Source organism: Paenibacillus spongiae (genome assembly GCF_024734895.1).
GTDB classification, from domain to species: domain Bacteria; phylum Bacillota; class Bacilli; order Paenibacillales; family Paenibacillaceae; genus Paenibacillus_Z; species Paenibacillus_Z spongiae.
Genome location: NZ_CP091430.1, coordinates 2,175,095 through 2,232,765, shown reverse-complemented (window position 1 = coordinate 2,232,765; position 57,671 = coordinate 2,175,095). Strand labels below are relative to the sequence as shown.

General features: G+C 53.2%; 58 protein-coding genes and 1 pseudogene (2 of these 59 running past the window's edge). 8 read left to right on the top strand and 51 right to left on the bottom strand.

Annotation, left to right across the window (positions count from 1 at the left end; translation table 11 throughout):
• The 17 genes from L1F29_RS10190 to L1F29_RS10110 all read right to left on the bottom strand — a co-directional run.
• Positions 1–134, bottom strand: partial view of a Gfo/Idh/MocA family protein gene (locus tag L1F29_RS10190; RefSeq protein ID WP_258388206.1) — the beginning only. The gene continues 949 nt to the left of window position 1, outside the view; the window shows 134 of its 1,083 coding nt (coding positions 1–134); its start codon is at positions 132–134; its stop codon lies off the left edge, out of view.
• Between the two features lie 308 nt (positions 135–442).
• A complete protein-coding gene (gene recO / locus L1F29_RS10185) occupies positions 443–1,216 on the bottom strand; it encodes a DNA repair protein RecO (RefSeq protein WP_258388205.1) in 774 nt (257 codons plus the stop codon).
• Between the two features lie 64 nt (positions 1,217–1,280).
• Complete coding sequence (locus L1F29_RS10180; RefSeq protein WP_258388204.1) at positions 1,281–1,439, bottom strand: YqzL family protein; 159 nt, start codon at positions 1,437–1,439, stop codon at positions 1,281–1,283.
• 106 nt (positions 1,440–1,545) lie between these two features.
• Entirely contained in the window at positions 1,546–2,457 is a 912-nt protein-coding gene (era, locus tag L1F29_RS10175; protein WP_258388203.1) for a GTPase Era, read from the bottom strand.
• Positions 2,441–2,899, bottom strand: coding sequence for a cytidine deaminase (gene cdd, locus L1F29_RS10170; protein ID WP_258388202.1), 459 nt, complete (start codon positions 2,897–2,899; stop codon positions 2,441–2,443). The genes era and cdd overlap by 17 nt, the downstream gene beginning before the upstream one ends.
• Positions 2,900–2,947: 48 nt before the next feature.
• A complete protein-coding gene (locus tag L1F29_RS10165) occupies positions 2,948–3,313 on the bottom strand; it encodes a diacylglycerol kinase (protein ID WP_258388201.1) in 366 nt (121 codons plus the stop codon).
• Entirely contained in the window at positions 3,313–3,810 is a 498-nt protein-coding gene (gene ybeY / locus L1F29_RS10160) for an rRNA maturation RNase YbeY (RefSeq protein ID WP_258388200.1), read from the bottom strand. Before ybeY ends, L1F29_RS10165 begins: the two co-directional genes overlap by 1 nt.
• Positions 3,807–6,011 (bottom strand): HD family phosphohydrolase, encoded by a 2,205-nt coding sequence (locus L1F29_RS10155; protein ID WP_258388199.1) that lies wholly within the window; start codon positions 6,009–6,011, stop codon positions 3,807–3,809. The genes ybeY and L1F29_RS10155 overlap by 4 nt, the downstream gene beginning before the upstream one ends.
• A 223-nt stretch (positions 6,012–6,234) precedes the next feature.
• Positions 6,235–7,209 (bottom strand): PhoH family protein, encoded by a 975-nt coding sequence (locus L1F29_RS10150; RefSeq protein ID WP_258388198.1) that lies wholly within the window; start codon positions 7,207–7,209, stop codon positions 6,235–6,237.
• Between the two features lie 4 nt (positions 7,210–7,213).
• Entirely contained in the window at positions 7,214–8,407 is a 1,194-nt protein-coding gene (gene yqfD, locus L1F29_RS10145; protein WP_258388197.1) for a sporulation protein YqfD, read from the bottom strand.
• A 33-nt stretch (positions 8,408–8,440) separates the two neighbouring features.
• A complete protein-coding gene (yqfC, locus tag L1F29_RS10140; protein WP_258388196.1) occupies positions 8,441–8,719 on the bottom strand; it encodes a sporulation protein YqfC in 279 nt (92 codons plus the stop codon).
• A 172-nt stretch (positions 8,720–8,891) separates the two neighbouring features.
• Complete coding sequence (locus L1F29_RS10135; protein ID WP_258388195.1) at positions 8,892–9,362, bottom strand: YqfB family membrane protein; 471 nt, start codon at positions 9,360–9,362, stop codon at positions 8,892–8,894.
• A 51-nt stretch (positions 9,363–9,413) separates the two neighbouring features.
• Positions 9,414–10,409 carry a flotillin-like protein FloA gene (gene floA, locus L1F29_RS10130; protein ID WP_309252390.1) on the bottom strand — a complete coding sequence of 332 codons (996 nt, stop codon included), beginning with the start codon at positions 10,407–10,409 and terminating at the stop codon, positions 9,414–9,416.
• Positions 10,410–10,444: 35 nt separating this feature from the next.
• Complete coding sequence (locus tag L1F29_RS10125; RefSeq protein WP_258388194.1) at positions 10,445–11,806, bottom strand: NfeD family protein; 1,362 nt, start codon at positions 11,804–11,806, stop codon at positions 10,445–10,447.
• Between the two features lie 248 nt (positions 11,807–12,054).
• Entirely contained in the window at positions 12,055–12,498 is a 444-nt protein-coding gene (locus L1F29_RS10120) for a GatB/YqeY domain-containing protein (protein ID WP_258388193.1), read from the bottom strand.
• 15 nt (positions 12,499–12,513) lie between these two features.
• Positions 12,514–12,687: a 30S ribosomal protein S21 gene (rpsU, locus tag L1F29_RS10115; RefSeq protein ID WP_046230300.1), complete on the bottom strand. Its 174-nt coding sequence runs from the start codon at positions 12,685–12,687 to the stop codon at positions 12,514–12,516.
• A gap of 123 nt (positions 12,688–12,810) precedes the next feature.
• The gene (locus L1F29_RS10110) at positions 12,811–13,152 is read right to left on the bottom strand and encodes a histidine triad nucleotide-binding protein (protein WP_258388192.1); all 342 of its coding nucleotides are present in this window, start codon (positions 13,150–13,152) and stop codon (positions 12,811–12,813) included.
• Between the two features lie 475 nt (positions 13,153–13,627).
• Here L1F29_RS10110 and L1F29_RS34380 point away from each other — a divergent pair, with 475 nt between their 5' ends.
• From L1F29_RS34380 to L1F29_RS10100, 3 genes are all read left to right on the top strand, one after another.
• On the top strand, positions 13,628–13,900 hold the full coding sequence (locus L1F29_RS34380) for a hypothetical protein (RefSeq protein ID WP_373876495.1): 273 nt from the start codon (positions 13,628–13,630) through the stop codon (positions 13,898–13,900).
• Positions 13,901–13,906: 6 nt separating this feature from the next.
• On the top strand, positions 13,907–14,131 hold the full coding sequence (locus L1F29_RS34375; RefSeq protein WP_373876494.1) for a hypothetical protein: 225 nt from the start codon (positions 13,907–13,909) through the stop codon (positions 14,129–14,131).
• 493 nt (positions 14,132–14,624) lie between these two features.
• Positions 14,625–15,107, top strand: a complete 483-nt coding sequence (locus L1F29_RS10100; protein WP_258388190.1) for a C40 family peptidase — start codon at positions 14,625–14,627, stop codon at positions 15,105–15,107.
• Between the two features lie 118 nt (positions 15,108–15,225).
• Here L1F29_RS10100 and L1F29_RS10095 read toward each other — a convergent pair whose 3' ends face one another.
• From L1F29_RS10095 to addB, 5 genes are all read right to left on the bottom strand, one after another.
• Positions 15,226–15,849, bottom strand: coding sequence for a hypothetical protein (locus L1F29_RS10095; RefSeq protein ID WP_258388189.1), 624 nt, complete (start codon positions 15,847–15,849; stop codon positions 15,226–15,228).
• 150 nt (positions 15,850–15,999) lie between these two features.
• Positions 16,000–19,485 (bottom strand): AAA family ATPase, encoded by a 3,486-nt coding sequence (locus L1F29_RS10090; protein WP_258388188.1) that lies wholly within the window; start codon positions 19,483–19,485, stop codon positions 16,000–16,002.
• On the bottom strand, positions 19,482–20,693 hold the full coding sequence (locus L1F29_RS10085; RefSeq protein ID WP_258389656.1) for an exonuclease SbcCD subunit D: 1,212 nt from the start codon (positions 20,691–20,693) through the stop codon (positions 19,482–19,484). Before L1F29_RS10085 ends, L1F29_RS10090 begins: the two co-directional genes overlap by 4 nt.
• A 66-nt stretch (positions 20,694–20,759) precedes the next feature.
• Positions 20,760–25,034 carry a UvrD-helicase domain-containing protein gene (locus L1F29_RS10080; RefSeq protein WP_258388187.1) on the bottom strand — a complete coding sequence of 1,425 codons (4,275 nt, stop codon included), beginning with the start codon at positions 25,032–25,034 and terminating at the stop codon, positions 20,760–20,762.
• Positions 25,031–28,603: a helicase-exonuclease AddAB subunit AddB gene (gene addB, locus L1F29_RS10075; RefSeq protein ID WP_258388186.1), complete on the bottom strand. Its 3,573-nt coding sequence runs from the start codon at positions 28,601–28,603 to the stop codon at positions 25,031–25,033. Before addB ends, L1F29_RS10080 begins: the two co-directional genes overlap by 4 nt.
• A 773-nt stretch (positions 28,604–29,376) precedes the next feature.
• Between addB and L1F29_RS10070 the strand changes: the two genes are divergently transcribed.
• The 4 genes from L1F29_RS10070 to msrC all read left to right on the top strand — a co-directional run bounded on the left by L1F29_RS10070 (position 29,377) and on the right by msrC (position 33,114).
• On the top strand, positions 29,377–29,700 hold the full coding sequence (locus L1F29_RS10070; protein ID WP_258388185.1) for a CD3324 family protein: 324 nt from the start codon (positions 29,377–29,379) through the stop codon (positions 29,698–29,700).
• Complete coding sequence (locus L1F29_RS10065; RefSeq protein ID WP_258388184.1) at positions 29,687–31,879, top strand: ABC transporter ATP-binding protein; 2,193 nt, start codon at positions 29,687–29,689, stop codon at positions 31,877–31,879. Before L1F29_RS10070 ends, L1F29_RS10065 begins: the two co-directional genes overlap by 14 nt.
• Positions 31,876–32,373 (top strand): DUF1854 domain-containing protein, encoded by a 498-nt coding sequence (locus L1F29_RS10060; protein WP_258388183.1) that lies wholly within the window; start codon positions 31,876–31,878, stop codon positions 32,371–32,373. The genes L1F29_RS10065 and L1F29_RS10060 overlap by 4 nt, the downstream gene beginning before the upstream one ends.
• Before the next feature lie 258 nt (positions 32,374–32,631).
• On the top strand, positions 32,632–33,114 hold the full coding sequence (msrC, locus tag L1F29_RS10055) for a free L-methionine (R)-S-oxide reductase MsrC (protein WP_258388182.1): 483 nt from the start codon (positions 32,632–32,634) through the stop codon (positions 33,112–33,114).
• A gap of 431 nt (positions 33,115–33,545) precedes the next feature.
• Here msrC and L1F29_RS10050 read toward each other — a convergent pair whose 3' ends face one another.
• Complete coding sequence (locus tag L1F29_RS10050; RefSeq protein ID WP_258388181.1) at positions 33,546–34,850, bottom strand: aspartate aminotransferase type Ic; 1,305 nt, start codon at positions 34,848–34,850, stop codon at positions 33,546–33,548.
• A 232-nt stretch (positions 34,851–35,082) separates the two neighbouring features.
• Positions 35,083–36,573 (bottom strand): class I SAM-dependent rRNA methyltransferase, encoded by a 1,491-nt coding sequence (locus L1F29_RS10045; protein ID WP_258389655.1) that lies wholly within the window; start codon positions 36,571–36,573, stop codon positions 35,083–35,085.
• A 136-nt stretch (positions 36,574–36,709) separates the two neighbouring features.
• Here L1F29_RS10045 and L1F29_RS10040 point away from each other — a divergent pair, with 136 nt between their 5' ends.
• The gene (locus L1F29_RS10040) at positions 36,710–37,714 is read left to right on the top strand and encodes a Na/Pi cotransporter family protein (protein WP_258388180.1); all 1,005 of its coding nucleotides are present in this window, start codon (positions 36,710–36,712) and stop codon (positions 37,712–37,714) included.
• On the opposite strand, the gene deoC is transcribed toward L1F29_RS10040, so the two are convergent.
• The 27 genes and pseudogenes from deoC to L1F29_RS09905 all read right to left on the bottom strand — a co-directional run.
• Positions 37,641–38,372: a deoxyribose-phosphate aldolase gene (deoC, locus tag L1F29_RS10035; RefSeq protein WP_258388179.1), complete on the bottom strand. Its 732-nt coding sequence runs from the start codon at positions 38,370–38,372 to the stop codon at positions 37,641–37,643. The two genes, L1F29_RS10040 and deoC, sit on opposite strands and share 74 nt — an antisense overlap.
• A 5-nt stretch (positions 38,373–38,377) precedes the next feature.
• Entirely contained in the window at positions 38,378–38,803 is a 426-nt protein-coding gene (locus L1F29_RS10030) for an NUDIX hydrolase (protein WP_258388178.1), read from the bottom strand.
• Positions 38,804–39,042: 239 nt separating this feature from the next.
• Positions 39,043–40,428 (bottom strand): tRNA (N(6)-L-threonylcarbamoyladenosine(37)-C(2))-methylthiotransferase MtaB, encoded by a 1,386-nt coding sequence (mtaB, locus tag L1F29_RS10025; RefSeq protein WP_258388177.1) that lies wholly within the window; start codon positions 40,426–40,428, stop codon positions 39,043–39,045.
• Positions 40,429–40,433: 5 nt separating this feature from the next.
• The gene (locus L1F29_RS10020) at positions 40,434–41,210 is read right to left on the bottom strand and encodes an RsmE family RNA methyltransferase (RefSeq protein ID WP_258388176.1); all 777 of its coding nucleotides are present in this window, start codon (positions 41,208–41,210) and stop codon (positions 40,434–40,436) included.
• Between the two features lie 116 nt (positions 41,211–41,326).
• Complete coding sequence (locus L1F29_RS10015) at positions 41,327–41,977, bottom strand: site-2 protease family protein (protein ID WP_258389654.1); 651 nt, start codon at positions 41,975–41,977, stop codon at positions 41,327–41,329.
• Positions 41,978–42,102: 125 nt separating this feature from the next.
• On the bottom strand, positions 42,103–43,080 hold the full coding sequence (gene prmA, locus L1F29_RS10010; RefSeq protein WP_258388175.1) for a 50S ribosomal protein L11 methyltransferase: 978 nt from the start codon (positions 43,078–43,080) through the stop codon (positions 42,103–42,105).
• 182 nt (positions 43,081–43,262) lie between these two features.
• On the bottom strand, positions 43,263–43,457 hold the full coding sequence (locus L1F29_RS10005; protein ID WP_258388174.1) for a hypothetical protein: 195 nt from the start codon (positions 43,455–43,457) through the stop codon (positions 43,263–43,265).
• 14 nt (positions 43,458–43,471) lie between these two features.
• Complete coding sequence (locus L1F29_RS10000; RefSeq protein WP_258388173.1) at positions 43,472–43,624, bottom strand: YfhD family protein; 153 nt, start codon at positions 43,622–43,624, stop codon at positions 43,472–43,474.
• A gap of 82 nt (positions 43,625–43,706) precedes the next feature.
• A complete protein-coding gene (dnaJ, locus tag L1F29_RS09995; protein ID WP_309252412.1) occupies positions 43,707–44,822 on the bottom strand; it encodes a molecular chaperone DnaJ in 1,116 nt (371 codons plus the stop codon).
• A 151-nt stretch (positions 44,823–44,973) separates the two neighbouring features.
• Positions 44,974–46,809 (bottom strand): molecular chaperone DnaK, encoded by a 1,836-nt coding sequence (dnaK, locus tag L1F29_RS09990; RefSeq protein WP_258388172.1) that lies wholly within the window; start codon positions 46,807–46,809, stop codon positions 44,974–44,976.
• Positions 46,810–46,851: 42 nt separating this feature from the next.
• The gene (grpE, locus tag L1F29_RS09985; RefSeq protein ID WP_373876493.1) at positions 46,852–47,415 is read right to left on the bottom strand and encodes a nucleotide exchange factor GrpE; all 564 of its coding nucleotides are present in this window, start codon (positions 47,413–47,415) and stop codon (positions 46,852–46,854) included.
• Between the two features lie 27 nt (positions 47,416–47,442).
• Entirely contained in the window at positions 47,443–48,468 is a 1,026-nt protein-coding gene (gene hrcA / locus L1F29_RS09980) for a heat-inducible transcriptional repressor HrcA (protein WP_258388171.1), read from the bottom strand.
• 126 nt (positions 48,469–48,594) lie between these two features.
• Positions 48,595–48,678 (bottom strand): annotated as a pseudogene (locus tag L1F29_RS09975) (GNAT family N-acetyltransferase); the annotation flags it as partial.
• 354 nt (positions 48,679–49,032) lie between these two features.
• Positions 49,033–49,521 carry a hypothetical protein gene (locus tag L1F29_RS09970; protein ID WP_258388170.1) on the bottom strand — a complete coding sequence of 163 codons (489 nt, stop codon included), beginning with the start codon at positions 49,519–49,521 and terminating at the stop codon, positions 49,033–49,035.
• A 42-nt stretch (positions 49,522–49,563) separates the two neighbouring features.
• Positions 49,564–50,061 carry a hypothetical protein gene (locus L1F29_RS09965; RefSeq protein WP_258388169.1) on the bottom strand — a complete coding sequence of 166 codons (498 nt, stop codon included), beginning with the start codon at positions 50,059–50,061 and terminating at the stop codon, positions 49,564–49,566.
• Between the two features lie 39 nt (positions 50,062–50,100).
• Positions 50,101–50,463, bottom strand: a complete 363-nt coding sequence (locus L1F29_RS09960) for a DUF2513 domain-containing protein (protein WP_258388168.1) — start codon at positions 50,461–50,463, stop codon at positions 50,101–50,103.
• A gap of 35 nt (positions 50,464–50,498) precedes the next feature.
• Positions 50,499–50,738 (bottom strand): hypothetical protein, encoded by a 240-nt coding sequence (locus L1F29_RS09955; protein WP_258388167.1) that lies wholly within the window; start codon positions 50,736–50,738, stop codon positions 50,499–50,501.
• A gap of 746 nt (positions 50,739–51,484) precedes the next feature.
• Positions 51,485–51,979, bottom strand: a complete 495-nt coding sequence (locus L1F29_RS09950; protein ID WP_258388166.1) for a DUF1643 domain-containing protein — start codon at positions 51,977–51,979, stop codon at positions 51,485–51,487.
• 154 nt (positions 51,980–52,133) lie between these two features.
• Positions 52,134–52,871 (bottom strand): SGNH/GDSL hydrolase family protein, encoded by a 738-nt coding sequence (locus L1F29_RS09945; protein ID WP_258388165.1) that lies wholly within the window; start codon positions 52,869–52,871, stop codon positions 52,134–52,136.
• Positions 52,872–52,886: 15 nt separating this feature from the next.
• Positions 52,887–54,647 carry a chitobiase/beta-hexosaminidase C-terminal domain-containing protein gene (locus L1F29_RS09940; RefSeq protein WP_258388164.1) on the bottom strand — a complete coding sequence of 587 codons (1,761 nt, stop codon included), beginning with the start codon at positions 54,645–54,647 and terminating at the stop codon, positions 52,887–52,889.
• 13 nt (positions 54,648–54,660) lie between these two features.
• Positions 54,661–54,981, bottom strand: coding sequence for a BppU family phage baseplate upper protein (locus tag L1F29_RS09935; RefSeq protein WP_258388163.1), 321 nt, complete (start codon positions 54,979–54,981; stop codon positions 54,661–54,663).
• 133 nt (positions 54,982–55,114) lie between these two features.
• Positions 55,115–55,858, bottom strand: a complete 744-nt coding sequence (locus L1F29_RS09930; protein ID WP_258388162.1) for an N-acetylmuramoyl-L-alanine amidase — start codon at positions 55,856–55,858, stop codon at positions 55,115–55,117.
• The gene (locus tag L1F29_RS09925; protein WP_258388161.1) at positions 55,845–56,087 is read right to left on the bottom strand and encodes a hypothetical protein; all 243 of its coding nucleotides are present in this window, start codon (positions 56,085–56,087) and stop codon (positions 55,845–55,847) included. The genes L1F29_RS09930 and L1F29_RS09925 overlap by 14 nt, the downstream gene beginning before the upstream one ends.
• Positions 56,088–56,093: 6 nt before the next feature.
• On the bottom strand, positions 56,094–56,294 hold the full coding sequence (locus L1F29_RS09920) for a BhlA/UviB family holin-like peptide (protein WP_258388160.1): 201 nt from the start codon (positions 56,292–56,294) through the stop codon (positions 56,094–56,096).
• A 36-nt stretch (positions 56,295–56,330) separates the two neighbouring features.
• Positions 56,331–56,474, bottom strand: a complete 144-nt coding sequence (locus tag L1F29_RS09915; RefSeq protein WP_258388159.1) for a hypothetical protein — start codon at positions 56,472–56,474, stop codon at positions 56,331–56,333.
• Entirely contained in the window at positions 56,474–56,788 is a 315-nt protein-coding gene (locus L1F29_RS09910; protein ID WP_258388158.1) for a hypothetical protein, read from the bottom strand. The genes L1F29_RS09915 and L1F29_RS09910 overlap by 1 nt, the downstream gene beginning before the upstream one ends.
• Before the next feature lie 15 nt (positions 56,789–56,803).
• Positions 56,804–57,671: the 3' portion of a hypothetical protein gene (locus L1F29_RS09905; RefSeq protein WP_258388157.1), read on the bottom strand. The gene runs 323 nt beyond the window's last position; the window shows 868 of its 1,191 coding nt (coding positions 324–1,191); its start codon lies beyond the right edge, outside the window; its stop codon occupies positions 56,804–56,806.

The following is a 57,671-nucleotide window of genomic DNA, read 5'->3' as shown; positions in this document are numbered from 1 at the left end:
AAGGCGATCGCAGATTCCATGAAAATATCCGCGCAAGCTACTACCTCGCACCGCCCTGTGTCTGCATACCCTTGCGCATGCGCTCTGGCGATGCCTCCGCAGCCGACGACGGCTGCCGTATACGTGATGCTCATCGATATCACTCCCACCCTTTTTTTGTTAAATCCGGCAAATGGATAGTAAAAAAAGTATGTCGATTCAGATCAGGCTTTCCATGATTAACGCTCTTCGAACAGAACCGGCTCCACCAACGAGAATGCTGTCCAGGCATCGTCCTCCCCCTATGTATAGTCGCAACACCTTCACTATATCTGTTCGTTTATGAATTTGGAGTGAATTTCCTTCCCAACCCTTACTCTCATGAGAGAACGTATTCGTATGTATAGAAACAACAAAAAAACCAAGCCCGTTATAGGGCTTGGCTGGTACGCCATCTATGCGATTATTCCGGTTTACCCCGTTCGGGGGGCGCTGCCGCATACTTATCGAGCTGGTCCAGAAAAGCGCGCGATTTCAACGGAAGCCCGATATGCGCATCCATCAGCTGCCGCATAACAGCCTTCAGCTGTTTCTTCGTTTCATCCTTGACTTGAATACTGCCAAGACGGCGCAAATCCATCTTTCGGAATACGCGCAGCAGCTTCAACGCGCTATCGCTAAGCGGTATGGACGACGGATCGCGGTGCGTACAGCGGCTGCACAGGACGCCGCCCGACCTGGCGCTGAGCCGCATCGAGCCGGCAGCGTTATCGCAAACCGTGCATGCGTCAAATTCGGGACCGTATCCCGCGATCTGAAGCATCTTCATTTCGTAGAGCTGAATAATAATGTCCGGATCCTTGCCTTCCGACAAAGCCGTCAGACACGCCTTCAGCTGTTCAAAAATAAATCCGCTCGCTTCCTCCTCATGGAGCAGGCGGTCCGTCAGCTCGGCTGCGTATGAAGCATAGGCGACAAGCTCCAGCTGTTCACGCAAAACATGGTGAGATTCAATGATCTCACCATGCGTCAATGTGCCTAATCCGCTATTTCGAAAAAAAAGATACTCGCCATGCGTGAACAGATGGGCTAGCGACCCGTGTCGGCTTTTCAATTTTTTGGCGCCGCGTATAATGATGCCTACCTTACCGTGCGTGCTCGTAAGCAGCGTCACGATCTTGTTGCCTTCCCCGTAATCCATACTCCGGATAACAATGCCTTCGACCCGGTATTGCATCTCAATCTCCCCTTACCCGCGGGAATGCTGTACATCCAGCACTTCCCGCCAGCTGCGCGGCCGGTTACAACGGAACATCCTCCCCGTCGGGGTCAGCCGCTCCATAGCCTTCTTCACCGTCCTGCATCGTATCGGAAACAGCGATTTGATCCATTTCCTTATACAGCAAGAAGGCGTCCACATCCCCGGTCAGCGTAAAATACTTCCACGAAAAATCTCGCACCCGTATTCATCCCCTTCCACCACTGACGAAATGATATCAGAGATAGGATGCGGAATTCCGTTCACTCCTATGCCAAGCATAAACGGGCATTCTGCCTAGAATATGGTTAATCGTTCCGGAAGCCGAGATCCTTCAAGGTCCGTTCATGGTTCCGCCAGTCCTTCTTCACTTTGACCCAAAGCTCCAGGAAGCAGCGCGAGCCGAGCAGCAGCTCGATATCGCGGCGCGCCTGCTTGCCTACTTCCTTGAGCAGAGCCCCCTGCTTGCCGATCACAATCCCCTTCTGAGAATCGCGTTCGACATAGATGACGGCCCCGATATAGACAACGCCGTTCTCCTTCACGCGCATATCCTCAATTGCAACCGCGATCGAATGCGGCACCTCTTCACGGGTTAGATGCAATATTTTCTCGCGGACCAGCTCGGCGCAGACGAATTGCTCCGGATGATCGGTCACTTGATCGGCCGGGTAGTATTGCGGCCCCTCCGGCAAATAGCCGGTAAGCACGTCGAGCAATGTCTGAATGTTGTTCCCTTTCAAGGCCGAAATCGGGATAACCTCACTGAAATCATGCAGCTCTTTATACTGCACGATCAGCGGCAGAAGCTCCTCGGGATGAACCTTATCGATTTTGTTCATGATGAGGAACACCGGCGTATTCACTTTCTTCAGCTGCTCAATGATGTAGCGGTCTCCGCCCCCTAGCCCTTCCGATACGTCGATGAGAAACAATGCCGCATCGACTTCTCCCAGCGTGCCAACAGCCGACTGGTTCATGAAATCGCCGAGCTTGTGCTGTGGCTTATGAATGCCGGGCGTGTCCAAGAAAACGATCTGCGCATCGTCTGTCGTGTATACGCCGTGGATTTTGTTGCGGGTCGTCTGCGGTTTGTCCGACATGATCGCAATCTTCTGTCCAATCATCTCGTTGATCAAGGTCGACTTGCCTACGTTAGGGCGGCCGACAATCGCTACGAATCCGGAGCGATAGGGTTGTTTCTTATTCGTTTGACTCATGGTGCTCAGCAGTTCCCCTTCCTTCACGCAATGAAAAGGCGCCCGGCAGCAGCTCCGATACGGTCGAAATGCGCCAGTCGCCGTGTAAATTCCCCATAATAACCGGCATGTCCGGTTTACATAGCTCGATCATGACCTGTCTGCATACGCCGCATGGCGTGATCGGCTCGTTCGTATCGCCAATAACCGCGATCGCCGAGAATGAACCCGGCTGCCGGCCGTCCGCAATGGCACGGAAGAATGCCGTCCGCTCCGCACAGTTGGTCGGGCCGTAAGCGCCATTCTCTACATTGCAGCCGTAATGCACCTGGCCGCTGTCATCCAGAAGCGCAGCCCCCACCTGAAAGCCGGAATAGGGCGCATAGGCGCGCTTGCGTGCCATTGCCGCCTCTGCGAGCAGCGCTTGCCATTCTTCCGGCAGCCGTTGTTGTGTTTCATTCATCGCGCTCGACTCCTCCTTGATGCAATTATTATGGCATAGTGACCGATATCACCATCTTTGTATGACGGACCAGATGCGGGGGCCGAACAGCAGCAGTCCGACAACTGCCGCTGCAACCGCCGTTACCAGCACAGCTGCCGCTGCCGTATCTTTGGCAGCTTTGGCTAACGGATGCCGCTCGGGACTCGCCAGATCGACAACGGCTTCGACTGCGGTATTAAGCAGCTCCGCCGCAATAACCATCGCGATAACGAGAATGAGCATGATCCATTCCACCCGCGATAATTGACATGCGGCACCCGTCGTCACAGCTACGGCAGCAGCCACGAGATGAAACTTCATATGGCGCTGCGTCTTCACAGCATGTACAATGCCGGCTACAGCGTAGCCGGCATTCCGGATAAACCGCTGCATTAGCGGGACAAGCCGGCCTTGCTCAGGACGGCTTCCTGTTTCCCCGTCATAACGGCCTCGCTTGCCTCATCCCCATGGTCGTAACCGATGAGATGCAGAAACCCGTGAACGAACAGGAAGCCGATCTCACGCTCCAGCGAATGGCCGTATTCCTCGCTCTGCGCCTTGGCGCGCTCGGCGGAAATAATGATATCGCCCAGCACCCCTTCGAAAGGCAGCGCCTCATCTTCGCTTTCCACCTCATACAGGATATCCAGCTCTTCGTCGGTTTCCTCCTGCATCGCGAAGGAGAGGACGTCCGTCGGACGGTCGATTCCCCGATAGTCCAGGTTAAGCTGATGGATGCCCGCGTCGTCGACGAACGTGAGCGCCACCTCGCCTTTCGTAATCCCCTCGGCCTCGCCCGCTATTTCGAGAAGCTGCTTGAGACGCTCTATATACGATTCCGGAATCGCGATCCGGTCTTGATCATTGCTCCATTCCAACTGCAGACTCATGCCAGCCGCTCCTTCTGTTTCACATCTTCCGGATACTCAATCCGCGAATGGAAGATGCCGATAACCGTTTCCTTTAAAGTTTGCGCAATTTTATTCAGCTCTTTCAAGGTCAGATCGCAATCGCTGAGCTGCCCGTCATCGAGCCGGTCCTTGATGATCTTGTTAATCATCGATTCGATTTGTTCCACGTTCGGGTTGCGCAAGCTCCGGACAGCCGCTTCCACGCAGTCCGAGATCCCTACGATCGCCGCTTCCTTGGATTGCGCCTTCGGGCCCGGATAACGGAAGTCGTCTTCCGTGAAGTCCGGCTGTTCGCCGGCCGCCTCCGCTTCCTTCAACGCTTTGTAGTAGAAGAACTTTAGGAACGTCGTCCCGTGATGCTGCTCCGCTATATCGCGTATTCGCTTCGGAATGTTATGGCTCTTAAGCATGTCCACACCGTCGCGCGCGTGTGCGACAATAATCGATTTGCTCAGCATCGGATCGATGGAATCATGCGGATTCTCCATATTGGACTGGTTCTCGATGAAATAGCTCGGGCGCTTCGTCTTGCCGATATCATGGTAGAACGATCCGACGCGGCATAGCAGCCCGTTGGCCCCAATCGACTCCGCAGCCGCTTCCGACAGATTCCCGACCATCACGCTGTGATGATACGTGCCCGGTGTCTCCGTAAGCAATTTGCGTAGCAGCGGATGGTTCGGATTCGACAGCTCCACCAGCTTAAGCGCCGACAAGATGCCGAAGGATACTTCAAAGAACGGCATTAGGCCGATAACCAATATCGCCGTCAGCAAGCCTCCGGCGAATGCGAACGCCACCGTCGCGATCATCTCCGTCTTGCCCGGCAGCTCGCCGATTAACATCATGGCAAGCACCGATGCGGAGCCGAAGAAGCTGACCATAATGCCCGCTTTAAGAATGGTGGATCGCTGGCTCGCCCGGTGAATGGCGAAGATCGCCGCGAACGAGATGACAGCGGTCATAAAGCCGTAATTGAAATCGAATAAACGACCCGAGCTCATATTGAAGATGACGCTGCTCAATATGGCGAACAGGAACGAGCAGACGACGGCTAACTGAACATCGAGCAGCATGACGATCAGCATCGTCCCCATTGCCGTCGGCGCCAGATAACCCACATACGGCATGCTCTCGGTTTGTGTCATCGCGACAATCTGCATGGCGACGACATTAAGCAGGAAGATCACCCACAGCATGGCGAGCTGGGCGTTATTATACCGCGTGTTCGCTCCGTCGCTCATAATGGATGCTTTCTCCATATAGCTATAGATGACTAGCAAGAAGAGGACCGACAACAGCAGCAGCCCCAGCTGCGGCAAATAGGTTCTCTTGTCCTGCAGCAAGCCAAGACCGGCCAGCCTGTCATACACTTCCTTGGTTACCATCTCGCCCTTCTGGACGATTACATCGCCCTGCTTGATCAGAACCGGCGGCGTATTCTCTCTGGCCTTGACGCGCGCTTCATTCGTCGCTTCTTTATCCAGAAATTTGTTCGGCATAATGGCGAAGCGGGCAAGCTCCTGCACGATCTCGCGCGTTTTGCGTTCGGATAGCGAGCTTGCGTTAACGAGCTCCGCCACCTTGGTGCGCGCCGTCTCCGCTTCGCGAAGAGGATCCATCATAAGCTTGCGCACAATTTCGATTCCAACGGGACGCATGTCCGCCAATTGCGTCTGGGTTAACGAAGGAAGCTTATAGAAGGTCTCTTCCGGAATGCGGTAAGCCTGCGCCTTGACGGTGGTGGACATTTCTTCCAGAAGTGTATCGTTATAAGCCCCGTCGCCGCGGTTCGCTTGCACGAAATTGTTGATATAGTTCATATAGGATTCCGGAATCTCATTCCGGTAAATATTAACCTTGCTCTGCTCTGTAACTTGATCGTCTTGATTCAATTGCTCCAGTCTCGTAAACAACTGCTCCAGCAGCGATTCGGGGCGCAGGGCCACGATCGAATAGATCGGTTCAACCCGTTCGGCCGCCGCTTCCTGCGCTTCCAGGGTCGCTTTCTTATCCTCGCTGGGCCCCTGGGCGATAATATCGCGGTCACTCGGCTTGCCTTGAACGATGTCATACGTCTTCGGCAGCAGATGCGGCGCAAGACTGAAGTAAAATAATAAGACAAACAGAAGCAGCAGCACCCAGCGGACGGCTGGGCTGTGCTTCCATCCGGTTGCCATGTTATCATCCCCTCCTCCTGAGTCATCCCCCTCGATTTGTGTTAGGCAGGTTCCGATAGGGTTAGCCTATCGAAAACGATGATGGGTGACGCCAAAGGTTACTGACCGCCCAGTGGACATTTCGTTGATTACAATCCTGCGGGGCCGGTCCGTTACTGGATGTTGCATTCGGGATATCGCCGACTAACCAGAGCAGCAAGCGCTGCCCTGTGCAGTCCTCAGCTTACGCATTCGTTTCTTCTTCGTACGTGTTATACGCCATGATGATCTTTTGAACAAGCGAGTGACGGACGACATCTTGCTCAGAGAATAATATGAATCCGATTTCCTCGATGTCCTTCAGAATCCGGCTTGCTTCAATCAACCCTGACTTGCGGCCTCTGGGCAGGTCGATCTGCGTGACATCGCCGGTTATAACCATCTTCGAGCCGAACCCGAGACGGGTCAAGAACATTTTGATTTGCTCGGGTGTCGTGTTCTGCGCCTCGTCCAAAATAATGAATGAATCGTCCAGCGTCCTTCCCCGCATATAAGCGAGCGGCGCCACCTCGATCAGCCCGCGCTCGAAAGCTTTGGCTGTCTGATCCGGCCCCAATACGTCATGGAGCGCATCGTACAGCGGGCGCAAGTACGGATCGACCTTCTCCTGCAGATCGCCGGGCAGAAAGCCGAGGTTCTCGCCTGCTTCGACCGCAGGCCGGGTCAGCATGATCCGTTTTACGGACCCTTCCTTCAAGGCCGCTATGGCCAGGACGACCGCCAAATACGTTTTGCCTGTACCGGCCGGGCCGATTCCGAATACGATGTCTTTCTTCTTAATCGTCTTCACATAGTGCCGCTGGCCGATTGTTTTGACGCGAATCGGTTTCCCCTTGTAAGTCGAAGTAATCTCCGCCTTGAACAAGTCCAGCAGCTGGTCTGCTTGCAGCGTCTTCGCCATTTCCAGCGCATACATGACGTCGCGCTCGGTCGGAACGTAGCCGCCCCTGAATAATTGCTGCAATACGGTGTACAGCTGTTCGAGGGAATCCACATCGGCGGTTGGCCCGGAAATCGTAATTTCCGCCTCGCGGGACATAATGTCCGCTTTCATCTGTTCTTGTACGAGCCTTAAATACTTGTCCTGCGGACCGAACAACGCCAGTCCTTCCGCACCGCTCTCCAGCGGGATTTTCACTACTTTCGTCTCATTGTGCAAATGTTCATTCTCCCTGCATATGAACTAACGGCCTTTCAGTCGCGATGGACTGCTCTACTTCAAAAAGCACTTTCATATAAACTTTACCATTGTCCGTCTTTTCATGCAAAATGTTTTCCGCGCGAACGACCGTTTTGGGTCCGTTCTTAGCGATAATATCCGCGCGAGCTTGCAGCAAACCTGCCGCTTTCGCTTCTTCGGGGCTGACCGGAACCGTTTCTTCCCGAACCTCCCATACCGTTTCTTTCAACCTTCCGATCGGCAGTTTTCGCGTGCGCCAGGTCGTCTGTTCCATATGACGGACCGTCTCGTATTTCTCGAAGGGGAGCTTGCCGAAGCCGCTGACCTTTAACGCCCTGCCTCCGATGACCGCATACCAGATCGTACGTTTTTCTCCCGTATATGCCTTAACCTTCCGTTCCAGCGGGGATACGATATTATACTCATGCCATACAAGCCCTTTAACCTCGCCCTTGGCTACAACAGTCCGGGTATTGTTCGCGTCGCCCAGAATTCCCGAGATCAGGACGTCGCCCATCTTTACCCTCGCATTGCGCTTGACGACCGGCCTTCCCGTCTCCGCCTGTATATCCGTGACGACCGCATCCGTGGAGGCAACCAAATGTCGGGGGCTTAGGAGCGGCAGAGGGGCCGGCTTGGTCGTTTCTACGACCTGTATCGTTATTTTCGTTCCCCGCTTCTCCACGCCGATCCATGCCGCGCCAGGCAGCTTCTGCGCCATACGCTTGGACAGCTCGTCGGTCGGGGTTAACCGGAACGACCATTGGAACGGGTACAGACCCTCCTGCTTGGCCACCTGTAAAATCCGCTCTTCAGACAGCAGGTTGTTGCCCTTCACTTCAATCGTCCAAATGAGCGAGGAGAGCATGTACATTCCGATGAAAAAAAGAATAAGGCCGATCCCGAAGAAAAGGCGTTTCTCCAGCTTCTTGAACCAGAACGGCATGCCGCGGCGCGCGACGATATGCAGGCGGGAGCCTGTCTCCTTCAGAAGCGGCCGAAGCCGGAAGAAGTCGCCGATCACGACATGGCAAACAAGCCCGCCATCGCTTGTCCGGCTAATAGACCACAGCTGCAGCCCGCTTGCCAGCGCCCGGTTTACGAACTCCTCCAGCCTTTCTCCCTGCACCCGAATGATGACGATTCCGCGTACCCATTGCAACCATGAGGCATTCATGCCTTCTCCCCCTTATACGGTAACGAAAGTCCTTTATTCATGGACTTCGATATGCTTGATTTGACCTTCCACGAACACTTCTTCCGTCCATATCGTACGAATGATGAGCCCTTCGCCGGTGATTTCAAGCTCTCCCTTGGTTAGTGCGAGCCGGAGCTTGTCACTGGAGAAATGCAGCACGCCGCGATGGTTCTCGATGTATAGCTGACGGTCTCCGATCATCGTCAGCCTTGGCAAATCGAATACGACGTCCTGCGGCAAGTCGAACAGATCGGCTGCCATTTTGCGCAGTCTGCGGTTTATGCGGCCCATATGAGCAGAAGCCCCCTTCCCGTACTGTACCAAACTATGCGGGAAACTCCGGAAATATGAGAGACTGCCGGCACAGGGAGGATAAACCGCTGTAATATCCGCTAGAGACAGCACAAAAAAGCCGATGAAGCAGTAGTTCTGCTTCATCGGCTTAAAAGTAGTTGGATATTGTTTATCGTCTGCCAAACGGTTTCTTGGCTCTTGGGGGACCGAGTATCTCGGCCATCAGAACAGCCCGGGCAAGTTCGTCCCGGTCCGACAGACGCAGCGAACGCCCGCCCTGCTCGCGCGCTCCCGCGACGCTGCTTGCCGCTGCGGGCGGCATGGAGCTTACCGTCGCAGGCTTTGCAGGGAGACGGTCAGCGCGAGGCGTCTCATATTCATACTCCCAATGGTCAGCCCGGTCGTCCTCGAAGGTTGAGGTGTAGACGGGGCGTTCGTGACGCGGTTGTTCTTCTCTCTGCGGCGTTTCAGCCGCCGCGGGACGCGGGCGGTTCGGCGCTGCATTGCCTCCGCCGCCGAAATCCGGCATCCTGCGGTTCGGATCGCCTTTCTTCATCTTGGAGAATAACGAGAAGATGAACCCGACCACGACGACGACAACGAAGAAATTGTTCGTTATAAACTCAATGATCTCACGCATGCCTTTCACCTCCTGGCGGCGTTACTTCCGGTGACGGGCTAGTCGGATTCATCAATGATCCGACTTGTTATCGCCAGTGCTCTCCGGTTTGCCGATGGATCCGCGCATCTGCGTGTCCGCTTCGATATTCTTCATATTCATATAGTCCATAACGCCGAGCTTGCCATTCTTCAATGCGTCGGCCATGGCGAGAGGGACCTGCGATTCGGATTCTACGACGCGGGCGCGCATTTCGACGACGCGCGCTTTCATCTCCTGCTCTTGAGCGACGGCCATCGCGCGGCGTTCTTCCGCTTTCGCCTGGGCGATTCGTTTGTCCGCTTCCGCCTGCTCCGTCTGGAGATGGGCACCGATATTCTTGCCTACATCGACGTCCGCGATATCGATCGATAGAATTTCGAACGCCGTGCCGGCGTCCAATCCTTTGCCGAGTACCGTACGGGAGATCATATCCGGATTCTCCAAGACGTCTTTATGCGAATTCGAGGAACCGACGGTTGTTACGATCCCCTCGCCGACGCGCGCAATGATTGTTTCTTCGCCGGCACCGCCGACAAGACGGTCAATATTGGCGCGGACCGTAACCCGCGCTTTAACCTTCACTTCAATACCGTCCTTGGCAACCGCCGCAACGATCGGCGTTTCGATTACGCGAGGATTTACGCTCATTTGGACGGCTTGCAGCACATCGCGTCCGGCAAGGTCGATAGCTGCCGCGCGCTCGAATACCAGCTCGATATTCGCACGTTGGGCGGCGATCAGCGCATTAACGACGCGGTCGACGTTACCGCCGGCCAAGAAATGGCTCTCCAGCTGGTTAATCGTCAGTCCAAGACCGGCCTTGGTCGCTTTAATGAGCGGATTCACGATCCGGCTCGGAACGACCCGGCGCAGGCGCATCGCAACCAGCGTAATAATCCCGACCCGCACGCCCGAAGCCAGCGCGGAAATCCAGAGCATAATCGGGAAAAAGCTTAAGAATACAGACAAGATGATTATGGCAAGAACTGCGATAATCAAGATGGATACCATCGGATCCAAAGTCATCTAAACCCCTCCAGCAATTGTTTGTCTTCCTGATTCTAACATTGTCTCACAACAACACGTGTTCCTTCAACCTTTACGACTTCTACCTGCGTGCCTGCCGCGATAAATTCACCGTTCGTGACGACATCGATCCGTTCATCGCCGATGCGCGCCGTTCCGGCAGGTCTAAGCGGCGTCAGCGTTTCGCCGACTTTGCCCAGCAGCGTCGTTTTGTTGCTGCTCGACACATAGCCTTCCTCCGTTGTCATCCGGTCCTTCAAAATAAATTTGTTCCATACGCCGCGGTGTTTGAACCTCCGCGCGATGAAGAACACGATGACAGCCGCCGCTACGAGCGCTACGAAGAGCGACAGCAGCGCGCTCTCGGCATTCGGAGAGGCCATGACAATGCCGGCTATTAGCGATACTGTCCCTAATATGCCGAGTATCCCGAAGCTCGGGACGAACAGCTCGCTCACAAGCAAGGCAATACCGAGCACGAACAGCACAACATCCTCCATGCCGGCAAAGCCCGCGATGTAATGGCCGAAGAAATAAAGGCCGAATCCGACCACGCCAATGATGCCGGGCAATCCGAAGCCTGGGATAATGAGCTCAATTGTCACGCCGGCGATCCCGATGATCAGCAGGAGCGTCTTCATGACAGGCGAGGTCAAGAACTCCGCAATCTGTTCCATAGCCGTCTGCCCCACTTCGATAACCGTCCGCTCCGACAGACCGGCCTGCTTCAATAGATCTTCTACCGAATCAGCCGTATATTCGGCATAACCGACTTTGACCGCCTCGGGTGCGGACAACGTCAAGATGTCTCCCTTTTCCTTCGTGCGTCCGATCTCCTTCATCTCAACCGTAACATCGGTGTTGACCATCGCAGCGGCGATATTCTGGTTTCTGCCGTTTAGTTCGGCCGCAGCCATCATTGTTTTGGTCCAATAGGAGATCGTCTTCGGGTTGTCGATCAGCTTGCCAGACCCGTCGACAACGGCTGCCGCACCTATGGTGCTGCCCGGCTGCATCGCCAGCTCCTTCGCATTCAAGGCAATATAGGTGCCTGCGGAGACCGCTTTCCCTTGTACGTAGGCGATTGTCGGCACTTTGCTGCCCCGCACCAATTCACCTATAGCCTCTGCACTGTCGACGCGCCCGCCGAACGTGTTTAGCACAAGCACGATTCGCTCGGCCTGGGCTTCCTCCGCTTCGGCATACGCCCGTTCCAAATACGACTGGAGCCCGGATTCGACTGTCTGCTCGGCCCGGATGACATACACTGCGGGACCGACCGGGTTTGGCTGTTCAGCCGCCGCAGACACCATCGGAGCCGCAGCAAACATCACATTGACGAACAAGACGAAGGCTGCCAGCCAGCCCTTCACCATCCATGTTCCTGCTCGCTTCACATCTGCCCCTCCCTTATCTGTTTTTGTGGAGCAATTCACTTACGAAGTGTCATACAAGTTTGGCCGTTCATGCTGTCGGGCACAGCCCGTTCACATATCAGCCACAATCCTCTATACGTAAGTATAACATGTAACGTTTCAATTACGGACTTATAATGAAAACTTATAATGAAAAAAGGATTAGAAAATATCCGCGAACAACCGAAAAAACACTCCCTGGGAAGGGAGTGTTTGGCTGTCAGCCTATGTTATTGCAGAAATTGCTGCACGAGCGTGTTTACTAGTTTACCATCAGCTCGCCCTTTGACTTTCGGCATGAGGGCGGTCATGACTTTTCCCATCTCGGCTTTCGAAGAAGCACCGGTTTCCTGGATGGTCTGCTGAACAATCTCTTTGATCTCTTCTTCGGTCAGCTGTACGGGCAGGTATACACTAATAATTTCAATTTCTGCGGCGATATCTTTCGCAAGATCGTCGCGGCCGGCTTTTTCAAATTCTTGGAGGGAATCTTTACGTTGTTTGATTTCACGACTTAGAATATCAAGGACTTCATTATCGTCGAGCGCACGCTTCAAATCAATTTCCTGATTCTTTATAGATGCACGAATCATCCGAATCGTTGTTAATTTGAACTTCTCCCGATCCTTCATCGCTTGCTTCATATCGTCGTTCAATCGTTCGCTAAGGTTCATTGTGGAAGGATCCTCCTAAAACTTTCTCTTACGCGCAGCCTCGGACTTTTTCTTGCGCTTGACACTAGGCTTTTCATAATGCTTGCGTTTCTTCACCTCGGCCAATACGCCATCCTTCGCGATGGAACGCTTGAAGCGGCGGAGTGCAGAATCGATTGTCTCGTTTTTCTTAACTTTTGTTTCAGACACCAGTTTTCCCTCCCTCCGAAACAGACCGTCCAAGAAGTACATACACGGTTTATCAAACTACATTATATGTCATAACGAAAGTCAGTGTCAACTTGGACACGTACTCGTCACGATAGTTTTTTATCACCCGGCGAGTCCGGACAGCTTCTTGCCTCCGAGCAGGTGTACATGCAGGTGATAGACGACTTGCCCGCCCTCGGCATTGCAATTGTTGACAAGCCGGTAACCGGATTCGTCAACGCCTTGCTCCTTGGCGATTTGACGCGCAACCGAGAAGATTTCGGCGATCAATGCGTCATCTTCAGCCGCAACGTCGTTCATCGTCGGAATATGCTTCTTCGGTATGATCAGGATGTGAATGGGAGCAGCCGGTTGAATATCATGAAACGCAATGATTCGTTCGTTCTCGAACACCTTCTTAGAAGGGATGCTCCCCTCGACGATTTTACAAAAAATACAATCCATACTCTTATCCTCCAATCGATGCTTCCGCAATGACGTCAGCTCGTTATTATTATTACGTTCATCATATCGGAAAATAATGGGCTCGTCCAACTGCAAAAGAAGCCGCCTTCCATGGACGGCCGGCAGGCGTAGTTTTTTTTGCCGCGTTGCTTTTTAATAGAAAGTAAGCAGGGTCAGGCCGTTAAGCGCAGCAAGCGGAAAAGTCTGACGCACGAAGCGGCGGCGCGGGTAATAGGGGTACGGATAGATGGGCGGATAAGGATTAAAGGGCGTAAAATCGCGCGGATCCCAGCCAGGGCAGCAATGAGGAACGGCAATGCAAACCATTTCGTCGTCGATATGCTCGACAAATCCGTCACAGCACCAGCCATCCTTCGTGTGCGCAAGCACATAACGATGCATATGATCCTTGCACCATTGTTTCATCTCATGCTTTTCCATCGGCTGCGTATCCATTGGACTGTTGTTCATCGGGTTGTTCGGCATATTTGGCATCGGTAGGTTTGGCATATGGCTGTTTGGCATCGGCTTATACGGCATGTTGGGCATCGGCTTATTCGGCATGTTGGGCATCGGGCTGTTCAGCATATGGCTGTTCGGCATGTTGGGCATCGGTAGGTTTGGCATATGGCTGTTGGGCATCGGCTTATTCGGCATGTTGGGCATCGGTAGGTTTGGCATATGGCTGTTGGGCATCGGCATGTTGGGCATCGGTAGGTTTGGCATGTGGCTGTTTGGCATCGGCTGATTCGGCATGTTGGGCATTGGGCTGTTCAGCATTGGCTTATTCGGCATGTTGGGGATCGGTAGGTTTGGCATATGGCTGTTCAGCATATTGCTGTTGGGTATATTGCTGTTGGGTATATTGCTGTTGGGCATTGGTTTATTGGGCTTCGGACTGTTGGGCTTCTGGTTGTTTTCGTTCGGCTGGATGGCGGTATTTGGTTTTGCTGTCATTTTGGCAGTCGGGGACGTTTGAACCTTTTTCTCCAAGGGATGTACCTCCTATATTTAGTAGACTATGAACGGCTGCTGTTCCATCGGCGGCACAAAGAGCGCAGCCTCCTCGCTTCTCTTTCTTCTCTTATCATGATATTCGCCTGTAGGCGAATGGCGCCTGGCCCATGAAAAATAGGCTCGCGCCCCTTATATAGAAGCAGCCTTGCACGAAAGAGCTAATTCCGAATCAGAGAATCATCCTGCCTGCGCTGCGGGCGGGTTATGAACATGAATAAAATAATGATGTACATCCGTTAAAAATCCCAAATTCTTCTAAAAATAATGGTCTATTAACCCCTTCTCATAAAGAACGAATCAAAAATGAGAGCATTCTAATGTAAATCTCATAAAACAGTGCAACCTTTTGCTCTCACTCACTTTTCGCTCTTTGTGGAAAATTTAAGGAAATTTTTGCGTGCTATACTAATCTCAATCGATCCAGTAACAAGCAAACGGAGGGACAATATATACTTATGCGCGTAAAAAACTTTTTTCGGAAAATTGTCATCACGAGCCTGTGTACAACAATCGGCTTCTCGGCCTTGGCCTTTGGAGCATCCAGCACGACGAATGCGGCGACCACGGAAACGCTGGGGCTTCTCTCAACCGGAAAAGAATACATAGGAACACCTTATAAATTAGGCTCCGCTAGCGGATCAACGTCTTCTTTCGACTGCTCGTCCTTTACCCAGTACATCTTCAAGCTCAATGGCGTAAAGCTGCCGCGCACGACCACCAGCCAAGCGCTGGTCGGCAAGAAAGTAGCCAAGGGCTATTTAAGCGTTGGCGATCTCGTTTTCTTTAACACGAATGGAAAAAGCATCAGTCATGTCGCCGTCTATGCCGGCAACAACAAAATTCTTCATAGCTCCAGCAGCAAAGGGGTTACCATCGCCGATATGAACTCTAAGTACTGGAAGTCGAAATATGTTACAGCTCGTCGAGTTTCCCTATAATAATCGCAAGCATATCCAGAATGCCTTCTCATATCGAGGAGGCATTCTTTTTTTCGTTACCTGCTTAAAAAAAAAAGCTGGAATCCGGCATAACCGGTTCCCAGCTTCCTTATTGCTCCTACTTCTTCTCCGCTGAGAATTCAACGTTCTCAGGTTCATTCATAATATTCAGCAGCTGCCTGCTGATCTCAATCCACTTGCCTCCGGCTTGTACCGTTATCGCGATTTCTTTGGTCGTATCGCTGAAACTGAACGGATCGGATGCTTCCTTCAGCTTCGCATACACCGAATCCAGCTCTTGCAAATAAAGGCGTTCCGCTTCCGTTAAGGGTCCCTCATGATTGCCCAGCTCCTGGAGAGAGCGCTCAACCTGCGAGGTGAATGTCCCTGCATCCCGTTTGGCAGGAGTGAACGGTTCGCCGCTGACGGCTTCCGCCTCTTGTATGAATGCAGCCACATCCGGTGCATGGTGAAAAGCTGCAGCCACATCACTCTTCGCGGCCAAACGGCTGGCTATATCGATGTCGGCAAGCAGTGCCTGAATGCCGTCATGCACGGATTGAAAATGCTGCTTCGCGTTATCCCCCGAACTAATAATAGCCATGCCTCTCTGCGCGCGGTCTTCCTGCTCCCGCGAGATCGATTTGCTGTACAATAACACATTGAAGGTCACGCTGATCACGATTAATAGTAGAAGGGCAGGAACGAAAAACGACCGTTTCGGCTGCTGATGATGCTCCACGAACAATTACCTCCATACGGCAGGATACTATCGTTCTCCTGACGCAATGTTTATAGTGACAATCAAAACTACAATTTACAATACCTTTTTTCATATGAAGATTCAATGTCGATATTGGCACAATTGCCAAGTTTTAGATCGTTCTTCCGCTTACATCGTCTCCAAAGCGACGGTGCTGCCAAGTCCGGTTGGCTCGGCAGCCGTTACGATCAGCCGCCGCGGCAGTCTTGCCCGCAGCTCGGGCACATGGGAGATGACACCGACGGAGAGACGGTCGGTGTGCAGCTTCTCCAAGGCGGTAATGACCGTGTCAAGAAGCTCCGGATCAAGCGTCCCGAACCCTTCGTCCAGGAAAAAGAATTGCAGCGGATATTTGCCGCGCAGTTGAATTTGACCGGATAACGCAAGCGCCAGCGCCAGCGAAGCCAGGAAGGTTTCTCCGCCCGACAGCGTAGACACCGGACGGCGGATGCCGCCGTTCGCATCGTCGCGGATAACGAACCCGCCGCCGGAATCCACCTCCAGCGCATACCGCCGCTTCGTCAGATAGCCCAGCCGCTCGGAAGCGGCGCGGCATACCTGGACGAGCTGTTCCTCCGCGACATATTCAACGAAGGCGTTGCCCCGGAATACGGACTGAAGCGACTTGAGTCGGCCGCACAGCGCATCCATCGACGCTCGCTTGGCTTCCAGCTGCGTCCATCGTTCATGCTTTGCCTTCAGTTCTTCCAGATCGCGCTCGGCTTTGGCTGCCATCTGGAGCGCCGCTTCATTGAGCTCGCGAGCTTGCCTATACCCGCTAATGCATTGCTCCCACTGTTCATCGGTAACCGACCGTCCGTCAAGCTGGTCGCGCAGCAGCTCGATCTGGGCCGACAATTGTTGTTCTTCTTCGCGGAAACGGGCAATTTCGGATGCGATCGCTTCCTGCTGCGCCAATAAGGGCCGCAAGGCCGCAACTTCCATGCCCGACTCGAACGGAGATGCTTCCAATGAGGCAATCCATCCTGCAGCCGTCTCGTTCTGCCTGTCCGCCGCCGTGCGCTCGCCCTCCATCGCAGCGCTGCGCAGCTCGGCAGCTTCTTGAAGGGCAGCTTGCGCGGCTTCGCTCTCGGTCTTCAGACGCTGCAAACGGCCCCGCAGCTCCTCGAGCTCTCTGCTCGCTGCAGTGAGCAGCTCGCCTGCCGGCTCCCCGCCGGTCAGGGCATGCAGCTGGACCCGTTTCTCCTCCAATTGCTCCTTCTGGCTCGCAAGCTTAGCCGCCAGCTCGACCGCCTCCAATTGAGCCGTCTGCTGCTCTTGGCGATGGCCTGCAGCGAGTCTGTTCGTATCTTCAATAAACGAGACGCTGCGGTCCAGCCTCTCGCGGAGCTCATGTGCGGCGTTCTCCCGCTGCTCGTAATCGTCCAATAACGCCTGGGCAAGCTCGGGAAGCAATTCGGCGCCGAACTGCTCCTTCCATAACGCCAGCTCGCCGGCCTGCGCAGCCTGAAGCTGGGCAGCCTTCTCGCGGGCTCTGCGGTCCACGGCCGATTGCGAACGCAGCTCGCCGGCTGCCGACTCGCAACCTCGCTGTGCCTCCAGGAAGGCAGTACGCAGACGGCCGATACCGGATTCCAATTTTGCAAAGGATTGTTCAAGTTCGGAGTATGTATGAGACGCAGCGGCAAGGAAGGAATCGAATGCAGCTAACGCGACAGCATCCGATGCTGGACCCTGCCCAACCAGCTCCGTCAGCCTTAGCGCAGGCTCTTCGATGGCAGCCGCAGCCTCCAGCTGCCAATCTGCTCCTGTTAACAGATCCTGGTTCTCCTTCGGCTCCGCTTCCCCAGATAACGATTCAATCAGCCGTTCATGGACGGCGTCCGCCTTGCTGCGGAGCGGCGATAGTTTCCGTATTAACGCTTGCGTCCGCTCTTGAAGCTTCTCCCAATCCATAATCGTCGTGCCCGTGCCTGCGGTATCCTCTTCGGCGGCTTTACGATGTTCCCGGATATGATGGCAGGAGCCGCATACCGGGCAAGGCTCTCCGTTCTTCAGACCTTCGGACAGCTGGGCGGCAAGCTGTCTGCGCTGCTGCTCGCGGTACTCGATCCGGGCCCGTTCCATCACCTCCGGAAGGCGATCTCCTGTCTTCTGGAGCGCAAGATCCAGAGCGTACAGCTCCTGACGGATTGGCGCCAGCGCATTCATCGCGCCAGTCAAGCCGGCGGCTGCTTCCGCTCCGGCCTGTTCGGCCTTGGCGTGAGCTTCGCTAAGTCGGGTCAGCGACTTGTGCTGGGCAGCCGCTTCGAGATCGGCCGCCTTCCGCTGCTCGCGGAGCGAATCGAGCTGAACGAGACGCTTGGCCAGCGCGGTGCGCCGCTCTCTCTCCTCGCCGCTGAGCTCCGTCCGCTTCAGCTCGGCCTTCAGCTCGCTTTGCTTGGCCGCGGCCCGGCCAAGCGTCTCCTCCGCTTTGGCAGCCTGCTCGCCAAAGCTTCGCTGCCGGCCGGCGGCGTCCGCGTGGCGGCGCTCGCCATCGGTCGCGCTTGCGGCAAGCGCGGCGGCTTCGCCTTCAAGCCGCTGCGCGCCCGCAAGCTGCTCGAGCCGCTGCGCCAGGCGCGGCTCGGCCTCGGCCGCTTCGGCGCCCGCCGCGGCCCACGCGGAGGCGGCCAGGGCGGCCGCCTCCTGCCGGGCGGCATGCGCCCGCCCGGCCGCTTCGCGGCGGGAAGCGGCTGCGCGCAGCGCCGCTTCGGCCGCTTCGGCGGCGTCCATCGCGGGCACCAGCCGCTCGGCCGCCGTCAGGCGCTGCAGCTCGCGCTCGCGCTCCGCGATGCGCGGCGCGTCCGCGAGCAGCTTCGCCTGCAGCGCTTCCTTCGTGCGCAGCGCCTCCTGGCGCTCGCGCACGTGCAACCGCTCCGCGTGCAGCCGCTCCGCTTCCGCGAGCGATGCGCGCGCGGCCGCTGCCGCGGCTGCCGCTTCGCGGTGGCGCTCCGCCGCCGCATCGACGGCGGCGGCCGAAGCGTCCCCGAGGCCGTGCTGCTCGGCAGCGGCCTCGTTCAAGGCGGCCTCCGCCGCCTTCATGCGCTGGTTCAGCTTCAGCGCGAGCCCGTCGCCGAACCGCTCCAGCCGGAACAGGCGCTGCAGCATCTGCCGTCTGTCCTTGCCCGTCAGCGACAGAAACTCCGCGAATTTCCCCTGCGGCAGAACGACGGCGCGCGTAAAGTCCTGCATTTTCAGGCCGATCCGCTCCTCCACGCAGCGGGTAACATCGGAAAGCTTATCCGCCAGCACGACTTCCCCGCTTGCCGTAAGCTCGACGAAGCGGCTCAGCGTATTGCTGACCGACACGTCGCCGCCGCGCTTGAACTGGCGCTCGACCCGGTAGCGCCGGTGTTCGCCGGAGCCGGACAGCTCGAAAGTAAAGGAAACCGACAGCTGCTTCTCTGCGTGATTCATGATGCCCTGCGTTCCGTTCGCGGCGCGCTCCACCTTGCCGTACAAGGCCAGCGTCATGGCATCCAGAATGCTCGACTTGCCGCTGCCTGTCGATCCGAATATGCCGAACACGCCCGCCTCGCATAAGCGGGCAAAGTCGATCTCCTGCATCGCGCGGTAGCTCTGCAAACCGCTTAACCGCAATGTGATAGGCTTCATTCGCCTGCCCCTCCTTCCTCCGGCTCATATGCAGCAGCCGCTTCATCCGCCTCTTCGGCAATCAGCTCCAGAAATAGCCGAACCGTCTCCGCATCGGGCTCCGCCCCCCCGGTCTGCTTCGCGAAGAACCGGCGGAACAGCTCTTCCGCAGGCAGCTCGTCGCGAGGTCTGCCGGCCTCTTCATCGCTAGCGACCATCTCCGGATATACGGGGCGGATATGAATGAGGCCATCGTGCATACGCCGCAGCTGTTGAATATGCGACAGCGTCATCGTCTCTGTCATCCAGATGTCCAGATCGATCCAGCCTCTGGCATCGCGGCCTTCGTCGAGCCATCGGTAGACCTCCTCCAGGCCGCCCTTCGCCTGCCATCGGACAAGCGGTCTGCCGCTGCGAAGCAGCAGCTCCTGCGGCGCGACCGGCTGCCCCGGCTTGGCGTCGAACACCGTAACCGATTTGGCCTGTCCGGCTTCCGAGAAGCTGTAGGCAAGCGGCGAGCCGCTGTAGCGCATCAGCTCGTCGCCGGCGACACGCTGCGGACGGTGCAGGTGGCCAAGCGCCACATATTGAGCGCCGACGCGCAGCGCCGATGGATCAACCGTATAGGCCCCGCCCACCTGGATCGGCCGCTCCGAATCGGTCTCCAGACCGCCGAGCACATAGATGTGGCTCATCGCCAAATTGACCGTGTCCGGGCGGAATGATGCGCCCAGCCGGTTCATTAGAGCGCCGACACGCTCCGAATAGGCGCTCCGCAGCGCCGCTTCGTCCGTCTCCTCGCTAAGCAGCTCGCGCAGCCGCGATTCCGACGGATAAGGAAGCGCCGCAATTACGGCGCGTTCTCCCGTGCGGGCCGCATCTACGATTAGCGGCTCATCGGTAGGCAAGCCTACAAGCCGAATTCCGCTGCGCGATGCCAGCGGGGCGGAAGCCGCCACCCGCTCGGGATGGTCATGATTGCCCGCTATAACCGCAACCGTCCGCTTCCCGCCGTCGGCCAGCCGCGACAACGCTTCATAGAACAGCTGCTCCGCAGCCGCGGGCGGGTTGACCGAATCGTATACGTCGCCTGCCAGAAGCACCAGATCGATCGCTTCGTCTTTGACGATTTCTGCTAGCTCGTCCACGAAGGCCGCCTGCTCTTCCAAACGGCTGCGCCCCTCCAGACTCCGCCCGAAATGCCAGTCTGCCGTATGTAAAATACGCACTTCATTTCCCTCCATGCCGCGCGGGCGGATCGCTGCCAAAGCGATCCGCCCCCGGGATTTGATCGGCTAGAACAGTTGAACTGCCCGGCCGCCGTCAAAAAAATAAACATAACATGCATCCACCGGCTCGCCCAGAATACGCATGACCGCCTCGGCGTAAAGCGTCAGCTGGAACCGATGGCGCTCGGCCGCTTTGTCCCACTGCTTCATCGTTATCCGGTCCGTCTTGTAGTCCAGCAGGACAAGGCCGTGCTCGTCCCGGAAGAGACAATCGATAACCCCCTGGATCAAGATCGGCTCGCCGCCGTACGACTCCGTCGCCTGCGGGTAGACCCGCTCAGCCGGAAAGGTACAGCTGAACGGCGTCTCCCGCCTCACCCACGACGCGTGCAGCAGCCGCTGCCCGACTTCTTCGCGGAAGAACGCTGCCACCGCTTCGGAATTGACGGCCCCGGCCTGCAGCTCCGTCAGCATTCGGCGTTCCAGCAAGCGCTGGACCGTATCGTGCACGGTCTGCTCATCCACTTGACTCTCCAGAGGGATATGCTGCATGACAAGATGGCTGACCGTTCCCCGCTCGGCAGCCGTCAGCGCCGCTTCCTCCATGAACTTCGGACGTCTCAGTCGGAAAGTATATTCGCCGCCCCCCGACGCCTTGACGAACGGTTCGGTCTCGAACACCGTCTCCGCCTCCGGTACGGCCGCTGTCTCGAACGCTTCGCCGAACACCAGCTCCACCTGCTCGACCTGATCATTGGCGCCGTCCCAGCCGGTCGAACCGGCATCTTCTCCATTCCAGCCGTGCCCGGCTCTGTCCGTATCGCTTGCCTGCGTTCCGCCAGCTGATGAAGGGATCAGCAGAACCTCCGACTGATCGTCCAGATCCGTCTGCGCATGCAGCCGCTTCATCTCGGTAACGGACGTCTTCGCGGGTATTTGGGTTGCCGTCCGGTACGGGTACTCCCAGGCCAGCCGGCGCTCGATTTCCAGCGCTTCTTCCGGCGATTCGAATACCGGTATCAGCTCATGGACCGCCTGCAGCCTGTCTGCGAATTCGGCTTCCGCCGCCTCATCGGTCTGTACCGCCGCCGCGGCTTCCATGCCGAGCAAAGATGCCGGGACGACTCCTTTCTTCCATTGAAGGAACGGATTTGCCGAAGGGAAGGGCACGACCTTATTCGCTTCCAGACCCGTTTCCTCGAATATGGCATCATTCGACCTCTCGCCTTCGAGCGTCAAGCGTTCGACAAGCCGGTCTTCATGACGCGCAGCAAACCTTTCGGTTTCCACGCCTTCTCGCTCATCTTCCATCTCATAGACTGCGAGCGGAATACCGTCTCGCATCGCTAACGGCCCGACCCAATCCAGAAACCGCTTTGCCTGCGCAAGCCGGAAATCCGGCAGCTGTCCGTCCGCATCGAGGGAGGCTTGCCAGCGCTGCAGCAGCTTGGCGGCATCCGCCGCCGTACCGACGAGAAACATCTTCTCCTTCGGTCTCGTAAGCGCTACGTACAGAATCCTCATTTCTTCTGCAAGCGACTCCATGCGCAGCCGTTCCCGGATGGCCAAGTACGGGAGCGTCGGATAGCTGACCCGAAGCTCCGTATCCACGAAGCGCGGTCCGAAGCCCAGCTCCTTATGCATCAGGAACGGGCTGTTCAAGTCCTGCCTGTTGAACAGCTTGCCAAGACCGGCAACGAAGACGACCGGGAACTCCAATCCCTTGCTCTTATGGATGGACATGATGCGAACGACGTCCTCTTGCTCGCCCAACGCTCTGGCCGTCCCCAAGTCCCCGCCGCTCTCGCGCATCCTGTCGATAAAGCGGAGAAAACGGAATAACCCGCGCAGGGATGTCGCCTCGTATTGGCGCGCCCGATCATGCAGAGCGCGAAGATTCGCCTGCCGCTGCAGTCCTCCCGGCATGCCGCCTACCAGATCGTAATAGCCGGTTTCCCGGAAGATTCGCCACAGCAGCTCGGAGAGCGCCCCCTGCCTGGCCTCTTCGCGCCAGCTCTCCAGGCGGCTAAGGAAGTCCGACAGCTTGCTTCGCGTGCCTTGCGGCAGCGACGGATCGCCCTCCGCCTTGCGTACGGCATCGTAATATGACAAGCGGCCAGCCGCGATCCGGATGAGCGCCAGCTCCTCTCCCGTCAATCCGACAACCGGGGAGCGCAGCGCACCTGCAAGCGGTATATCCTGATAGGGATTATCGATGACGCGGAGCAGCGACAGCATCGTCTCGACCTCGGTCGCTTCAAAGTAGCCGCTGCTCAGCTCCGCGTAAGCCGGTATCCCTTTCGCCTGCAGCTCTTCAATGATAACAGGAGCCCATTGCTTGTCCGCACGCAGCAGAATGACGATATCGCGCCAGGCAAGCGCGCGCTTGCTTCCCCGCTTCCCGTCATACGGCTCGAACGGCGCATCAATATGCGCATGGAGCGGCGTCTCCAGCCCTTTCAGCTGCAGGATCCGATTCGCGATCCAGCGCGCTTCCAGCTGCACGGTCTGCAGATCCTCCATCGTCGCCGGCTGCTCCTCGTCGGACGAGTCAGCGGCCGCTTCTTGTTCCGAAGACGGCTCATCGCCGCCGGTCCCTCTGTCGAGCAGCGCAAACTCAATCGCATAGCGATCGGGAGAACCCCCATCGCCTGCTGGCGGGTATGACGCTCCGCATACAAGCTCAGCCCGCTCATCGTAATCCATCTCCGCTACCGTCTCGCGCATGATCGCCCGGAATACCCCGTTCGTTCCGTCAACGACCTCCTGCCGGCTGCGGAAATTCCGCGCCAGATCGATTCTCAAGCCGAACTCTTCGCTTGAGGCCGGCTCTGCCGATTCTAACGGGGTCATCAGAGCCGTCTTTGTTGAAATTTCGGTTGAAGCGTCTTCTGCTTCTTCCCTATGAAGCGTCTCGAAAAACCGTCTACCGTCATCGGTTCCGTATGCCTTGTATTTGCGAAGGAACAGATTCGGTTCAGCCAGACGGAACCTGTAGATGCTCTGCTTCACATCGCCGACCATGAAACGGTTTCCTTCCCCGGAGCGCGCGATCAGCGTAACGATCGCTTCCTGAACCATGTTGGTATCCTGGTACTCGTCGAGCAATATTTCGTCGAACTGCGCCTGGTATTCCAAAGCTGCAGCAGATGGAACAGCACTGCCAGGCGTTGAAGACGGATCGCGCAGAATGCGCAGGCAATAATGCTCCATATCGCCAAAATCGAGCAGACCCTTCTCTCGTTTAGCGGACTCGAAGCGGATCCCGAACTCCTCGGCAAGGCCGGCCAGCGTATGCATCAGCGGAGCCAGATCCCGCAGCTCGGCGGCGAACTCCCCGGGTGAACGGACGAAGAATTCGTCCTGCAGGTCGGCGACGACAGCCTTGGCCATATCGCGCAGCTCCTTCGCCTGCTCCTGCAGCGCCTTATCGACGCCATCCCCCTTCTGGCTCTTCAGCTTGCCGAAGCCGGCCGCCCTGAAAGCTTCATGCCATGCTTCCCAAGGCGTGCTGTCGACACGGCTTCTCAACATTCGGATCACAGCCAGATCATCATTGAAGGTAGCCGCATAAGCATCCGGTCCGCCCGGCAGCCTGGTTACGTCCAGCGCCTGCAGAAGCAAACGTTCCGCCCCTTCCAAGGCCAGCTCGACCGTACCGGCCAAGCTTTCGACCCATTGGGTTTCCCCCAGCCCGGAGGCATCCTCCACATCGAACGCCGCCGCCGTTTCCTTCAGCCATACAGCCGGCCACGGATGGCTCTGCGAGAATTGATACAGCCTCATGACCAGCGCATACAGCGGGCCGTCTCCCCGTTCGCCGCCGAATCGTTCGACCAATTCCGTAAATCCGGTATCATGCTGCTCAGCCTCCGCATAGCGCTCCTCGAACAGGGCGTCCAGCACGTCCATCCGCAGCAGGTCGGCCTCGGTCTGATTCGCGATGCGAAAGCCAGGGTCAAGTCCGATCAGCGAGTAATATTTGCGGATGACGTCCAGGCAGAACGAGTGAAGCGTCGTAATCGACGCTCTTCCCATAAGCGCAAGCTGGCGGCGCAGATGCTCCGACTCCGGACGCTTGTCCAGCTCCTTCTCGAGCGCAATCCGGATTCGCTCCTTCATCTCGGCCGCCGCCGCCTTCGTGAAGGTCGCCACCAGCAGTCTGTCTACATCCGTATCGGCCGTTATCTTCCGGATTATGCGTTCGACGAGAACCGCCGTCTTGCCGGAACCGGCCGCGGCAGCCACCAGAATGTTGCTGCCGTCCGCAACGATCGCCTTCCATTGATCGTCGGTCCATGTGCTGCCTTCCGGCTTTTTCGGATAATCAGCTGTTCTCATCGTTCCGTCTCCTTCCTTGCCGCAAGTTCTCCCGCTGAAGGCTCCGGCACCTCGCCGAAGTGCTCCAACCTATCCTCTTCGCTCCCAGCGGCCAGGAGCTCCCAAACTTCGTCCTTGCGCGGTTTGCTCAGCTTCGTATATCCGTTGCCTTCGATCAGCGGATCGAACTGGCATACGGGCTTGTATGCGCAGAACTGGCAGGGCGTTCTTCCTCCAAGCCGATACGGGGCAATCGATACATCGCCGTCGGCAATCCGTTCGCCCAGCCGTTTCAAAGTCGAGCGCACCGAGCGTCTCAGCGTATCCCATTGCTCCTCCGAAGCTACCGATGAGGTGCTGTAGAAGCCGCCGTCCCGTTTGAGCGCAAGCGGCAGCAGCTCCGAATAGCCCGTTTCGAGCGAACCGTCCATCAGCCTGACCGTTTCTTCGTCGGCGAGCACGAGCCCTTTGAGCTTGAAGCGCTTCAGCAGCTCGCCCTGAGCCTTGTCCCGCGATAAAGAATTGGAAGCCGACAGCATCGGATTATGTACATGGAAATAGAGCACGCCTGCGGGCTTCGCCGGCTGTCCGAGCCATTCGGGTGCGCCAGTCAGCAGCACGTCCAGGTAGGTCAGCATCTGGAGCGCAAGACCATAGGCGATCTCCTCCAGCCGCAGCTGCTTCGCGCCGGACTTATAATCGATGACGCGCAGCAGCAGGCCGTCATCCGTCTGCGCGGCGTCTACCCGGTCGATCCGACCGACCATCTCCAGCATCCTTCCCTTGGACAGCGGGATCCTGACCGGAGGCAGAGGCCCTTCCGGACCGAAGCCGATCTCCAGCCCGACCGGTTGGAATTGCGCCCTTCTCGCATGCTCGCCAAGTATGACGGCTGCCTGGCCGATGATGTCCCGGAGCTTGCGGGCGACATACTGATGACGGCTGCTGCTGAACAGAATTTGCGATTGCAGCCGCATCGCCAGCTCGCCCACTACGACGGCTGTCGCTTCACGGATTTCTTCCGGAGAGAGCTCGCCCCATCTGTCGCCCAATTCCTCCGTCAAGCGGGTGAGTGCCGCGTGGAAGAGTTGGCCGATATCGGGGGCGGCCAGCTTGAAGAGTTCCCGTTCACGAAGCCTCAAGCCATGGATGGCAAAGTGCTGGAACGGACACGACACGAACCGCTCCATCCGCGATACGCTTCCACGCAGCAGGTTCCCATAGAGCAGCTCGGCCGTCTGCGCCGATAGATACGTCTCTTGGTTCGTATAGTCAAGCGATTGCACAAGGCGCTGCAGCTTGTCCTGCCACTGGGGCCTGACGGCATACCAGTTGAAGGCCTCCCACCATACCGGCGCGATAGCGCCCCCTTGCCGCCACACTCTGAGCTGCGTGATCAAATAAGAGAGCGTCCGCTCCGGATGCGCGATGAAGGAACGCTGCTCCTCGCCCGGCATGCCCGGCGACGGTTCGCCCATGATCATCCGCTCCGGAATACCGGGGAACAACTGCTTCATATGCCGTATAACCTCGGATGGATGCAGACTCTTCCCCTCTTCGTCAGACATCGGCCAGCTGATCCATAGATGGCGGCTTGGCGTCGTCAGCGCATTATAGATGAGAAATCGCTCGTCAAGCAGACGCCTGCGCACGCCGGGCGCCATTCGAAGACCGCCGTTCTCCAGCTTCTCGCGCTCATGCTCGGTCAGTATGCCGTCCTCTTGGATTCGCTGCGGCATAATTCCGTCATTCGCGCCGAGCAAGTAACAAACGCGCACCTTGCCGGACCGGGTCCTGTCGATGCTCCCGATGAGCACCTGATCCAGCGAGGGAGGGACGGAAGCCAGCTTTAAGCTTTCCAATCCGGTCTCCACCATGCCGGCGAACAGCTCTGCCGGCATCGTCTCGCCGCCGGTCATCTCGGTCAACTGGTCGAGCAGGTCCATCACGCCGTCCCATAGCTGCCTGTGCTCGCGTGCACGCAGCGTCCTGCTCTCCGCAGCCGCCTGCCGGCTCCACCGCTCCAATCGGTCCGGCGCATCGATATTGATAAGAAGCGTATACAGCGCTTCGCACATCTGGCGCACATTCGACGCCTTCTTGAGCTCCCGGCCGAATTTCCTCAAGGTCGGGACTACCGCCTCACGGGCCGTCATTATCGCCCGGAACATGCGCTGCTCACGCTCGCCCGCTTGTACCGGATCGCCCTCCAGCGTATCGCGCATAAGCGGCTTCCACTGGCTTTCCGACAACCAGCGGTTTCCGTCGATACCGGCGGCAAGCGCGTAATTTTCCAGCAGATCGAACGTCTCGCGCGTCACATATCCGTCCTCGGGCATAAGCAGCTCCGTCTTAATGCAGCGGAATACCGCTTCATACCGCCAGCCGTGAACGGCGATCTCCAGCGCCGAACGAATAAACTCCGCAAGCGGATGATGAAGCGCCGCATTCTTCTGGTCCAAGAAATAAGGGATTTCGTAGTCGGCGAACACCGACGTTATGTAATCGCTATAATCCGGCCCGTTCCGTACCATAACGGCAAGATCGCGGTAGCGGAGGCCTTCGTCCCTCACGCGGCGCACGATATCCCGGGCTACCGCCTCTACCTCCGCGCGCCGTCCCGAGGCTCGATGCAGGGAAACGGCGCCGTTCTCAAGCTCGCCGGGCGTCAGGCGAAGCGGCTTGCGCCCGCCATAATACCGCTCCGTGTGGGCAAGCATCGGGCTGTTCCGGAAGCGGTGAGGGATTTCATCCATCAGCAGAACCGGCTCTTCAATACCGACCCCGTTGCGTTCCGCCAGCTCTCTCAGCTTGATATACGTCTCCGCGGTCGGCCGGAATAAATCGAGCTCATGCGGCTGTTCCCCCGGCTCATAGAGCTTGTCCAGGCACAGCGTGACCGTTACGTCCGCAGCATGCCTTATCAACGCTTCCAGCGCCTCGAATTCCTTGGGCGTGAACCCGTTGAAGCCGTCAATCCATAGCTGCGCCTGCTTCAACGCAGGTGTATCGCCGAGCCCCTTCACGAGCCAGCTCAAGTAATCCTCCGCATCGACATACAGCCCTTCGAGTTCGCGCTCGAGCTCCGCCCCGATCCGCTGCAGGTCGCGCAGTTTGCGTCCCAGCAGAGGACTGCCGGCATCCGGGCGAATGTCCTCTGTAAATTGCTTGACGAGCCCGGCATCGATGCCATACCGTTTCCACTCGGTCATCAGCTCTCCCAGCCGCTCGATAAATCCGCGCTGCGACTCGCCGCCTTGAAACAACTCCAAATCGTCGCCGAGCCGGTTCACAATTTTGTACAGCAGCATATTCTTCCCGTTGTCGTTGATCGGGACGAGCGCCGTGCCCCCGGTCTCCTGCATGATCCGGAAGGAGAGGCGCCTGAAGCTGAGCGCTTGCGCCCGAATCGTACCCGTCAATTCCGGGCTGCTGAGGAGCGCGTACTCGGTCTGGAATGTCGCTTGCTCCGGCACGAGCATAATGAGCGGAGGGCCGTCCGGCAGCGAGGCCACTCTATCGATAATCTGACGTATGCAATAATGAGTTTTCCCCGCGCCTGACCGGCCAAGGACAAAACGGAGCGCCATTCGCCCACCTCTTCTTCGTTTTTCGATTCTCCTATTCTATCATAGAGAAGGCAACCTTTCACCCCAATTCCCAAACATATGTTCGATTTTTCTTCAGGTAAATAGTTCATATCCCTCCTTCAAACCCAGTGTCCCCGTCAATAATCGGCACAGGTTGAATTTGGAAGGCCATTCGGACATGCCTATTCTTGGTGTCGGCCGTCGGAAGCGTATGATCCGGTTGGACGGGATTGACCGGCCGCCGCGCACGATCCGTAAAAAACAATTATAGTCATTCTTTCGCTTGCCGCAGCATGCCGAACTATGAGTAAATAAAGGTGTCGGGCCGACAAATCTTTTTCGGAAGGAGGCTGAACGAATTGATTCAGAACAATGAGGTGGTTTCCGTTTAGGCGGAAACCCGTTACCGGGGAGGCCGCAAGGCCTCCCTTCCTACTTTCATCGATTCTAAAATAAATATTGGTACTTTTCGTATTTTTTTCTTTTCTTCGTGAAACGTTTTCAATTATACTTGGAATGTCAGTCTCAAAATAAATCAAGGGGGAGGGTTACATATGCTTACTATCACGGCAGCAAGGCAGCATGAATGCAACTGAATAGCCTCTGCTCCCAATCGTTACTCCGTGAATAGAGAATACGATGTTTGGACACGGTTTTTGGCTAATCGTGTTTTTTTTGACTTCAAAATATGAAAAGGAGGCGGAAGGCAATGATTCAAGTAACGAATTTGAATGAATTAGGCAATGCATACCGGTTTGAGGAGGATGTTTATCGTGATCTACAAAAATGGAAAAGATGTGCTTCCCCCTAGTTTGCTGAAGGAGCTGCAGTCCTATATCCAAGGCGAACTAGTCTATATACCCAAGCTTCAGAATAAACGGGCCGGCTGGGGCGAGAAGAGCGGTACCCGTATTATGATCGCACGGCGGAACGAAGAGATCTATCAATCTTATACAAGCGGAAGCTCCGTTGCGGAGCTTGAACGGCAGTTCCACCTATCTACCGAAAGCATACGAAAGATTATCGTGAAATTGCGCGGAACGAATAAATTCCAGTATACAGACAGAGAGAAGGAAATCGCGCGTGCCGATAATTGATCAGCTTCCGGGTTCAATCCGCTCCGCTCTAACTGCAGAGCCGCTGCTCGGCGCGCGGACGGATCTATTGAACGACGGCCGGTTCGGCGAGCAATGGCTCACCATAACCGAGTCGGAGATAACGGTATGGAACGAGAGCGGCTCCCCGCTAACGAATATTGCAGTAGAAGAACTGGAGGATGCCCGTGCCGTGAGCGGAATAGGCGGCGGCACTTTGCTTGCCGATACGAAGAGCGGTCCGGTCGTCGTTGTCCGCTATACCGCGGCGCTAACCTCTATATTCGGCTTTGCCGCCAAGCTGCTCAGCTCCTTGGCGAAGGGCGAAGAACGCCCTTCGCTATCGGAGAAGGAGCTGCCGCAGCAGTGTCCCAAGTGCCGCAATCCGCTGCAGGAAGGGACGCAGACATGCCCGATCTGCAAGAATAACGGCAAGGTCATCCTCCGCATGCTCGGATATACCAAGCCCTACAAGCTCCAGATGGCGGCAGCCGCCATCCTGCTCATCATTACGACCTTGGTGGAGCTCATTCCGCCTTATCTGACCAAAGTCATGCTCGATGACGTCCTGCAGCCGAGAAATATGGGTTCTAAGCTGTTCTGGATCGTCATCGGACTTGCGGTTACTTCAGTTACCATGGCGGTTATGCAGACGCTCCGCGGTCTGATCGGCGTCTGGGTCGGCTCCAAGCTGATGGGCGACCTCCGGCGCGATATCTACGATGCGCTGATGCGGTTGTCGCTCGCGTTCTTCGACCGGCGGCAGACATCGCAGTTCATCGGGCGGGTCAACAGCGATTCGGAGGCGATGCGTCAGTTCATGACCGATGGCGTCATATGGGTGACCGGCGAATCGCTGAAGATGATCGCCATCTTTGCCATCATGTTTAATTTGAGCTGGCAGTTGACGCTGCTGGCCCTGCTGCCGATGCCGCTGATGGTCGTGTTTTCGCTTACGCTGTGGCCGATGATCGGACGCCGGTGGTATCAGCAGTGGCGGTCCATCTTCAGGCTCAATGTGCTCGTCGGCGATTCGCTTCAAGGCATACGCGTCGTGAAAGCATTCGGCCAGGAATCGACCGAAATATCGCGCTATCAGGCCGCCAACCAGGATGTCGTCCGCAACAATATCCGGATCGAAGGCTTATGGCAGGGCATGTTCCCGCTCTTTTCTCTCGTAGCTGGCGCCGGAACGCTGCTCATTTGGTATTACGGCGGATGGTCGGTGCTAAACGGCGAGATCTCGATCGGACTATTGATTGCGCTCATCACTTATTTGGGCATGCTGCTCGGACCGCTCCAATGGGTAAGCCAAATGATCAACTGGGCTAGTCATGCGATCTCCGCGGCTGACCGGGTATTCGAAATCATGGATACGCCTTCGGAGGTGCCGGATACGCGGGAGCCCGCCGCGCTCGGCCGGGTGAAAGGCGCCGTCGTGTTTAACAACGTGTCCTACGGATATGAGAAGCATCATCCGGTATTGAAGAATATCGATCTGAACGTTGCAGAGGGAGAGATGATCGGACTCGTGGGCCACTCGGGCGCAGGCAAATCGACCTTCATCAACATGATCTGCCGTTTCTACGATACCGACACCGGGCATATAACGATCGATGGCGTCGATCTCCGAAACATCAGCCAGACGGATCTGCGCAAGCAGATCGGGGTCGTGCTTCAGGAAACCTTCCTGTTCGACGGCACGATTGCCGAGAACATCGCCTATTCCAAACCGGACGCGACACCGGAAGAAATTATGCGGGCGGCCAAAATTGCCAATGCGCATGACTTTATCGTGCGGCTGCCTGACGGCTACGATACTCGCGTCGGCGAACGCGGCCATCGGCTCTCGGGAGGAGAGAAGCAGCGCGTCTCTATTGCCCGGGCAATTATTCATGATCCCCGCATTCTGATCTTGGATGAAGCGACCGCTTCGGTCGATACCGAGACGGAGCGGCAAATTCAAGAAGCGATATCCCGCCTCGTGAAAGGGCGTACGACTTTCGCTATCGCCCACAGGCTCTCCACGCTGCGCAATGCCAACCGGCTTGTCGTGCTCGAGCGCGGCAAGATCGTCGAGGTCGGTACGCATGAAGACCTGCTTGAGAAGGAAGGCATCTACTTCAAGCTTGTCGAGGCTCAGAAAGAAATGTCGCAAATCAAGGGGGTAGAAAGCGCATGAAGGACCCCTATGAAATTCATATGCTTGAACCGGACCGCGTCTCGTTCAGCCGCGGCTCCGGAGGTGTTTTTCAAGGCGTCGTCGACGGGAAGGATTACGAAGAAATTATTGTTTACCGCGCATTTCCATTTCTCTATACGACGCAATTCATCTCTGTCCGGGACGCGAAAGATGCCGAGATCGGCGTCATACGGGATATCGGGCAGCTCGATGAGGAGAGCCGCCTGGAGATGGAGCGAGAGCTGCAGTTTCGTTACTTTCTCCCGCGGGTAACGCGAGTGGACAGTGTCAAGCATCGGACCGATCTATGGATCTGGGAGCTGCAAACCAATCTCGGTCCGACGAGGCTGGTCATGCGGAATTTGCATGAGCATATGCAGTTTCCCGGCGGCGGCCGCATAGTGCTGACCGATATGAACGGCAAGCGCTGCGAAATCGGAGACTGGAAGGCGCTCGATAGCCACAGCCGCAAACAGCTCCGCGATGTGGTGTAAAGAACATGAGGACGAATCCAGGAAGCCCGGCCGAATCTATCTGATGCGTGATAGATTCGGTCGGGCGTTTTGTTTGTCAAATCTGCTCTTTAATTTCTTAATTTACATATTATTCCTTCTTTTTTACTAAGATTAATTTACATGATATAGTTTAATGTACACCGTATATTCAACAAAATGCGGCAGTCGGCTGCATCGTGAGATTCAAGGAACGACGGCAGCCATCCCGATGTTCGATTAAACAAGGCAGGTGGTCATATGTATCAATCCGTGGTCTATCAGGGTTCCCGGGAGCAAAACATCGCGCTTTTGCTGCAGCAGTTAAAGGCGCTTATCGAGGACGAACCGAACCGGATCGCCAATCTCGCCAATGCCTCTGCGCTGCTGGCACAGTTTCTGGACGAAATCAATTGGGTCGGCTTCTATTTGGCGGAAGGCGATGAGCTGGTGCTCGGCCCGTTCCAGGGATTGCCGGCTTGCGTCAGAATTCCATTCGGCAAAGGTGTCTGCGGAACCGCTGCGGCCGGCAAACAGACGATTATTGTACCGAACGTACACGAGTTTCCAGGGCACATCGCATGCGATGCCGCATCGCAATCGGAAATTGTCGTTCCTCTCATCAAGGATGGCAGATTGCTGGGCGTGCTCGATATCGACAGTCCGAGAACGGACCGGTTTGATGAAGCTGACCGCTTGGATCTGGAGCGCTTCGTCCACGTTTTGACCGCACACTGGAAATAAGAACGTCTCGAGCGGCAGCTTCGTCATCGATGTTCCCGCCGATGAGCTGCATAAAGCGTCGGCTATGGCTATGGTTATATCTTTGGCTATGGCATTGTAATCTTGTATTTTATACAACCTGGATGGAGAAAACACTAATGATACGGAAATTGTTGCACATTCTACAACAATTCCATCTAAAAAGCGACTAATCGATGATTTCAACACCACATTGTTGTATAAAATACAACAATTCGGCCAATGCGGGCTAAATGATGAAGTCGTGTTGCACTTTTTACAACATCACCATCCGATTATCCGAGCATCCATACATCTGCATCGATCGCACGATAGAAAAGATAGCATCCCAGGTCCCAGGTAATTTGGATCGTATCGCATGCGGACATTCCTTAAGGAAAAGAAGAGCAAGCCGTACAGCGGCCTGCTCTTCTTTACTTATGCAATTCACGCGCCAAAATCTTCTTGATGCTTACCAGCTCCACGCACAGGCAGAACACATCGATAGCCGTCTCCAGCTCGCTGATGGACGGGAATGTCGGAGCGATGCGGATATTGCGGTCCCTGGGATCATTGCCGTATGGGAAAGTAGCTCCTGCGGGCGTTAATGTAACGCCGGCTTGCGCGGCCAGATGTACGACCTCTTTCGCACAGCCGTCCAGTGTGTTCAGGCTAATGAAGTAACCGCCGTTCGGTTTATTCCATGAGGCGATATTTTTGCCGCCAAGCTCCGATTCAAGCTTATTTAGCACCAGCTCGAATTTGGGATTTATTATCGCGGCTTGCTTGTCCATGTGCAGGCGGATCTGATCCATATTTTTCAGAAAACGGACATGCCGAAGCTGATTGATTTTATCCGGACCGATCGTCTGCACAGCGATTTGCTTCCTGATCGTCTGCAGGTTCTCCTCGCTGGTCGCCATTACTGCAACCCCCGAGCCGGGCAGCGTAATCTTGGAAGTCGAGCTGTACATAAACACGCGGTGAGGATTCCCGGCCGCCTTGCAGGCAGCAAAAATATTTTTCAGCTGATCGTGATTGTCCGATACGTGGTGGACCGTGTAAGCATCATCCCAGATTATTCGAAAGTCCCTTGCTTTCGCCGTCATCCCGGCTAGCCGGTCGACCGTCTCATCCGCGTATGTAATCCCGTCGGGGTTGCTGTATTTGGGCACGCACCAGATCCCTTTAATCGAATCGTCCTCGCGGACAAGCCGTTCGACGGCATCCATGTCCGGTCCGTCCTGCAGCATATCGACGGCGATCATCTCGATGTTGAATAGCTCGCAAATGGCAAAATGTCTGTCATAGCCGGGGCTGGGACACAGAAATTTGACAGCCTCCTTCTTGCCCCATGGCGATTGACTGCCGTACACCCCATGCAGCATCGCTCTGGATATCGTATCATGCATCATATTTAAGCTTGAATTACCGCCAATGATCACTTCGTTCCTGCTGACTCCGAGCATCTGCGCGAATAATTCCTTCGCCTCCGGGATCCCGTCGAGCCCGCCATAATTGCGGCAATCCGAGCCGTCCGCCGCTTGTATGCTGTCTCCCGGCTGCAGAATGGTAAGCATGTCCGCGGATAGATCCAGCTGTTCGGGACAAGGCTTCCCTCTGGACATATCCAATTTCAAGTTCCGGTTCTTATAGGCCTCGTACCGGTCTTCCCATTGCCGGGCAAGCTGGTTCAATTCATCCACAGCTAAACGATTGTAATCGGATTGACGCTCCATTCTCCTACTCCCCCTTAGAGACATTAGAACCAAATTATAACATATATCGGATCGGCTGTTACCTCTACGCTGCGAGTCAAGTCTGCGTAAACGGCATAAGAAGAAACGGCTTCCGCCGTCCTCTGCAGCGAAGCGAGTCTCTTCCTGAATAAGATCGAGCAAATGTTGACGTGAGTATATAGCAAAAAAAACCTTCCCGGAACGCGTAAATCCGGAAAGGTTTATGGATGGCCTAACGGCTTCTTACCTCGAAGATTCCAAACTTCAAATAGTGGCCTTCGCTCACGCCGACGATTTGCGGGTGGTCCTTGCCGGCTGCACGCCAGTCGATAAGCCGCAGCACTTTCCCGGCATCGACCGCCGCTGCCTGGATGGTTTCCAGAAACAGATCCGGCCGCATGTGATAGGAACAGCTTGCAGTAACAAGATAACCGCCTTCATTGACAAGCTTCAAGCCTTGGAGATTAATATCCTTATAGCCGCGAATCGCTCCCTGCACCGCGCTCTTCGTCTTGGCGAAGGCCGGCGGATCAAGGATGACGACGTCCCATGTTCTCCCGGCCGAACCCAGCGGCTTGGAGGTATCGCTCTTGGCAGCGCCATTCGAACCGGCCCGGCCCCGCTCGATCCGGTCTGCAAGTCCCTTCGCCTGGCTCCGCAAATAGTCGAATGCATCCGCGACAACGAATTCAACGCGGTCCTCGAAGCCGTTGCGGACGACATTACGGCGTGCCGTTTCGATCGCATGCTCGGACACGTCCAGACAAGTAACCTTCTTGGCGCCGTATTGACAAGCATGCAGCGTGAAGCTGCCTGTATGCGCGAAGCACTCCAGAACGGTCGCCCCGTCCCAATACGGGTACGTGACGATATTGCCTTTCGCATTCACCGGAACGAGCACGCTCTGCTTCATCGTTTGAAGCGCTCCGGTATCGTCGCCCGCCATTTCCGTAGCGGCCAAGGCGGTATTGGCATCCGGCACAGGACCAGAGCTCTCCGCCGTCCATGTGCCTTCAGGCAGCTCCTCCAGGGGGCGCTTCATCAATTGAATGCCGCTTCGCTCTCCCCACCCTTTCATGAGGGGGGCAATGGAAGCGCGGTTCTCCCGTTGGTCGAAGAAGTAGCCCGTCTTCTGCCCTTCCACGATATCGACTTCCATGAGCAAGCCGTTCTCCCGAATATCGACGATGCGCGGACAATCCCCGTACAGGACGCCCGTTCGTTCTTCCAGCCCTTCGAGCGCCCTTACCGAAACATCGCTCCGCTCATAGATCCCTTGAGGCGCAAAAACCTCGACAAGCATGTCAACAATCGTGTCCCGGTTAACCTCCATGCCTAAGGTCAGCAATTGTATGACAAGTACGCCCCCGAACCGGTCGACGACAAGTCCAGGCAGAAAATCCGCTTCCCCATAGACAAGCCGGCAGTCCTTGCCTTCAACGAACCGCCGGCGATGCTGGGCGCATTGCTTGAACCGCTCCCGGAAGAACGCCTCATCCATCGCTTCAATCGCCTTATAGGCTACAACCCGCACCGTTATTTGCGATTGTGGATTCCAATAGCCTGTCGCCAAATAGCGGCCCTGATGATTGACGATATCAACCAGGCTGCCCGGCTCAGCCGACCCGTCCATCCGATCGATTTCACTTGCATAGAGCCAGGGATGTCCTTGCTCCAGTCTCTTCTTTCGCTCACGCTTCAATATTACTTTTGCGCGTTCCATCATCAAACACTCCTCCCTATCCTATCGTTAACCCGCCTTGCTCTGCCAGAGAGCATGGCTTGTCATGCTTGTTCGTACACAAGCATATGTATATCGTTACAGCTTTTAATTGCATGGGTAAAGGAGAACTGCCGCTATGCTTCAATCCATTGCATTTCCGATGATCCTCGGATTTGCCGTCTTTATGACCGGTATGAAAATGATGGAGCTCGCCCTGCATCGTTCGGTGGGCCGGCATTTGGATACCGTCCTGCAGCGGTCCACCGCAACTCCGCTGCACGGCCTCTTGATCGGAACGGCAGCAACGGCCGTTCTGCAGAGCAGCACGGCCGTTACGGTCATGACGATCGGCCTGGTCAATGCCGGTCTGCTCACATTTCCGCGGACGCTCGGCATTGTGCTCGGCACGAATATCGGGACTTGTTTGACAACCGAGCTGATCGGCATGAATATAAGCCGGTTCAGCTGGCCGCTTCTGCTGGTATCGCTCGCGTTATGGCTTGTAACCGCACTGCTCGGCGAGATTGGACTGCTTCCCTTGCGCCAATCGGCAAGAATGAGCATGCCGCAGCCGCCGGCGGTCGTCCGCTGGCTGCAGCCGCTGCGAAGCACCGCGGTTATTCTGGGCGGATTCGCGCTGCTGCTCGTCGGAATGGGCATGATGCAATCCGTCGGTCCGGCCGTTCAATCAAGCGGATTATTCGGCGCATTTCTGACTCGCGCAGAGGACAGCGTATTGTGGGGGTTAGCTGCAGGGGTTGTATTAAGCGCCGCCGTACACAGCAGCGCGGCCGTTATCGCCATTATTATGGGACTTGCGGCTAGCTTTGCCATGCCTGTCCCGATTGGCATCGCCGTCGTACTCGGCGCGAATGTCGGGACCTGCGTCACCGCGGTGCTGGCATCGATCGGCGGCTCCAAATCAGGGCGATTCGTCGCTTGGGCGCATGTGCTGTTGAATGTGGGCGGAGCGCTGTTGTTCATCCCCATCCTCCAGCAGCTTCACGTGATTACAGGATGGATGACGGCTTCGCCCGCCGCTCAAATCGCCCATGCGCAGACGATATTCAATATTGCGAGCTCGCTGCTGGCCCTTCCTCTTTGCTACCTGCCGTTCCTGCAGCGGATGCAGCCCCGTTAATGATCGCAATGCCGGCGCTCGTACCGAGCCGGTTGGCTCCGGCAAGCAGCATCTTTACCGCCGCCTGCGCATCGCGGATGCCGCCCGACGCTTTAACGCCGATCGCTTTCGTTACCGAGGCGCGCATCAGGCGAATGTCGTCTTCCGTCGCTCCTCCGGGCCCGAAGCCTGTCGAGGTTTTGACGTAATGCGCTCCAGCCGCTTCCGCTACCCGGCATACTTCGGCCTTGTGTTCATGATCCAGCATGCCGGTTTCGATGATGACCTTCACGATCGCTTGTCCTTCCACCGCGCGGACAATGGCCGATATATCGTAGGCCACCGTTCCATATCGGCCTTCCGCCGCCGCTCCGATCGGAACGACCATATCGATCTCGCTTGCTCCGTCTTGTGCGGCGGTTTCGGCTTCGAACACCTTCACCTTCGTTGCCATAGCGCCAAGCGGGAATCCGACGACCGATGCTATATGGATGCCGGTGCCGGACAGATGCTCGCGGCAGAGCGGTACCCACGACCCATGGACGCATACGCTGTAAAACCGGTGCTGAACCGCTTCCTCGCAAAGCCTGATGATATCCTGCTCGGTCGCATCCGGCTTCAGCAGCGTATGGTCGATGAACCGTGCAAGCGGCATTCCCGGTGCATAGGTTTCAACCATACGGATTACACCTCCACGTCGAGCAGCTTGAGCGCGCCTGACAGGATGCGGTCATTGTTGCTGTAGCCGGATTGGCGCTGACGGCGCCAAGCTTCGGAAGGATCAAACCATTCCACGCCCCGAATTTCCTCAACCTGTGCCTGCAGCTTGCCGCCGACGGCTTCGACCAGATAATAATGGACTTCCTTATCGACAGTGCCTTTCGTCTCGTGGTTATACTTATATTTGATTTGATCGATCGGCGCGATGATTTTGCCTTCCATTCCCGTTTCCTCGACGATTTCACGAAGCGCGGTCTGTTCGACGGTCTCGCCTGACTCCATCTTTCCCTTCGGAAGCGAGATTTTTCCATAACGGTCCTGAATGAGCTGAATTTGCAGCTTCCCGTCCACACGCCGGAAGACGACGCCTCCTGCTGATATTTCCTTCATGTCATCCCCTCCAGAATTTGAATTCTTCAGCGTCTTGCTTACAAATTGAACAAGGATTGGAGCCGAGCCCGCTTGCGCCAGGCATTTTTGTCATTCCAATCGCTGTCGTGCCCTGCTTAGTTTCAATTATTGCTCTTTTCTATGGACAACAAGGATTCTTGCCCGCCCGGGGACAACCCGGGCTGCGGCAGAATCCTCGCCATGTTTCGAATATCCGAATGTTATTACCCGCTCTTAGGTTAAGCTTGCATCGCTTTCGGCAATTCAGCTGCGCCTTCATCGTTGCGAGCAGCCGCCGTATCCGCGTGAAGTACGCGAACCAGCTGGCCGTAGCACTCGTTGACGCCAGCTTGCGTAATCTTCACCCGGCACAGCTGGCCGATAAGCGATTCCGATCCCTCGAACACGACTTGAAGATAATTGCCCGAATAGCCCATCAGCCGTCCGCTGCCGGGAGCTCCTTTATAATCGCGCTCCGGAATGACATCGGTCACTTCGCCGACGAACTTGCTGCCATAAGCCAGCTGCATCTTCTCCGAGAGATCGATCAGCTTATGAACGCGCTCGTTCTTCACCTCATCGTCGACCTGTTCATCCATGCGGGCAGCCGGAGTCCCGGTGCGCTTCGAATACGGGAAGACGTGCATTTCGGCAAAGCCAAGCTCCTCCATAAACCGGTAGCCGTTCTCGAACATCTCGTCGGTTTCCCCGGGGAAACCGACGATGACGTCAGTCGTAATCGCTACGCCTGGCATAGCCCGGTGAAGCAGCTTGACCTTCTCGGCGAATTCCTCCGTCGTATACTTGCGCCGCATCCGGGCAAGAACGGCATTGTCGCCGGCCTGGAGCGGAATGTGCAGATGACGGCACATCTTGCTCGAACGATTGAGTACATCGATCATATCGTCATCGATTTGGCTAGCTTCGATCGAGCTGATCCGAATCCGCTCCAATCCTTCGATCTTATCCAGATCCCAGAGCAAATCGGACAGCTTGTAATTGTCCAGATCGTCCCCGTAGCCGCCCGTATGGATGCCTGTGAGCACGATCTCTTTATAGCCTGCTTCGACCAGCTGGCGCGCCTGACTGAGAACGCTTTGCGGATCGCGGCTGCGGGAGAGGCCCCGGGACCAAGGGATGATGCAGAAGGTGCAGAAGTTATTGCAGCCTTCCTGGATTTTCAAGAAAGCACGCGTCCGTTCCGCGAAATCCGGGACGTCCATCTCTTCGAAATCACGCGTTTTCATAATATTCCGTACCGCGTTTACCGGTTTGCGGTCAGCCTGAATTTGGCCGATGTAATCCATCAGCTTCTCCCGGTCCTGCGTGCCGATTACAAGATCGACGCCTTCGATCGCCATGATCTCAGCCGGCGATGTCTGGGCATAGCAGCCCGTAACCGCAATGACGGCATCCGGATTGCGCCGGATCGCGCGGCGGATAATTTGGCGGCTCTTCTTGTCGCCTGTATTCGTCACCGTACACGTATTGATCAGATATACGTCCGCGGTTTTCGTTTCGAAGTCAACCTGTTCATAGCCATTGTTCTTGAATAGCTGCCAGATGGCTTCCGTATCGTAGAAGTTTACTTTACAGCCTAGTGTATAAAAAGCAACTGACGGCATAGTCGTCAAACGCCTCCCATTTCTCCGGATTCGTACATGAGGCAAGCGAGTCCGACCATTGCCGCCGTTTCGGTACGCAGTATACGCTTGCCGAGACCGACAATGACGGCTCCGGCCGCTTCCGCTTCCGCCGCTTCGCGCTCCGTAAAGCCGCCTTCGGGACCGACGACAAGCAGAATCTTCATCTGCCCTTCCTCTTCCCCTAGACGATTCCGGATTTCGCCGACAGCGCTGCGTAAGCCTGTGCCCGCCGCTCCGCCTTCCTTCTCATAACAAAACAATGCCGCATCATAGCTTGCGATCGATGCGATCATTTCCCGCCAGGTCCGTACCGGTTCGACCCCCGGTATCCGGCTGCGGTGCGCTTGCTCCGCCGCCTCCTTGGCGATCTTCCCCCAACGCTCCAGACGCTTCGCTTCTTTCTTGCCATCATACTGGACAATCATCCGCTCGGATTGAAACGGCATGAATGAAGCCGCGCCAATCTCCGTTCCCTTCTGAATGACAAGCTCCATCTTATCGCCCTTCGGCAAGCTTTGCGCTACCGTAACCGACCAGGCCGGCTCGCCGCTCATGGGCAGCCATTCCTTGATCTGAGCTTGTACCTCGCCTTGTGCGATCGAACTGACGGATACTAGCGCCGCACGCGCAACACCGTCGCTTACGATCATCTCATCGCCCGGCTCCATTCGCATAACGCGAGCCGCGTGATGCGCATCGTCTCCGGTCAGCATAACCGAATGCTCGCCAAACTGATCTGGCGCTACAAAATATCGCTGCATATCGTTACTAACCCTTCGTCAAAAAATCCGTCGTAAAAAACTCCAACCTTCATCATACACGTTTTATTCCCGGCGCGCTACCTCTTTAAACCTGGATAACACTAGCATGATGGGACTCAGGTGTTGAAGTCTCTTACAAACTTGCTCCAATCATAGGGAGAAAAGAAATTTTCATAAAACCCTTGCAGTGCCCAAATAATTTTGCTTGAATTCGCGAACAATGGGTCCAGCGTAACTTCGCGCAGCGGCGGGATAAATACGATCAACAGAAAGATAAACATCCCCCACTGGACATGCTGATCCATCTGAATTCGGACGCGTACGGGAACAAGATCCTGTATGATCCGATATCCGTCCAGCGGCGGCAGCGGAATGAGATTAAAGATGAGAAGCATGATATTAATCGAAATCAAATAATTAAAAAAATGAATGAGCGCCTTGTACACGCCGACCGAGCTTGCGGCTAGAATTCCGGTATCGTTCAGAACATACAGGGCCAGGATGCCAAGCGCCGCTATGAGCAGATTGCTCAGCGGACCGACGGCGGACACGATAATCCCCATCAGCCTCGGATATTTGAAGCGCCCCCGATTGACGGGTACGGGCTTCGCCCATCCAAAGCCGGCAACTAGTATGAGTATCGTTCCAAGAACGTCCAGATGCACCCGGGGATTCAACGTCACCCGTCCGGCATCGTAAGCCGTCTTGTCGCCAAACTTGTATGCGCTGTACGCATGAGCGAATTCATGCACGGTGAAAGCAATCATGATGACCAGAAAAACAAAGGGCAGGTCTTCCACGGGGTACCACAGAAAGGACAAGGACTCACCTCCTATAACGTTCTGCTATTTAGATAATCGTCAGATTGCCTGCCGGATGTTTCCTCTGCAAATTATTCCGGTTTCCGGGCGACGAAAGCGATCCAATCCTGATCGCGCTGCGCGTCTACAATCATGAAGCCGGCATCCGTCAAGCCCTTCTTTACATCGTCTTCCTTGTTCTTGTAGATGCCTGAAGCGATATATATGCCACCCGGCTTCAATGCCGCGTAGACGTCATCGATAAAGAGCAGAATGATTTCCGCCAGGATATTGGCAACCACGAGGTCAACCGGCACGGATACGTTAATGGGCTCATTGTTGGATGCATGGCCTTGGAGCACGCCCAGCAAATCGCTGAGCTGGACTTGGATCCGTTCGTTAAGCAGTCCGTTCAGCTTGGCATTCTCCTTGGCGGACGATACGGCAACAGGGTCCAAATCCAGCGCCAGCACGCGCTCCGCCCCAAGCTTAACGGCTCCGATCGCAAGGATGCCCGAGCCCGTCCCGACATCGATCACTTCTTCGCCGCCGCGAATGACCGATTCCAGCGTGCGCAAGCATAATGCGGTCGTCGGATGCGTTCCGGTTCCGAATGCCATTCCCGGATCAAGCTCGATGATGCGTTCCTCCGGGGAAGCCGTGTAGTCTTCCCATGTCGGCTTGATCGTAAGCCGTTCCGACACCCGAATCGGCTTGAAGTACTGCTTCCAGGCATTGGCCCAATCCTCGTCGTCTACAACGATGCTGGCCATCGTATAATCGCCCGGGTCGATATCATAGTCCCGCAGCTCCTCGATGCGCGGACGTATGGCGTCCATGACCGCTTTAGCATCCGTACCTTCGGCAAAATACCCTTTAATAATGGCATGCCCTTCCGGAATATCGTTCAAGGGGTGGTCGTACCATTGGCCGAGCGATGTGTCCCGGGGCTTGTTCAATGTCCCCGATTCTTCAATAGATACGCCTCCGGCTCCCATTTCATGCAAGAAGTTCGAAATCATCTCCGTTGCTTCTTCCATTGTTTCAATCGTGATCTCATGCCACTTCACGTTCAATAGCCTCCCTATCGATTATAAATGGCTTCTGCTGATTCAAAGCTAAGCCGGTTTCTTAGGATAACGGCGCAAGCGCCTGTATTCACTGCATCTATTTTACACCAGAAGCTGTCCGCACACAAAAAAGGAGCTTTGGCAGCACAATCGCTGCCAAAGCTCCCCGAACGATGCGTACGTTAATGCGTATCCGGCATACCGCCTGTTTGCTCAATCAGGTGCAGCGCACGATCGATCATGTCGTCGCCGACCGTGATCGTCAAGGAGCCATCGCCGCCATCGGTGACGCGAACGGCACGGAGCGCTTGAAGCTTTAACTCCGCTTCTCTGGCACCCGCGCCGCCCGGGAAGGTCGCATGAATTTCAACCGTCATCGGCCGCGCCCTCCCTACTCGCGCTCTGCGCGCGCATCCGCTTCGAACGCTCGGCGCTGTGCTTCCTTATCATCCTCATCGGCTAATGCTTCCGAGAATTCGACGTCTTCGTTTTTTCCGATTGGCAAGTTAAACAAGTTTTTGTCTTCCAGACTTTTATGTTCCATGGTACATCCTCCTTAAGTCGTCCGATTCAAGTAGACACAATGGATAGGATGTTCCTTGGGTTATAAAAGTATGCCTTATTCCCTAATCGCCGCGAAACGCCTTTTTCATCCGTTCAAAAATGGAATTGTGATGCTCCTGGGCAGACTCTCCGGTAATGCCGGCAAACTGACGGAGCAGATCCTTCTGATCCTCCGAAAGGCTGGTCGGCGTCACAAGCGTCACCTTGACATGCTGGTCGCCCTGCCCATAGCCGCGAAGACGCGGCACGCCCTTGCCCTTCAAGCGGAAGTACGTTCCGGTCTGGGTGCCTGCCGGAATTTTCAGCTTCACCTTCTCGTTAAGCGTCGGAATCTCAATCTCATCGCCTAATGCCGCCTGTACGAAAGTAAGCGGCACTTCGCAGTAGATATCATCGCCTTCGCGCTCGAAGAATTCATGCGACTTCACGCGGATGACGATATAGAGGTCGCCAGACGGTCCTCCGCGCAGTCCGGCTTCGCCTTCGCCGCTCAGACGGATTTGCGCGCCATCGTCCACGCCCGCCGGGATGCGCACGTTCAGCTTGCGCTGACGCTTCACTTTGCCCGCGCCATGACAGGTTCCGCATTTCTCCTTGATGATACGGCCCGTACCGCTGCAATTCGAGCACGCGCGGCGGTTGACCATGCGGCCGAACGGCGTGTTCTGCACGACCTCCTGCTGGCCGGTGCCGCGGCATACCGAGCAAGTCTCCGGCTTCGTGCCGGGCTTCGCGCCCGAACCGGTACACGTATCGCATGTTTCCGTGCGAGGAATCGTAACTTCGGTTTCTTTGCCGAATACCGCTTCCTTGAATTCTATGGTCATCGTATACTGCAAATCATTGCCGCGCTGCGGTGCGTTCGGATCGCGGCGTCCGCCGTTGCCTCCGAAGAACATATCGAAAATATCGCCGAAGCCTCCGAAATCCGCGCCGCCTGCACCGGCGCCCATGTTCGGATCTACGTGGCCGTAACGGTCGTATGTTTCCCTTTTGCCCTCGTCGCTAAGGACATCGTAGGCTTCCTTCACTTCTTTGAATTTCTCTTCCGCATCCGGCGCTTTGTTCACGTCCGGATGGTATTGGCGCGCCAGCTTCCGGTACGCCTTCTTCATCTCTTCGTCGGAGGCATCCTTTCCGACGCCAAGCACTTCGTAATAATCCCGCTTATCAGCCAAATCCGTCACCCCGTCTCCTAGTAAACCCCCTCCCCTCAAGCAGGGAAGGGCTCTCGCCCCCTGTAACTCTCTTGCATCCTATGCCTAGACACACGAAAAACGGCTGCGCCGCCCTTATTTTTCGGACGGCGCACCGTTTGCGCACGCGAACTTATTTCTTGTCGTCTACAACCTCGTAATCTGCGTCCACGACATTATCTTTGCCCTTCGCTTCGCCGCCCTCAGCTCCTGCGCCTTCGGCACCTTGCTCAGCTTGAGCTTGCTCGTAGAGCTTCACAGACAATTGCTGAACGATTTGCGTCAGCTCTTCGGTTGCCGCATTGATTTCTTCCAGGTTATCGCTCTCGAGCGCTTTTTTCACTTTTTCCTTCGCTTCGTTCGCTTTGTCGATCTCGCCGGCATCGACCTTGTCGCCCAGGTCCTTGATCGTTTTGTCTACGGAGTAGACCAGCTGGTCGGCGCTATTCTTCGCTTCAACGAGCTCGCGGCGCTTACGGTCTTCTTCCGCATTAAGCTCCGCGTCCTTCATCATGCGCTCGATCTCTTCGTCGGACAGACCGCTCGAGGACGTAATCGTAATCTTCTGGCTCTTGCCTGTGCCTTTATCAAGCGCCGATACATTCACGATGCCGTTCGCATCGATATCGAAGGTAACTTCGATTTGCGGTACGCCGCGCGGCGCCAAAGGAATATCGCCAAGCGTGAAGCGTCCAAGCGTCTTGTTGCCTGCCGCCATCTGGCGCTCGCCCTGCAGGACATGAATTTCAACGCTAGGCTGGTTGTCCGCATAAGTCGAGTATACTTGCGATTTGCTGGTCGGGATAGTCGTGTTGCGGTCGATCATCTTTGTAAACACGCCGCCGGCCGTCTCGATACCAAGCGACAATGGCGTTACGTCAAGCAGAACGACGTCTTTCACGTCGCCGGTCAGTACGCCCGCTTGAACAGCGGCGCCCAGTGCAACGACTTCGTCCGGGTTAACGCCTTTATGAGGCTCTTTGCCCGTCAGCTTCTTGATCGCTTCTTGTACGGCCGGAATACGAGTGGAACCGCCGACCAAGACGATTTTGTTCAAATCGGCAGCTGACATACCCGCATCGCTAAGCGCTTGACGAGTAGGTCCGAGCGTACGCTCAACGAGCTCTGCGGACAGCTCCTCGAATTTCGCGCGGGTCAGGTTCATCTCCAAGTGCTGAGGAACGCCGTCTACCATCGTGATGAACGGAAGGGAGATCGTCGTCGTCATGACGCCCGACAGCTCTTTCTTCGCTTTCTCAGCCGCGTCCTTCAGACGTTGAACGGCTCCTTTGTCCTTCGACAGATCGATGCCGTGCTCTTTCTTGAATTCAGCTGCCATGTAATCGATGATCACTTGGTCGAAATCGTCGCCGCCGAGACGGTTGTCGCCGCTCGTCGCCTTAACTTCGAAGAAGCCGTCGCCCAGCTCAAGAATCGATACGTCGAACGTGCCGCCGCCGAGGTCATAAACCAGAATCGTCTGGTCTTCGGATTTCTCAAGACCGTAAGCGAGTGCCGCTGCGGTTGGCTCGTTTACGATACGCAGAACTTCAAGACCGGCGATTTTGCCTGCGTCCTTCGTCGCTTGACGCTGGCTGTCATTGAAATAAGCCGGTACCGTAATAACGGCTTGCGTCACCGATTGACCGAGATAAGCTTCCGCATCGGATTTCAGCTTTTGCAGAATGATAGCGGAAATTTCTTGCGGCGAAAAATCTTTGCCGTCAATGGTTTCTTTATGATTCGTGCCCATATGGCGCTTAATGGAGCTAATCGTACGGTCAGGGTTGGTGATCGCTTGGCGCTTAGCCGATTCGCCGACGATCCGCTCGCCGTCTTTCTTGAAACCTACGATCGAAGGCGTCGTGCGGTTGCCCTCCGGATTCGGAATAACGACGGCTTCGCCGCCTTCCATAACTGCTACGCAGGAGTTTGTCGTACCCAAGTCAATACCGATAACTTTGCTCATTGTCAGTTCCTCCTTAATTGTCCTTCTATGATCAGGCTCGGATTAGCCGCTTACTTTCACCATTGCAGGGCGCAGCACTTTATCCTTCAGCATATAACCCTTCTGCATTTCTTCAATGACGATGCCTTCTTCATGCTCGTCGGATTCCACCCGCATGACCGCTTGATGGAATTCAGGATTGAAAGGCTGCCCGACGGCATCCATCGGCTTAACGCCTTCCTGCTCCAATACAGCTTCGAATTGCCGGAAGATCATGTCTACGCCTTTGGCGAAGGCATCCAGCTCTCCGCCGCCCTTCGCGGCATCCAGCGCGCGGCCGAAATTATCCACGACCGGCAGCAGCTCCGTAATCAGCTTCATGGAAGCATACTGGGCGAGCTCTTCCTTTTCTTTCTGCGTACGTCTGCGGAAATTATCGAAATCCGCTTGTGCGCGTAAGTATCGTTGTTGATTCTCTTCGGCTTGCTTAACCAGCTCTGCGATCATTGGATCTTCGGTCGTCTCTTCCGTATCCGTTGGCACTTGCTCGTCGCGGGGCTGCTCCGAAGCGTCTGCCGCAGTGTCGTTCTTAATCTCTTCAGTCGTCGGTTGTTCATTCACGCTCACGGGTTGCTACACCTCCTGAAAGTAATGTTATTTGTACCAGCGGCCCAACAGTAAGGCCATATCCTTGGAAAGCACATCCAGCAGACTAATCACCTTGCCGTAATCCATCCGGGTCGGTCCAAGAATCCCAACCGTACCGAGCGCTTGCCCGTCAATCGAATAAGTCGCTGTGATCAAGCTGCAGTTGTTGATGGCCGCATGCGAATTCTCCGTCCCGATCCGCACCCCGATACCGCTTGGCAGAGCGGAGAACATGCGCATAAGCGTCGGCGTTTCGTCGAGCAGATCGAGCAGCGTCTTCACCTTGTCAACGTCCTTGAATTCCGGCTGGGTCAGCATATTCGTCGTTCCGCCCAGAAATACGCGGTTCTCCTCATCGCTGCTCAGCGCCTGATCCAATACGCTCAGCAGCCGCTCGCATTGGTCCACGTACCGGCCAAGCTCTTGACCGACCTCTGAATGGAGCTTCGATTTCAATCGGACAAGCGGGACGCCGATGAGCTTCGTATTCAGAATGTTAACGGCTCTCTCCATGTCCGACATGCTCATGTCCGGCGGAAGGGACACGGTCCGATTCTCGACGTGACCCGTATTCGTCACGACGATCGCGACCGCCGTAGCTTCACTGATCGGCACAAACTGAAAGTGCTTGAGCGAATTGGAGAACGTTTCCGGCCCAAGCACAATGGACGTGTAGTTCGTCAGATTGGAAAGTATCGTGGCAGCATGCTGAATGACATCTTCCATCTGATTCATCTTCTCCGCAAAGAAAGAACGGATCGTGTTCAGATCCTGTTCGTTCACTTCCCCTAGCTTCACCAGATGATCAACATAATACCGGTAACCTTTAATGGATGGAATTCGGCCTGCCGACGTATGAGGCTGTTCCAAAAAACCCAGCTCCTCAAGATCAGCCATCTCATTGCGGATCGTAGCCGGACTATAGCCGACATCGCCGCGCTTCGATATGCTGCGCGAGCCGATCGGCTCAGCTGAGCGGATGTAATCATCTATGATCGCATTCAAAATCATTCGTTGCCGTTCTGTCAACATCGCAGCTCCTCCTAACTATCCACTTTCGGTATTATTCGACCTTGTGTCGCATCATCGTTAGCACTCAATCACGGCGAGTGCTAATCATTACTACAAAAATACCAAACCAACTCGACGATTGTCAAGTCAGTTCAGCATTTTGAGCACCGCTATTTCGTCGCAGCATTCCTGCTTCGGACAGTTGACGCAGTCGGTCCAGACCTTCTCGGGGTTTTCTGCGTATTGACCACTATACATTAGGATCTTATTCAATAATTATATAGTGGTCATGGGTGGTTGTATAGTGTTCAGAAAAATTTAGAGTTTAGTGGTCTAGCTTCATTAATAAGGTGGTCATGTAGGACGTCTTTTTCATTAAAAAAAATAACACAATGTGAACTAACCACTAACTCAAGACAAAAAAAACCCATACGCTTTTACACGTACAGGCTACTCATCATTACATCTCTCGCTTTAAGACAAATGTATTCGGTTCAACCATCCCAGCATATTGCCATTCGTCTTGTCACAAATAATTAAGTAATTCCTCGAATATATAATTGAAGAATTGTTTATCTAACATTGTTAAATCAAAAGTTCGTTGATTCGCTGTTCGGAAAATATCCACTTTGATGGAATCAGATCGTCTCGATATTGAGCTTTTGTCCACACTTTCTTTTCTCTTAACACAGTATCTCCTATACCATTACGAGCATTTTTCATTAAAGCAGCCACTTCATACGGTGAAGCTACATAGACTCTTGGCATTTCATTGATTTGAACGCCTATAAATTGAACTAGGCTAAAAATAGTTTTCTTCGAGTGTTTGAGTAGCCATAAATCAATTGCCTCATGATAACTAACAACTTCCTTCTTGAATCCTTGAGTTAGACCCCACCCACCATCCCTACTTCCTTTCACCGAAACTTTCATAATATTATCTCCTTTTGAAACCATCAAGTCATATTCTGGTTGATTGGCTCCATACTGAACAGAAACATCGAATCCAATTCTCGCAAATAAAAAAGCTGTTATAGATTCTGCTGCAACTGATACATGCCATGAGTTAACCAATATGTTATCACTTCCTTCCGATGAAAGTATATTTAAAGGCTGTCATTTAACTCTTAGATCTCTTTTTGCAATATCCCTTATTTTTGTCAGTGCATCACCAATAGCTGATAAGTGTACTTCATAATCATCAATCCAGTTTCCATCTTTATTTCGGTACTCCAAGGACTTTAGTAACTCTCTTAATGTCTCCCAGCACTCATTAGAAATAATATATGAACCTGTTGAATTCATTTGACTAATTACATCATACGAGTGAGACCTTAACTCTATAAATTTTTTTAGAGCACTATCGCTTAAATTAATGATATTCAATGCTTCATGCTCATATAATTGATTCATTGTATATTCAAGACTAGATAGATTTTCGATAATTTTAGAATAGGTACTGGCTTTTGTTTCCCACCATTTTTGTGTGTAAAATTGTTTTAGTGCAAATTTAATAGAGATGAAGGGTACGATAGCGGCAATCAAGAGTGTTGGTAGACCAGTTACAATCATTTTAATCACATTTTCTTTGGATAATATCTCCCATACTAACATATCGTATCAACCTCATATTCAAGGGTATACCCCTCCATATTAATCTAATCCAATTATTCCCTTAAGGCTCTTCATGAGAAGTTCTTTCGCAATGTCGAGTGGGATACTTGCAAATTCAATACCCTTTTGTTTGGCTGTTTCTTTTGCTTTACTCACTACACCTTCATCGCGAGCGGCATCTAGAAAATCATGACCTATCCAAGTCATTTCACTAATATAGTATTGAACTGGAGACATTGTTCTCTTTGCTATTACGTAACCAGCGTCTTTTAATAATCCTACATGATACTGAACTGATTCATCGTCATAACCCTCTATTTCTACAACAATTACGTTCGTCAGTGTCTTTTCTTCTTCGATTTGTTTTAGAATTTTAATGATCAGTTCGTTATCTCTCTTCATTTATTTCTGGCCTGCTTTCTCATGAAATTGTTGTTTCATCCCTCTATCTCATCAATCTTAGTCTTGATTTCTACCCAACATTCATCAATCCAATTTTTCACAGACATATGTCTGCTGGCAATAATTTGTGTGTCATTCTTTTCAAATACCAGTTTGCCTGATCCGCACTCGGTTGTCTCCCACCCCTTGTATGATTCTCCTGCGACTGCATGTTTATATACTTCTTTTTTGAATGCTTCTTCATCGATGTGTCTTTGATCTAAATCTTCATTCATAATTGAAACCTCCATTTTTATAATAAAATTATCTTTTTATTAATAGATCATGGTTTGCATAACTACAGATGCAGCACCTATAAATATAAAACCAAATAGATATAGACTCTCTACAAAATGTTTCATGCAGTAAATCGAGATCACAAATGCAATTGGAGACAAAGTTAGTATGATAGCCGTATAAATAGTTGTATCAAAATTAATCAAAGACACTAGAAAGATCAAGGCCATAACAATGAAATACGAACTTCTCACTATATTCCTTGCTTCTTGCTTCTTCCAGTCAACTTTTTTATCGAGGATCACCAAGGTAATAAAAGCAAAAATCGCTCCAATAAACATCATTGCGTATGTCTGAATGATAATCATCTTTGGACACCTCTATCCTCATTGAATCTAGCCATTTCAAACTTATTAATTAATACTGTCTTCGATAAACTGTCCGAATCTATATGTGTTGCCGCATAGAGACATTTTAACATATGCCCCAATTAAATCTAGTTTCAATTGATAATAACTTGCCCACACCTTACGCATGTGAACTTAACTCCATTCCAAAGATAACTGCTAGAAATATTTGATTTCTTGTGACCAAAAATTCTACATTTTAGTTTCATGCACTTCGCACCTCTTAAAATTAATCTTTCAACCTACTCCTTTATCCCAAACAACTTTTCCCAATCAGTATCGTCGTCATTGATAAAGGGGTCCACTCGATTTTGAAGAAATTTCTATCTCTAACCTCATTATGTGGCAAACATTAAGTTATAGTTCATAAGAGTCCACTTGTCTGACAAAAAAAGAGGGTGTCTCGGGCTAACCCCTTTTTCATCTTGAAAACAAATTAGCTTAGATTTATAGGGTATTAGCAGGGTTTCTACATGACGTTTTCTTGTTACATATTTCGTTTTGTCTGGTCCCCATGCAATCAATAATTTTTCAGCTTGTGATGCGACCAGTTTTATGTAGATGTCATTTAAGCTTTCGTATCGTTGGTCACTATATTTCAGATTAGTAGGATCTGTTGACATATAAGCAAACAGATTAACGATATCAAGTTGCCCATAATCATTATCAATAGCATAGTTAAATATTTTCATTACGGTATCATCAAACTTTAATACATTAGCCTTACTGGGGTTCAGCATTATGATTGCCAAGGTTCCCTTATTGGCGTCCCATATCTTTGTTAACCTATAACGGTATTCATTATTGTCAGACATTATTGCTAAGGTATCCATACTGTTTTTATACTCACTAATCAATTCTCAACACCGCTTTCTTTGCCAATGGGATAATTATACCATATTTAATAATATATGGTCCCGTTATCTTACTTTATGTAAATAGAATGGTGTCGAATACATAGTGCAAAAGTGCATCACGGTCATAGTCTTAATGTGAATTAATAAACGCCGCTATATAATCCGCAATGACTTGATTTCCTGCTGTATTGGGATGGATATTATCTGGTATCAATGCAGCTTTAGCATTCGTATTTCTTGGTGATATTCCAAGTCTGTTCATCTCGATGACCTGAACTCCCCAATAATCCGTAACCTCTCGTATCACGTTGTTCCATGTCTTAACGGTCTCCCAATTATGATGATGATCCAACAAGGTACAGACGTATAGCTTTTTGCCTACAAATTTCGTCATTATTGCGTCAATCATTAAATGCAACGCTCCATAGAAAGTTGTAGATACTCGATCTGCAAATGTACCAATGGGGAAGTTTTGCGTTATGTCGTTAAATCCGCCCCAAACGATATTGATATCCGCATCGTTATTCATGCTCGGGAAACGATAGTACATAGACCAGACTGTACTATTATCAATAAATGTCGATCCGCTGATACCATAATTGCGAACCGTACATCCATAGTTATTTTGCAAAATTGTTGTCCATGGGGTTGCCCCACCTGCATTACCTTGCGTTATGCTATCACCAAGGCAATTGATTTTCTTCCCTTTGATATAGGATGTGCTTCCCCCACTCCCACTTTCACTAACTAAAGATCCGTTGAAGGTTAATTTACCACCTGATTCAGCCAACTTATCAAGCGTTGATTTGTTAGTGTGAGTATGTCCACTTCCCCCATTGTTCCCTGTGCTTGGCTTTTCCCATGCCATTCATATACCTCCTTCCTACAGTTTCGTTATCTTGAAGTTATCCGCTCTCGGCACATTAGTTGAGTAGAAGACAATACCGTGCTTCGTGTTTCCGATGTGTACAGAATCTGTATACGTATGCTTCAGTACATCATCTACATAGCACTTTACTTCTGATCCGCGTAACTCAACTTTAAACCGATAAGTTTGACCTGCAACGAATGGGAAGCTAACATCTGCTGGAGCTGCCGTAACTCCAGTACCAAGATTAATAAATCCTACTGAACCACCTTTTGCTCCCCAAATATAAGTGGCATTATTTGTTCCATATCTAAAAGCGATTCCGGATATTGTTCCACCTATAGGTAATGTTGGAATGATTAAATCCATTTCAATTGCAATGTTATTCGATTGTTCCAAGTCTACTAATGAATAAATTGATCCAGATACCAATGATGCAAATTGGTTATTGCTTATAGTTGGCGCATTGATCGTCTGAGTCTGAATCCAAGCTTGACCAGTTTCTGTGTTTCCGAGTGCTCCATTCGCTCGGTTGAAAGAATCGCTTACAATAACTTGTCCCGATGATCCAGTATCAATTGTATACGTAGCCGTCTGTACTGCGCTTTTATTTCCTGCTTCATCCTTCCCGAAGAACTTCAACGTTGTATTAACACTAATCGGGATTGGTGTTGAATAAACGTCACTTTCAGTAGGATCATTTCCATTGGTCGTGTAATAAATTGTTGCTTGTTCATTCGAAGTCAAGGTGATGCTTTGAGAGCTAGTATAAGATCCGCCTACAGGCGATGCAGTGACAACAGGAGGTGTAGTATCTCCAACCGCTTTTGTCTTGATGGTAATCGATATACCAGTTGATTCATTGTTTGATGTATCTCGTGCTTTAACCTTGAGATTGTACGATGTCTCTGGCTGCAAATCCGTTAAGTTAAGTGTTGTTGTCGTTACCGTTGCAAGTAGATTTGTCTCATCATAAACTCGGTAATCCTTGATATCTGAGGAGACGCTGGCTATCCATGTAATCGTTGCGCTCGTTGTAGTAACGTTGCTTTCAGTTAGTCCTGTCACATCTGCAGGTGTTGTCTCAGCTGGTTGCGTGGCAGTCGTGACCGTAATACTTACTCCTGACGACACATTGCCTGCGCCATCAACGACCTTTACAGTAAAAGTGAACTGAGTTTCTGGGGGCATACCAGTTGCATCGTATGTTGTGCCTGTTACAGTTGATAACAACGCACCGCTTCTCCATATCTCATAACCAACTGTGTCAGTGGATACAGAAGCGTCCCATATAATCGTAGCGCTATTATGAGTTACGTTACTTTGACGTAGATTCGTTACGTTGTCAGGCGCTTCAAGATCGGGATCTGGAGGCACAACAACTACAGCGGCTGCACCATATTGCTGTAAAACGTCAATAAACCATTCACCTGTAGCTGATATTGATAGCTCTCGGAACGTTTGCTTAAATATTTGATTATAGGTTCCTCCCGCCGGTACAGGACGAGATACGCCATTTGTCGTGAACCTCATGAGCTTATCGCCATTATTAAGAATGGATAATCCATGCATATCCTCATCAAATACCTTGTTAAAGTTTCCAGTCCCCTCTAAATAGTCGGCGGACACATATTGAACCGATTGGGCTTTATAGGCTCCATCTGAACCAGTTAAAACTTCCCAATCACCATTACCGTTATCTAAGGCAGGATTCCAATATTGTGGAACAATTACTTTAGATGCATCACGTTTTAGTTTCTTCGTTTCGTATGACAAATCTTGACCTCCTTTATGCTAAATCTTTCTCGAAATTGATTACTATGTAACCACGATTTGGAAACGTTTCTATGCTACTATCGGTAAATTCGCATTTAAATTCAGCCTTCATTATTCCCAATACATTTGTCTCACCGTGTTCAAAGCTAAAGCGTACATCCCCATTTTCTGCATCAATAATTTCGGCTTCACGGCTAATCTTGATTACATTATTAAGGTTGCTCATAGTGAATGTAACAACCGTATCGGACAAATCGACAGGAGAACCATTTGGATGCTTGAGCTTTGCATTAATTGCATATCGTGTATCATTTCGCTTGATGTTAAGTGTCATATTCAACCTCCATCTTCTCGACTACAATAGAATATGGAGTAGCGTATTCAAATTCAATCTTCACCTTGATAAGTTCAGTCTCAACGGAATTATCAGTAGGCTCTATTTCAATTGATTGATCCCACATTCACAATTACCTCTTCTCAATTCGAACCGTATTCGTCTTACTATCCCATTGCACTCTTGCTCCTAGCGCTTCACTAACCGCTCTGACAGGTACATATGTAATCCCTGCTCTACTATCAAGCAATCCGTTTTCCATTCGCTTACCATTGACCATTACCGTGATTTTGTCCATTTCATCCTCTTCTTCCTTGGTACAATCTTCATATTCCTTTACTACATCGATTAACAATTGTTCATAAGTTCTGCCGCTATGAGCCAATCCACTCTTTGGATCAGACTTCCTCTGAGGGTCTAATATATGATGACCGACAATATCTTTACTCGGATTCAAGCCAAATTTAAAGCATATGTATGCCAACACCCACACATAGCGCTTATAAGCTTCATTTGCATTGATATTGTCGCCATAGCAGTACTCGACTGCAATTGCACAATTATTAGCCTCATAACCATACATTGCATTATCATTGGGCTTCTCATAGAGTACATGCCATGCCTTCTCTGGTGTTCCAGTCAATGCAGGTATACACTCCCAAATACCCTTGTCATCAAGAAAAATATGAGCAGAAGCAGACATATCATTTCGAGAGTTTTGATAATATCCAATATTGCCTATTGCTGTACTGTTCTTGTTCCCAGTATCATGTGCAACAATAAACCTTACCTTTGTCATCTTAATGCCTGAACGTCTTTTACTTGGCTTCGAAAGATACTTTGGCGTGATTTGATACTTTTCCTTAAACTTTCCCATTGGTATCACTTCGTTTCTTGGTGTAGTTATATGCACCTGAAGCTGTCAATCCTATGACCGATATTAATGTAATCTTGGACTGTACATAGTCAGGAACCATCACAAACACACTCGCAATAACTATAGCTACGATATGTGTCCACTTGTCCGATAAGCCAAACCCCTTAACAACACCAACATAAGCAGCGACAAGAGCAGCTAGTGTTAGGATATCGTTGGACATCTCCATTTTCATCTACTCCTTTCGTGCAAATCGCTCTTTAATATCACGAATCTCTGTTATAATGACATCGTATTTATCACTAAATTTATCAAGCAAATCTTGCAATCGTGTTTCACGGTCTTTATTAGATCGCATAACGTAAATCAATAGCCAAACAAAAAGAGCCGCAAATGGCCCCTGTGTTAGAAAGTATTTCAAAATATCTGGTTCCAATGAATTATCACCTCAACAAATAAATAAAGCCCCGCATTATGCGGAGCCATTAATCAAATCATCTCTACCCTTTGACATTAAATAATCATCGATACCTGCCTTCAGGTCGGGGCGTCTTGTGACGACATATTCATAATCAAGCGCCTCCTCCATAATCCGCATTCCCATGTAAATTGCCATTATAGTCCACCTCCACTGAGGATAAGTTCATCCATAGCAGCTTTCAGTGTAGATAATTCTGCTTCCAGTTGTTCAATCCGTTCCTGCTCTGGCGTCTTGGGGGGCTCGGGAGGTGCTGGGATGTCCTCCAGTTCCAGGATGAGTGGATCGCGGCTGACGACTTTGACAAGTTGCTTTTCCTGCTGATTAACAATCTCTGGAGGCATCTCATTGACCATTACATGATCGATTCCAAGTTCGGTTAATTCATCCGATGTAATGGAGTTGTGTTGTGCATAGATGTATCCGTTACTGTTAATAAAAAGTGCAGTCATCGAATTCCCCTCCTATCAAAGTACATCATAGCTGATTTTGAAGTCTTTTAGCTTGATACTATCTGCATTGGCGGTACCCGCATAGACAAAGAAGTAGATTGGTACACCAGCTCTCACCAACATTGTCTTTTTGAATGTTTGATAAGTCGTGGTATCAGCTGTCGCTATTTTAAGTCTTCCCTCCGTAATATCTTGCTGATTGGTCATACTCGCGTTGAACATAGAGCTTAGGTTAAACCTTGTATCTAATGGGACAAGGAAGTTCATATCACCCATACCGCTTCGGATGTCCCAATCTACTGCTCCCGACATAAACTGATTTGACGCCGTCTTGTGAGGCATGGAGTATGCCCACAATCCCGAACCAATCGCACCTGAGCCGTTCGCTCTAATGGTATCCACGGAAATTATAACTTCGCCTGTGTATTTTGGAGCGAATTTGTAAAAAAGCCCTACGCTATCACTAGTCGTTGTTAGATATGTGTGCGTATATTCCGGCAATCTACTTTCTCTTACCGTGTTACTTGCTACCATGATACCGCCGCCGCCGCCCACGCCTACCCACTCCGTTCCGTTATAATATTCAAACACTCCGCCACTAACACGCGTTGGAGTCGCATCCGTAATCCCGTATCCCGCAAGAGTAGACGGTTTAGTCATCACCTCTGAAAACGCAACGTTTCCCCACGCAGCGCTTCCTGCAGTCGCTCCGGCTTTCAGCACCTTCCCGTTATTTCCCGTACCCGTTACCGGAACGTGTAAATTACCGTCTCCTGTCGGGTGCGAATATGCGTTAGCTCCCGCCGCAACTCCGTCAAGTTTCGTCTTATCGGCTGCGCTCATGAACCCAGCTGCTCCCGTTGTTGCAGAGGCGTGCGACGTA

Bases quoted from the DNA above. Each gene is read 5' to 3' on its own strand.
- recO (WP_258388205.1), bottom strand. From the start codon at position 1,216: ATGCAATACCGGGTCGAAGGCATTGTTATCCGGAGTATGGATTACGGG.
- era (WP_258388203.1), bottom strand. From the start codon at position 2,457: ATGAGTCAAACGAATAAGAAACAACCCTATCGCTCCGGATTCGTAGCG.
- cdd (WP_258388202.1), bottom strand. From the start codon at position 2,899: ATGAATGAAACACAACAACGGCTGCCGGAAGAATGGCAAGCGCTGCTC.
- L1F29_RS10165 (WP_258388201.1), bottom strand. From the start codon at position 3,313: ATGCAGCGGTTTATCCGGAATGCCGGCTACGCTGTAGCCGGCATTGTA.
- ybeY (WP_258388200.1), bottom strand. From the start codon at position 3,810: ATGAGTCTGCAGTTGGAATGGAGCAATGATCAAGACCGGATCGCGATT.
- L1F29_RS10155 (WP_258388199.1), bottom strand. From the start codon at position 6,011: ATGGCAACCGGATGGAAGCACAGCCCAGCCGTCCGCTGGGTGCTGCTG.
- yqfD (WP_258388197.1), bottom strand. From the start codon at position 8,407: ATGAATGCCTCATGGTTGCAATGGGTACGCGGAATCGTCATCATTCGG.
- yqfC (WP_258388196.1), bottom strand. From the start codon at position 8,719: ATGGGCCGCATAAACCGCAGACTGCGCAAAATGGCAGCCGATCTGTTC.
- L1F29_RS10135 (WP_258388195.1), bottom strand. From the start codon at position 9,362: ATGCGTGAGATCATTGAGTTTATAACGAACAATTTCTTCGTTGTCGTC.
- floA (WP_309252390.1), bottom strand. From the start codon at position 10,409: ATGACTTTGGATCCGATGGTATCCATCTTGATTATCGCAGTTCTTGCC.
- L1F29_RS10120 (WP_258388193.1), bottom strand. From the start codon at position 12,498: ATGAACCTTAGCGAACGATTGAACGACGATATGAAGCAAGCGATGAAG.
- L1F29_RS10110 (WP_258388192.1), bottom strand. From the start codon at position 13,152: ATGGATTGTATTTTTTGTAAAATCGTCGAGGGGAGCATCCCTTCTAAG.
- L1F29_RS34375 (WP_373876494.1), top strand. From the start codon at position 13,907: ATGTTGGGCATTGGGCTGTTCAGCATTGGCTTATTCGGCATGTTGGGG.
- L1F29_RS10100 (WP_258388190.1), top strand. From the start codon at position 14,625: ATGCGCGTAAAAAACTTTTTTCGGAAAATTGTCATCACGAGCCTGTGT.
- L1F29_RS10090 (WP_258388188.1), bottom strand. From the start codon at position 19,485: ATGAAGCCTATCACATTGCGGTTAAGCGGTTTGCAGAGCTACCGCGCG.
- L1F29_RS10080 (WP_258388187.1), bottom strand. From the start codon at position 25,034: ATGAGAACAGCTGATTATCCGAAAAAGCCGGAAGGCAGCACATGGACC.
- addB (WP_258388186.1), bottom strand. From the start codon at position 28,603: ATGGCGCTCCGTTTTGTCCTTGGCCGGTCAGGCGCGGGGAAAACTCAT.
- L1F29_RS10060 (WP_258388183.1), top strand. From the start codon at position 31,876: ATGAAGGACCCCTATGAAATTCATATGCTTGAACCGGACCGCGTCTCG.
- msrC (WP_258388182.1), top strand. From the start codon at position 32,632: ATGTATCAATCCGTGGTCTATCAGGGTTCCCGGGAGCAAAACATCGCG.
- L1F29_RS10050 (WP_258388181.1), bottom strand. From the start codon at position 34,850: ATGGAGCGTCAATCCGATTACAATCGTTTAGCTGTGGATGAATTGAAC.
- L1F29_RS10045 (WP_258389655.1), bottom strand. From the start codon at position 36,573: ATGGAACGCGCAAAAGTAATATTGAAGCGTGAGCGAAAGAAGAGACTG.
- L1F29_RS10040 (WP_258388180.1), top strand. From the start codon at position 36,710: ATGCTTCAATCCATTGCATTTCCGATGATCCTCGGATTTGCCGTCTTT.
- deoC (WP_258388179.1), bottom strand. From the start codon at position 38,372: ATGGTTGAAACCTATGCACCGGGAATGCCGCTTGCACGGTTCATCGAC.
- L1F29_RS10030 (WP_258388178.1), bottom strand. From the start codon at position 38,803: ATGAAGGAAATATCAGCAGGAGGCGTCGTCTTCCGGCGTGTGGACGGG.
- mtaB (WP_258388177.1), bottom strand. From the start codon at position 40,428: ATGCCGTCAGTTGCTTTTTATACACTAGGCTGTAAAGTAAACTTCTAC.
- L1F29_RS10020 (WP_258388176.1), bottom strand. From the start codon at position 41,210: ATGCAGCGATATTTTGTAGCGCCAGATCAGTTTGGCGAGCATTCGGTT.
- L1F29_RS10015 (WP_258389654.1), bottom strand. From the start codon at position 41,977: ATGATTGCTTTCACCGTGCATGAATTCGCTCATGCGTACAGCGCATAC.
- L1F29_RS10005 (WP_258388174.1), bottom strand. From the start codon at position 43,457: ATGACGGTTGAAATTCATGCGACCTTCCCGGGCGGCGCGGGTGCCAGA.
- L1F29_RS10000 (WP_258388173.1), bottom strand. From the start codon at position 43,624: ATGGAACATAAAAGTCTGGAAGACAAAAACTTGTTTAACTTGCCAATC.
- dnaK (WP_258388172.1), bottom strand. From the start codon at position 46,809: ATGAGCAAAGTTATCGGTATTGACTTGGGTACGACAAACTCCTGCGTA.
- hrcA (WP_258388171.1), bottom strand. From the start codon at position 48,468: ATGTTGACAGAACGGCAACGAATGATTTTGAATGCGATCATAGATGAT.
- L1F29_RS09965 (WP_258388169.1), bottom strand. From the start codon at position 50,061: ATGTTAGTATGGGAGATATTATCCAAAGAAAATGTGATTAAAATGATT.
- L1F29_RS09960 (WP_258388168.1), bottom strand. From the start codon at position 50,463: ATGAAGAGAGATAACGAACTGATCATTAAAATTCTAAAACAAATCGAA.
- L1F29_RS09955 (WP_258388167.1), bottom strand. From the start codon at position 50,738: ATGAATGAAGATTTAGATCAAAGACACATCGATGAAGAAGCATTCAAA.
- L1F29_RS09950 (WP_258388166.1), bottom strand. From the start codon at position 51,979: ATGGATACCTTAGCAATAATGTCTGACAATAATGAATACCGTTATAGG.
- L1F29_RS09945 (WP_258388165.1), bottom strand. From the start codon at position 52,871: ATGGCATGGGAAAAGCCAAGCACAGGGAACAATGGGGGAAGTGGACAT.
- L1F29_RS09935 (WP_258388163.1), bottom strand. From the start codon at position 54,981: ATGACACTTAACATCAAGCGAAATGATACACGATATGCAATTAATGCA.
- L1F29_RS09930 (WP_258388162.1), bottom strand. From the start codon at position 55,858: ATGGGAAAGTTTAAGGAAAAGTATCAAATCACGCCAAAGTATCTTTCG.
- L1F29_RS09925 (WP_258388161.1), bottom strand. From the start codon at position 56,087: ATGGAGATGTCCAACGATATCCTAACACTAGCTGCTCTTGTCGCTGCT.
- L1F29_RS09915 (WP_258388159.1), bottom strand. From the start codon at position 56,474: ATGGCAATTTACATGGGAATGCGGATTATGGAGGAGGCGCTTGATTAT.
- L1F29_RS09910 (WP_258388158.1), bottom strand. From the start codon at position 56,788: ATGACTGCACTTTTTATTAACAGTAACGGATACATCTATGCACAACAC.